The sequence below is a fragment of the Streptomyces sp. NPDC051563 genome, assembly GCF_044454225.1.
In the GTDB taxonomy this organism is placed as follows: Bacteria; Actinomycetota; Actinomycetes; order Streptomycetales; family Streptomycetaceae; genus Streptomyces.
On the sequence record NZ_JBITDL010000001.1, the window covers coordinates 113073 to 168821 of the forward strand.

Below are 55749 nucleotides of genomic sequence, written 5' to 3' on the forward strand. Positions count from 1 at the left end.
GCGGGGCCGCGCCCTGGCCGATGTGAGCCGGGGCCGCGTACTGACCGGCCACGGCGCCCGGATCGAGGAACTCCGGTCCCGAGCACAGCAGTTGTGGGTCGAGGTCATCATGGTCCTGGGGCGCCACGGCGAGGTCGTACCGGAACTGCTGCGGCTGGTCGCGGTGGATCCGCTGAACGAATGGCTGCACGCCCGCCTCATAGACGCCCTGTACCGCAGCGGCCGCCGGGGCGACGCCCTGCGCGCCTTCCACCACGTACGCAACGTACTGGCCGAGGAGTTGGGCCTGGAGCCCTCCGACGACCTGCGCCGCCTCCAGCACCACATCCTGGCCGGCGGAGCGGCCGCGTGAGCATCCGGATCTGGACCGTCCCCACCGCCGACGCGGCGGCCTGGGCGCCGTACGAGGAGGCGTACGCGGTGATGGACGCCCGCGAGCGGCACCGGCTGGCCCGCTTCGGCCGGGCCACCGACCGGCTGCGCTACCTGGCCATCCACCACGTCTACCGCAGCCTGCTCGGCCGGGAACTCGGCATCCACCCGGCCGAGGTGGCCTTCCGCCGGTCCTGCGCCCGCTGCGAGAGCCGGGAACACGGCCGGCCCGTGCCCTACGCACCGGACGGGACCACCCTGTCGGTGAGCCTGTCCCATTCGGCGGCGTACGCGGTCGTCGCGATCGGCGACAACCCGGACGTCCCGGTCGGAGTGGACATCGAGCGGGTCCGGCCGCACATGGACTGGAGCCGCATCCCCTGCGTCCAGGGCGTGCGCACGACCCACGGCTTCGAGCAGTGGACACGGGCCGAGGCGCTCGTGAAGGCCGCGGGCACCGGCCTGGAGGGCGACCCGCCCCGCTACACCGGGCAGGCCTTCGGGCCCTGGCGGGCCGCCCTCGTCCCGGGCTCGGCCCGGGACTGGTACGTGCGCAGCATCCGCTCCCCCGAGGGATACGCGGCTTCGGTGGCGTCCGCGAGCGCGGACGCACGGGTCACCGTCGCCCCGTGGCGGCCCTGACGGGCGGCGGCGCCGGAGAACAAAAGGAAGAGGACAGCAGGAAGGAGGGCGGCCCCCGGGAAGTTCCGGGGGCCGCCCTCCTTCCTGCCGGTCGACCCCTCAGCGCAGCAGGACGCAGCTGGGGCTGGGTACCGGGAGCGGGGGCGCGGCCGGGGTGAGCCGGCCGGTGGCCGGGTCCAGGCGGAAGGCGCTGACCGACTGCCCGGCCTGGTTGGCCGTGTACACGTACCGGTCGGAGGCGTCGAGGGCCACGTCCCGCGGCCAGCGGGTGCCCGGCGCCTTGGCGGTGACGGGCTGGGACTCCACGAGCGCGAGGCTGCGGCCCGCGTTGCCCACCCGGAAGGACTCGACGGTGTCGAGCCCCCGGTCGGCGGTGATCAGGAGCCCGCCGTCGCGCGTGAGGTGCACGGCGGAGGGGGCGTTGCGCGGGTTGATCCCGGGCGGTGCGACGGATGCGTGGGAGACCGGGCGGAGCTCTCCGGTGCCGGCCGCGTAGGACAGCACGGTGACGGTGTGCCCGAGCTCGTTGGTCACGTAGGCGAGGTCTCCGCGCGGGTGGAAGACCAGGTGCCGCGGGCCGATGCCGCTGCCGAGCCGGACCCGGCCGGCCGGGCGCAGGGCGCCGGTGGCGGAGTCGAAATCGTAGACGTGGACGTGGTCGTCGCCCTTGTCGGGGACCAGCACCCGACGGCCCGCCGGATCGAAGGCGATCATGTGCGGATGCGGGCCGCGCTGCTCCTCGGGGTGCGGGCCGCGGCCGTCGTGGCGTACGACGGTCACGGCCTCGGCCAGCGATCCGTCGGCCGCGACGGGCAGGACGGCGATGTGCCCCGAGTCGTAGTTGGCGGTGAGCAGGAAGCGGCCCTCGGGATGGACCGCGAGGTGCACCGGCGCCGCGCCCGCGCTGGAGCGGGGGATCCCGAGCGGATGGAGCCGGTCCCCGTCGATCCGGTACGCGTGGACGGCTCCGGTGGCTCCGTCCGGGAGCTGGCTGACGGCGTAGAGGCGGGACCCGTCGGGCGCGAGCGTGAGGAAGGAGGGGTTCTCGATCCCCCGCTGCCACCTCCTGACGTCGAGCCGGCCGTCGGCGCCGACGGCGGCGATGCCGATGCCGGGAAGCCCCGGCAGTCCGTACTCGCCGATCGTGAAGCCGCCGATGTAGGCGTGGCGGGCATCCGGACGGGGTGCTTCGCCCGCGGCGGTGGACATGCCGGTCCAGCCGATCCCCGCGAGGGCGCCCGCCCCGGCGAGCGCGAGGAATCCGCGCCGGTCGTAGGAGGAGGCGGAAGACGAAGAAGGAGAGGAAGAAGGAAGGGAAGAGCGGCGGTTCACAGGGCGGCTCCGAAGATCAGCCCGGGTGCGAGCAGGACGGCGAGCCCTCCGCCGCCCAGGGCCAGCAGGACCTGCCACCCGGTGCGCAGGTTCCTGATCCGGGCCCGGCGGCGGGCCAGGGCGAGCACCGCGACCGACGCCGCCCAGGCGGGCAGTGCGATGCGCAGGCTGACCTCGCCGGTGAACAGCAGTCCGGCGCGGGCCGTGATGCACCCTGCGGCCGAGCACCCGCCGGGCGGCTCGGCGGAGGACCACAGGACCCCGAACCCGAGGAGCAGCAGCGGGGCGACGGCGGCGAGTCCGGTGGTCCACACGTAGGGCGACAGTCCGGTGCTCCGGCGGGCCCGCCGCCGGGTGACGGCGAAGGCGGCCAGGGCGGGCACCCACCCCGTCAGCACGCCGAACAGCCCCGCGTGCGCGGCCTCCGAGAGCGCGGCCCAGGCGCCGTCGGCCCCCCAGCCGCCCCGCGGCAGGGCCAGCAGGCCGGTGGCGGCGGCGAGTCCGGCCGCGGTGTGCGCCCATGTCCGGGCGAAGGAGGGGGCGCCGGCCCAGCCGACGAACACACCGGCCAGCGAGACCAGGAGCACGGGCGGGCCCGCGGTCACCCCCCAGGGCAGCGGAAACCCGGGCAGGCCGTCGCCCAGGGGGGCCGACCAGCTCCCCCAGTCGCCGAACAGGGCCGCCAGGACGGCGGTGACACAGGCGGCGACGGCGCCGGCGTGCTGCACCCGGTCGGTCTCGGCCCGGGCCCGCTCGGCCCGTTCGGCCTCCGCCCGGGCCCGCACGGCCCAGTCGGCCCCCGAACGGACAAGCTCCACCCGGCCCGCATCCACCCGGTCGGCCTCGGCCCGGCCCGCATCCGCCCGGTCCGCCTCGGCCCGATCCGCCTCACCTCCGGCCTCCCGGGCTTCCCCGGCCAGGACCAGCGCCACGCCCCTGGACCGGAACGGGGGAGATCCGGGGACGGGGCGCGGCGCTGCCTGCGGGATCGCCGGGCCGGTGGAAGCCGGCCCGGTCGCGGCCCCGTGGGCGGCCTCGGAGGGGGGTCGGGGGGCCGTCCCCTCCGAGGCGGTTCGTGGTGTCGGGCCGGGGGCGCCGGCGGCTATGTCCGCCTCCGGCTCCGCGGCCCCCTTCGCGGTCGCGGGGCGCCCGGCGGCGGACGCTCCGGCGGGCCGGGCCGTGGTCATCGCCCGGCCTCGGCGGCGTGGGCGGCTCCGGCGGTGTCGCCGGCGCGGGCGGCGCCGTCCTGCGGCGCAGGGCCCGTACGCTCCTCGGCCGCGGACTCGCGGAAGCCGTAGCGGGACCACCAGCGGGCCAGCGGGGCCGGTGCCCACCACGCCCACTTGCCCATCAGGGCCATGGTGGCGGGCACGAGCAGGCCCCGGACCACGGTCGCGTCGACGACCACCGCGATCACCAGGCCGACCCCGATCATCTTCATGAACAGGATGGACGAGGTCGTGAAGCCGCCGACCACCACGACGAGCAGCAGCGCGGCACTGGTGATGATCTTCGCGGTGCGCTGGAGCCCGATGGCCATCGACTCCACGGGGTCACCACTGGCCTCCCACTCCTCGCGGACCCGGGAGAGCAGGAAGACCTCGTAGTCCATGGCCAGGCCGAAGGCGATCGCCACGATGAGGACGGGGAAGTTGGCGTCCACGGCCCCGATGGGTTCGAAGCCGAGCAGCCCGGAGAGGTGGCCGTCCTGGAAGATCCACTTGATGGCGCCGAAGGTGGCCAGGAGCGACAGCAGGTTCAGGATCACGGACTTGAGCGGGAGCAGCACCGAGCCGAAGGCCAGGAAGAGCACCAGGAAGGACACGACCGCCACGAACAGGGCCATCCACGGAAGACGTCCGCCGATCATGCCGACGATGTCCACGCGGGAGGCCGGCATCCCGGTCACCAGGGTCTTCGCGCCCTCCGGCGCGGCGGTGTCCCGGACCCCGTGGACCAGGTCCACGGCCGGGCGGGACATCGGGTCCGGCGCGTACCGCACCGTCACCCGGGCGTCGTTGCCCGCGAAGGCCGTGGGCGTCGCGGACGTCACGCCCTCGACCCGCTCCAGCCGGTCCGCGTACGCCTGCACCGCGCCGCGGTCGGCCGGGCCGTCGAAGCGGACCACCGAGGTCATGATCCGGCCGGGGTTGGTGTCGAAGTCGGCGGCCAGGGTCTTGCTGACGACCTTGGCGTCCCCGCTCGACGGCAGCACCCACTCGCCCGGCCGGGCCCAGTTGACGCCGAGCAGCGGCGCACCGAGGCCGACCAGGACGGCGACGATCGCCAGCGAGGACAGCAGCGGTTTGCGCATGACCGCGTGGGCGGTCCGGTACCAGCGCCCCTGCGTCAGCGGCTTCGCCGCCGCGCCCCGGCCGCCCGGCAGCGGGACCCGCCACTTGTCGATGCGGTGTCCCGTGTAGCGCAGCAGCGCGGGGAGCAGCGTCAGCGAGCCGATGACCGCGAAGGAGACCACGGCCACGGCGGCGTAGCCCATCGAGGACAGGAACCGCGAGGGGAAGAGGGCCAGGCCCGCGAAGGAGATCGCCACGGCGAGCCCGGAGAAGGCGACCGTGCGTCCGGCCGTGGCCGTGGCGCGGTGTACCGCGGTGTCCACGTCGGCGCCGGCGTGCAGTTCCTCGCGGAAGCGGTTGACCAGGAAGAGCGCGTAGTCGATGGCCAGTCCGAGGCCCAGGATCGTGATGACGTTGATGACGGTGCTGGAGATCTCGGTGAACATCGTCAGCACGCGCAGCACCACGAAGGAGCCGAGCGCCACGAAGGTGCCGACCGCCAGGGGCAGCAGCGCGGCGACGGCACTGCGGAAGATCAGCACGAGCAGGACGAGCAGGATCGGGATCGAGAGCATCTCGGCCCGGGCGATGTCCGAGCCGGTCAGGGCGTTGACCTGCTCGGTCATCGCGGCCACGCCGCCGAAGCGGGCGGTGACCCCGTCGGCCTCGAACCGCTCCTTGATCTTCGTCAGCGCCTCGACCTGGTGCTGGTCGTTGTCGTCGGCGAACTGCACGGTCGCGTACATGCGGGTGTGGTCCCGCGACAGGTAGGCGTCGGCGCCCTGGGTGCCCGGGTCCCAGAAGGAGTTCAGGCGGGCGATGCCCCCGCGCGGGACCCCGTCGAGCGCCGAGCGGACGGCGCCGCCGAACTCCTCGGCGGTCCGGCCGGCGGTCTTCGACTCGTAGAGGACGATCACGTCGTTGGACTCGCGTCCCAGCGGGCCGTCGAGAACCTTGTCGGCCTCGACCGACTCACTGGCCGGGTCGTCGAATCCGGCACCGCCGGTGAACGAGCCGAAGACGCCGGTACCCCACACGCCGGCGAACAGCGTGAAGACGACCGCCGCGATCACGACCCATTTGCGACGCCGCGCGGTGAATGCTCCGATGGCGGCAAACAATTTTCTCTCCCTGGCTGGTATCGCTTGTGCTGAGGCTTGCTGAATAGGTCCGACCCCGCGCAGGTTCGGTTCACGACTCTTTCAGAGCCGGTCATCCCGCGGAATGCACATTCGGGTTGTTCGCTATACCTCTTTCGACACATTCCCGGCCGCGCCGCGCACGGAAAGGGTGAGCCGGGTGGTGAGCCGGGTGGTGCGCCGCTGCGCGAGCGAAGCGGCCACTCCCACCACGAGCGACAGTCCGAGACCGATGGCCACCGAGTGGACCGGGTCGTCGCTGATCGCGCCGCCGAAATAGCCCACCCCCACGGAGTACGCGGTCCATATCAGCTCCGCGAGGGCGGCCCCGGAGGCGAACCTGCCGAGGGGGTACCCGGCGGCGCCCGCCGAGAGCCCGCCCAGGAGCCGTCCGCTCGGCAGGAAGCGCACGCCGACCACGAAGGGGAACCCGCGCCGGCGCACCTGCCCGGACATCCACTCGAAGAGCTCGCCGCGCCGTCCGCGCGTCACGGCGCCCAGCCGCGCCCGCCTCCCGAGGATCCGGCCGAGGCGGTGTATCAGCAGGTCACCGAGGAGCGCGCTGCCGGCCACGGACAGCACGACCAGGACGATCGACATCTCCCCCTGCGCCGCGAGCACCCCGCTGGTGACCAGCAGGACGCTGTTCGGCAGCAGCGGCGGCAGGGTCGTGATCGCCAGGATCGCGTAGGCCCAGCAGGCCCAGGCCGACAGGTTCCCCGCCATGCCGGAGGTGACGTCGACCCAGGCCACGATCGCGTTGATGTCCACGGCCTTCCTCCATCCCTTCGACCCCGGCCACGAGGGGTCCGGGGGCTGCCGGCGCTACCACTTTCGAGGCATGCGCCGGGTCATTGGTGAGTGATGACCCCAGGTCGGCAGGTCATTAGCGTCGGAACGGCAGCGGACGAACGCGCCTCCACATGAACTGTAACCTAAGGTATCGATAGATTCACTATCACCTTTGACCAGCCCAGGGCAGGCGCACATGACCGACGTGATGCTGTTCCTCAAGGAGTTCGCCCGGACCCGGCGGGACACGGGAGCCATCGCTCCCAGCAGTCCCTTACTGGCCCGGGCCCTCACCCGCTACGTGATCCCCAGCCCGGGCAGGCCGCGCGCCGTGCTCGAAGTCGGCCCCGGCACCGGCGCCGTCACCCGGCACATCCAGCCGGCGCTGGGACCCCTCGACACCCTCGAACTGATCGAGCCCAACCCGCGGTTCGCCGACCTGCTGCGGCACTCCTACCGGGACGACCCGCGCATAGGCCTGCTGCCGGGCCTGGTCCAGGACCACGAACTCGGCGCGTACGACACGATCGTGTGCGGCCTGCCCTTCGCGAACTTCGAGGCCCCGATCGTGGAGGACATCCTCAAACAGCTGCTGGACGCCCTGAACCCGGGCGGCACGCTGTCCTTCTTCGCGTACGCCGGAATCCCGCCCCTGCGCCGGGCCCTCACCTCGGGCGAGACGCGCGAACGCACCCTGGGCACCCAGGCGGTACTGGAACGGACCCTGCGGCGCCACCGGTTCCGCACCGAGACGGTGCTGCTGAACGTCCCGCCCGCCCACGTGCACCACCTGGCCCTGGCGGCACCCGCATCCGCACCGGCGCTCGCCTACAGCGCCTGATCCTCCGCCCGGGCGGACACCCGCCCCGACGCGTCCTCCTGAGCGATGCGGCGCAGGGCCGACATGGCCGCGTCGCCGAGGAGGGTGCCGAGGACGACGCCCTCCACCTTCCCGTCCACACCGGGCACCCGGGCGAGGGCGGCCAGCTCGGCGCCGGCCAGGCGTCCGGCCACGGCCGCGTACTCGTCGAGCAGGGCCAGCAGATCGCCCCGGCCCAGGTCGCGGTAGGTCACGACGATCTGGACCAGCGCCTTCCAGCCCGGGTTCTCGGGCTTGACCGCCCAGCCCTGGCGCCGCACCAGCTCCTCGACGGCGCGTTCGGCACCCGCCCAGTCGCCGTCCGGATTCGGGTCGGCCACGGCGCGGGTGACCGCGGACTGGGCGACGCCGAGCATGCCGTGGACCGTGCGGTGGGGCGAGTCGACCTCGGCGAGCACCTCGCGGACGGCGGCGATCGACAGACCGCCGACCTCCAGCATCGCCCGGATCAGCCTCAGCCGGTGCGCGTGCGCCTCGGAGTAGCTCACCTGGTTGGGGCTCGTCCGCTCTCCGGACGGCAACAGCCCTTCACGGGCGTAGTACTTGACCGTCGCTACCGAAACTCCGGTACTCCGCGCCAGCTCTCCGATACGCATTCCACCAGGATACTGCGTTTCCCCTCCGCGTTTACCCCCCGGCCACCACAACCCGGACACGGTCCACGGCATCCGCGAATTGCCCAGCTTTTATCGGTCTTGAATTTGCGCACGATCACGCTTCCATGCCGGACTGCAAGGCTCGGTCCGTACCCAAACTCCCCTCTCGGAAGCCGAAGAAACCGGCCGAAGAACCCAGCCGAAGGAATCAGGTATGACCACAGAAGTGGTTCCGGAGCTTCCCTCGGAGCCCGGCGATCTCACCTACGGACGCACCGTGGACCGCTCCCTGGTCCACCGGGCCGCCGTCTCCGAGGTCTTCGTCACCGACATCCGGCCCCTGACCGCCCTGCGCGTGCGCACCGCGGTCCAACTGCCCCTGACGCACGGCTACTACAGCGACCACGTGCAGCAGCCGGCCCTCTACGACGCCCTGCTGCTCTTGGAGTCGGGCCGCCAGGCCGCGATCGCCGGATCGCACGCCCACATGGGCCTGTCCCAGGGCACCACGATGATCGTCGACAGCTTCCGCATGAACCTGTACGGCCTCGCGGCGCTGAAGACCGGCCCGAAGCCGGGACGGCTGCGCATCGACACCGAGTACTCCGGCAAGGCGAACCGGCGCGGCCGGGTCCGCAAGGGCATGGTCGCCCAGCGGTACTTCATGGACGGCGTCGAGGTCGGCGAGCACGAGATGGACGTGCTCTTCCTCAACCCGCACGAGAACGAAGTGCTGCGGCACGCCCAGCGCGGCACCCCGGCGCCCCTGACCTCGGACTACGGCCGCCACGGACCGGGCGACGACGGCAGCGGACAGCTGCGGCCCGAACAGGTCGGCCGGGGCAACCCCCTCAACGTCGTGCTGTCCCGCGCCGAGCGGGCGCCGGAGCCGGTCACGGCCCGGTTCACGGCCCGGGTCACGCCCCGCTTCGACAACCGCGCGCTCTTCGACCACGTCTACGACCACCTCCCCGCCATGACCCTCGTCGAGGCCGCCCGCCAGCTCGCCCTGGTCGCCACCGGCGAACCCCTGGCCACGTACGCCGTCGGCTTCGAGGCCCGGTTCGACCGGTTCGCCGAACTGGACGACACCGTCCTGGCCGCGGCGGACCTCCCCTCCGGGGACGAGTTCACCGAGGGCGCGCCCGGCACCGTTCCGGTGCGCTTCGTCCAGGCCGGCGAGCAGATCGCCCACGTCACCGTCACCACCGCATCCGGGAGCCAACTGTGAGTACGCGGCGCATTGCCGTCTGGACCGACTTCGGCGGTGTCCTGACACCCCCGATCTCCCACACGATGGCCGCCTTCTGCGCGGCGCAGGACCTCGACCAGCAGATCCTCGGGCAGGCCCTCGGCAAGGTCACCGCCCGCTACGGCACGACCGACCCGATGGAACCCATCGACACCCCCCTCATCACCGAGGAGGCGTGGCTCGACGAGATCTCCGCCGTGCTCGCGGCCGATCACGGGATCACCGGCCGCAAGCTGACGACCCTCGCCGACACCTGGTTCGACGGCCGCGAGACCAACCACGCGTGGGTGGCCGAGCTGCGCAAGGCGCGCGAGTCCGGAGCCTTCGTCGGGATGGTCTCGAACATGGTCCCCACCTGGGACGCCCACTGGCGCCGCATGGTCGACGTGGACGAGCTCTTCGAGGACGTCCTGCTCTCCTTCGAGGTCGGCCACCGCAAGCCCTCGCCCGCCATGTTCGCGCTCGCCGCGGAGCGGGCCGGGGTCCCCGCCGCCGACTGCGTCCTGATCGACGATCTCGCGCACAACGTCGCCGGAGCCGAGGCCGCCGGCTGGACGGCGATCCACTTCACCGACACGGGCGCGGCGGCGGACCGGCTGAACGCCCTGCTGGCCGCGGCCCGCACGTAGCCCAGGCCGCAGCCCGTACGTAGCCCGCCCCGCAGCCGGCCCAGTCGCCGCGTCGTCGTCCGACCCCCCGATAAGGAGCCCCACACCGTGAGCCGTTCCGTGCTCGTCACCGGCGGGAACAGAGGCATAGGCCTCGCCACCGCCCGCGCCTTCGCCGCCCAGGGCGACAAGGTCACCGTCACCTACCGCACCGGCGAGCCGCCCGAAGGGCTCTTCGGCGTCCGCTGCGACGTGACGGACCCCGAGTCCGTGCACCGCGCCGTGGAAGAGGCCCGCATCCAGCACGGGCCGATCCAGGTCCTGGTCTCCAACGCCGGCATCACCCGCGACGAGCTGCTGCTCGGCATGACGGCCGAGGACTTCCGCGCCGTCATCGAGACGAACCTGCTCGCGGCGGTGGGGGTCACCAAGGAGTGCCTGACGGACATGGTCAAGGCCCGCTGGGGCCGGATCATCCTCGTGGCCTCGGTGAGCGCCCTGGCCGGCGCCCCCGGCCAGACCAACTACGCCGCCTCCAAGGCCGGCCTGATCGGCTTCGGGCGCTCCCTCGCCCTGGAGGTCGGACGCCGCAAGGTCACCGTCAACGTGGTCACGCCGGGGCTCATCGAGACCGACATGGTCAAGGACGTCACCGGCCCGCGCCGCGACCACCTGCTCAGCCAGACCTCCCTGTTCCGCGCGGGCCGGCCCGAGGAAGTGGCCGGCGTCGTGAAGTTCCTGGCGAGCGACGACGCCTCGTACGTCACCTCGGCCGTCATCCCCGTCACCGGCGGCCTCGGCGTCGGCCACTGACCGCCCCCGCCCACCGGCGCACACCGTCCCCGCGCGCGCCGTCCCCCCACGCGTCATCCCCCCACACGCCACATCCCACCCGTCACCCCACCCCGTAGGAAAGGAAACCCATGGCGAACGACAAGGTCCTCGACATCGCCCACCAGATGGGCCGGATCTTCAACGACCTGGACGCGGAGGCCGCCCACCGGCTGGTCGCCCCCGACTTCGTCGACTACGAGGCCCCGCCCGGCACCCCCGGCGGCCCCGACGGCTACCTCGGCACCGCCCGCTGGATGAACTCCGTGTTCTCCGAGGCCGGCTGGGACCACCTCGACTCCTTCGCCGACGGCGACAGGGCCGTGATCCGGGTGCGGTTCACCGGAATCCACACCGGCAACTTCCTCGGCTTCGAGGGCACCGGCAACAAGGTCGACGTGGAGCACATCCACATCTACCGCGTCGGTGACGACGGCCTCGTCCACGAGCACTGGGCCTGCCGCCAGGACCTGTTCCTGCTGGCCCAGATCGGCGCCGTCGAACTGAAGCTGCCGCCCACGGGCACCCAGGCGTAACCCCTTCACCGCCCCACCACTCAGGTCGCCGAACACCCCACGGGTTCGGCGGCCTGCGTGCATTTCCAGCGCACGACAGTCGGCACCCGACAGACCGGCTGCCGGCCGACTGCTGGCCCGACTACTAGACCGACTAGAGAGGAACGAAGCCGTGATGAGAGCCGACCGGCCGGCGTGGGCCCTGGTGGCGACCTCGCTGCCCATGTTCATGGTCGCCGTGGACAACCTGGTGGTCACCAACGCCCTCGCCGTGATCGCGAAAGACCTGAACACCAGCCAGACCGGCCTGCAATGGGTGGTCAACGGCTACATCCTGCCCTTCGCCGGACTCCTGCTCGCCGGCGCCGCCCTGGGCGACCGGATCGGCCGGCGCCGCGTCTTCGTCTGGGGCATCGGCGTCTTCACCGCGGCCTCGGCCGCCTGCGCCCTCGCGACCTCGGTGGGGGCCCTGATGGCCGCCCGCGTCCTGCAGGGCGCCGGGGCCGCCGCGATCCTGCCCGTCTCCCTGACCCTCGCGGTCGCCGCGGTCGGCCCCGCCAAACGGGCCCTGGCGGTCGGCGTGTGGGGCGGGGTCAACGGCCTGGGCATCGCCATCGGGCCGATGGCCGGCGGGATGGTGACCCAGGGCCTGGACTGGCACTGGATCTTCTGGCTCAACGTTCCGGTGGGGCTGCTGGCCCTGCCGCTCGCCCTCTGGGCCGTACGCGAATCGACGGGAGCGGCCCGTCCCCTGGACGTGTGGGGGACCCTGCTCTCGTGCGGCACCGTCGTGGCCGCGGTCTGGTCCATCATCCAGTCCGCCGGAACCGACGCATCGCTCCTGCGCACGCTCCTCGGCGTCGCGCTGACCGCCGCGCTCGGGGCCGCGTTCGCCTACCGCCAGCGCACCGCCGCGCACCCGCTCATCCCGCTCCACCTCTACCGGGTGCGGCCGTTCATGCTGAGCAACATGCTGGCGATGGCCATGTACTTCGGCGTGTTCGGCTCCATCTTCTTCCTGGCCCAGTTCCTCCAGGGCCCGATGGGCTACTCCCCGCTCGAAGCGGGCCTGCGCACGCTGCCCTGGACCGTGGCCCCGATGGTGGCCGTACCCGTGGCCAGCGCCCTGCTGGACCGGGTGGGCGGCTGGCGGCTCCAGGCCGCCGGCTGCCTGGCCCAGGCCCTCGCCCTGGCCTGGCTGGGGCTGATCGCCCGGCCCGGGGTGTCCTACGGGCCGATGGTCGTCGCCATGGTGCTCGCCGGCGTCGGCATGGGCCTGGTCTTCGCGGCCAACCCCGCCACGGTCATCGGCTCCGTGGAGGAGCACGAGCACAATCTGGCCTCCGGGGTGAACAACACCATCCGCGAGTTCGGCGGCGCCCTCGGCATCGCCGTGCTCACCCTCGTGTACGTACAAGGCGGCCTCCGCAGCGCTGTGCTGACGGGGGCCGCCGTGGTGTGCGCGGGCGCCTTCGCGGGACTGGCTATCGGCCGTACGACAGCACGGCCCGGGTCCGCGCCAGCACCTTCTGCGACCCCGAGCGCACGGTCAGATCGACCCGAACCGAGCCGTCTTCCCTGACCTCGGCCACCGCGCCGTCGACGGTGATCTCCACACCGTCGGCGGTGTCGGGGACCACGACGGGGCGGGTGAAGCGGGTCCCGTACTCCGCGAAGACGGCCTCCTCGCCGGCCCACCCGCGCAGGGCGGTCGCGGCCAGTCCCATGCTGAGCATCCCGTGGGCGATGACCCCCGGCAGCCCCACCCGGGCGGCCGTGGAGTCGGACCAGTGGATGGGGTTGTGGTCACCGGAAGCCGCCGCGTACCGGACGAGATCGGCCCGGGTCACGCGGAAGGTACGGGTGGGGAACGTGTCTCCGGCGGCGGTCATCGGCCGTCCTCCCCGTGCCGCGAGACGAGCGTGGACGTCGTCGTGCACACCAGCGCGTCCCCGTCCGCCTCCCGGACCAGTCCGCGCAGGGTCAGCACGTCGGTGCCGTCGACGGTGGCGGCCCCGAGCACCTCGATCACGACGACGAGGCGGTCACCCGAGCGGACCGGCCGCACCGCCTCGAACCGCTGGTCGCGGTGGAGGACCCGGGAGAAGTCGAAGCCGAGCCCGGGATCGTCGATCACCTGCCGCTCGGCGTGCATGGACAGCACGATGGGGAACGTGGGCGGCGCGGTCAGGCCGTCGCCGGCCTCGCCGCCCACCGCCCGCGAGAACTCCCGGACGGTCTCGCGGCCCACCTCGTAGGGCTCGCTCGGCGGGTACGTGCGCCCCGCGAAGGACGTGTCGAAAGCGGATGGCATGGAACCTCTCCTCGATGAATGGGCGACAAGGGCCGGAGCGGGAGTACAGAGACCGGGAACACCGACGGCCGGACAGCACAGCGGCGCCCGCGTGAGGGTTCGCGGGCGCCGCTGTGAGCCGGCCGGACATCAGCGGGGTGAACGCACCACCAGGGCGGCCGCGTTGCCGTCCCACCCGACGGAGGTGATGAGCGCGGTCACCCGCCTGCGCGGCGGCTGCGCCCGCCACACCGCGAGGAGACCGGCGAGCTGCATCGCCCCGCTCGCGCTGTACGTCTCGCCGAGCGCGTCGGCGATCCGCAGGGTCGCCGACGGCGCACCGCCCAGCGCGGCCCGCACGCCGCGCCGTTCGACCGCTTCCAGACCGCGCTGGTGCACGGCCCCGAGGGAGACGACGTCGATCCCGCCGGCCTCGACCCCGCTGCGCTCCAGCGCGCGCGAGACGGCGTCCGCCAGCCCGTCGGCGTAGTCGCGCGGATCGGGGGTGAACCGTGACTCGCACGCGAGGAGCTCGGCGAGCTCCCCGCCGGCGGGCCGGTCGGGCTGCACCGTGAACACCGCCGCGCCCTCGCCGAGCGCGGCGCCCTCCCGCAGCACCCCGGTACGGTGCCAGGCCCAGGCGGCCGGAGCGCTCAGCTCCTCCACGCCGCCGACCAGCAGCCGGTCCGCGCGCCCGAGCGTGAGCGCCAGCCGGGCGTGCCGGAAGGCGACCAGGGAGGCCGTCTGGCCCCCGGCCACCGTGGCGTTGAGCCCGCGCAGGCCGTTGCGGATGGCGATCTGGCCGGTGGTGCTGTTCATCACGGTGTTCGGGAACCGGCCCGGATTGACCAGGTAGGGCTTCTCCAGGGTCAGCGTGTCGTGGAGCAGGGTGCTGTGCGTGGACACCGATCCGGTGTTCGTGGCGAGCACCACGCCCGTGCGCGCCCCGTCGACCTCGATCCCCTGGAGCACCTCCTTGCAGGAGACCAGCCCGAAGGAGGTCAGCCGGTCCAGGTACTTCGCGCCCTTGCGTCCGAGCTGCTCCTTGACGTCCAGGCCCCGTACGGCGCGGACCGGACGCGGCGGGTACGCCGCCGCGTCCTCGCCGACCGGCTCGTCACGGGACGCGTCGGGGGACGCGCCGGGGGACGCGTCGCCGCCGAGCAGGTGCCCGGCCAGCGCGTCCAGCCCCAGACCGGCCGCGGAGACGACCCCCGCCGAAGCCACGTAGAGCGGTTCGACCACGGTGGCGGTCACGAAACCCTCCCCAGGATGGTGATGACGTTGTTCCCGCCGAAGGCGAAACCGTGGTTCTGCACGATGTTCAGGCGGGCGTCGCGGCCGGTGCCCGGCACGCAGTCGACGCCCTCGCCGAGCTCCGGGTCCGGCTCGGTGACGTGCGCGGTGGGCGGCAGGAAGTCCTGCTCCAGCGCCTTGCAGCAGGCGATCGCACCGAAACCGGAGGCCGCGCCCATGGTGTGGCCCAGCATCGACTTGATCGAGCTGATCGGCGGTATGCGGTCCCCGAACACCGCCCGCGCCGCAGCCACTTCGGTGGCGTCGTTGGTCGGGGTGCCCGTTCCGTGGGCGCAGATGTAGTCGATCTGCTCCGGCCGCACCCCCGCCGCCTCGTGCGCGGCCCGGATGCCCGACGCGATGCTCGTCGCGTCCGGGTGCACCATGTGGGAGGCGTCGCAGTTCGCCGCGTACCCGAGGACCTCGGCGTACATGCGGGCACCGCGCCGCCGGGCGTGCTCGTACGACTCCAGCACCAGCACCGCGCCGCCCTCGCCGGTGACGATGCCGGAGCGGTCCGCGGCGAAGGGCCGCGGAACGTCCTCGGCCATCGCGCCGAGGGCGTAGAACCCGGCGTGCGTCAGCCGGTTGACGGCGTCGGCGCCGCCCGCCAGCATCACGTCGGCCTCACCGCTGCGGACCAGGTCGAAGGCGTACCCGAGCGCGTAGTTGGAGGCGGAACACGCCGTCGGGATGGTCTGGGTGTCACCGGTCAGCAGCAGCTCGGAGCTGACCGCGTTGGCGATGCGCGAGGCCGGCGTCTGTCCGGCCAGTCCGCCGTCGATCGACTCCAGTCCGCCCTGGATCCACTGTTCGGCCAGCTGCTGGACGACGGCGGACTCCCCGCTGGTCGTCCCCATGATCGCGCCGGCCCCGGCGGCTTCCAGCTGGCCCTCGTCGATCCCGGCGTCGGCGATGGCCAGCCGCGCGGCCGCGGCGGCCAGCAGGCCGCTGCGGCCCCAGCGCGAGGGGTCGAGGCGCTTGAGGTGGTCGGCGGGATCGAAATCGAGGACCTCGCCCGCATTGCGCCGCGGGAAAGCGCTCGCGTCGAAACTCTCGATCGGCCCGGTACCGCTCTCGCCCGCCCGGATGGCGGCCGCGAAAACATCGGCACCGATACCGACCGGAGACACCGCGCCGAGCCCGGTGATGACGACCCGGCGGTACGTTCCCGCCGCCTTTCCGGCCGTACGCGCGGGTCCGGTCTCAGCCATTCGGGGTCTCCTTGGCGTACTGCTCGACACCGTCCACCAGGAGACGCAGGTTCACGAGTTCACCGAGGTCGGTCTTCGGAATGACCACACCCAATTCCTTCTCGATCCTGGAAACGACGGTGATGAGGGAGAGCGAGTCGCTGTCGTAGTCGTCGATGAAGTGGCCACCGTCGGTGAGCTCGCCCTCCTCCAGTTCGAGCTCTTCGTTCACGATCGCACTGACAGCCGCGTAGTAGTCGCTCACGGATGCCACGGTCTGCTGAGTCATGCGCTTGCCTCTCGTCGCCTTCGAACCGTTCGAACAGGACCGTATGCGGGTATGAATTGACCGGGCAAGGCCCCCACAACCAAAGAGGCAGCACATTCCCCTAAAGTGGCAACGCCGCGCTCCGACTCCCCTCGTACGGTATTTGCCCGGGGTTTTATCGCGGGTCCATCCGGGGCTTATGGAGGTTTTATCGATGTTTTATTGATATTCCAAACCTCCCTGCCACAATCACCGGGATGGTGATATCGGGACGGCAGAAGAGGTCGAGATGAGCGGTCCACGGTTGGCTTTGATATTTCCCGGCGAGGAGGCGCGGCGCCCCGGAATGGGACGGCCCTGGGCCGACTCCCCCAGCTGGTTCCTGGCCGAGCGTGCGAGCGAGGTCACCGGGCGCGACGTGCCCGGCCTGCTGCTGGACCCCTTCGGCGCGGACCACCCGCCGCGGACGGACGGCGCCCAGCTCGCCACCTTCGTCCTGGAGATGGTGATCCTCGCCGATCTGCGCCGGGCCCTGCCCGCGGCCGCCCGGCCCCTGGTCTGCGCCGGCCACGGCCTCGGCGAGTACTCCGCCCTCGTGGCCGCCGGGATCATCGGCTTCGACGAGGGCCTGCGCTTGGTCGCCGCCCGCGGCCGGGCCGTGCAGGAGGCCGCCGCCGCCGTCCCCGGCACCATGGCTGCCGTGCACGGGCTCTCCCCCGACACCGTGGAGCGCGCCGCCCGGTCGGTGCGCGAGGCCGGCGGCCGGGTCTGGGCCGCGCACCTCGACGCGGACGGGCAGACGGTCCTGGCGGGCGACCCGGCCTCCGTGGCCCGCTGCCGCACGCTGGCGCGGGAGCTGGGGGCCACCGGGATCGTGCCGCTCCCCCTCGGCGGCGCCTTCCACACCCCGCTGATGGCCGACGCGGCGGCGGCCTTCTCCACCGCCCTGGCCGCCGCGGAGTTCCACCGCGGATCCGCCCCCGTCGTGGCCAACGCCGACGCGCAGCCGCATCACGGCCCGGACGGCTGGCCGGGCCTGCTGGAGCGCCAGCTGACCGGCCCGGTGCGCTGGGCGGACTCGGTGCGCACGATGGCCGACGGCCTGTACTGCGACATGTTCGTGGAGGTCGGCCCCGGCCGCGGCCTCACCGCACTGGCCCGCCGGACCGCGCCCCGCGTGTCCCGCCTGACCGTCTCCGAGCCCGGTCAACTCCCCGCCGTCCCCAGGACCCTCGTACGGAGCGCCGCATGAACACCACCACGCACACGGACACGGCGGCCCGCTGGGACGCGATCGTCATCGGCTCGGGCATCGGCGGCCTGGTCTGCGCGGCCTACCTCGCGGTCGGCGGCAAGCGGGTCCTGGTCGCCGAGCAGGGACCGGTCGCCGGAGGCAACAGCCACGTCTTCCGCAGACGCCGCGCCTACGAGTTCGACGTCGGCGTGCACTACCTCGGCGACTGCGGTCCCGACGGCATCCTGCCGGCCGTCCTGGACGGCCTGGGGCTCGGCGGCAGGATCCCGTACGAGGAGATGGACCCCGACGGCTTCGACCGCATCGTGGCCGGGGGCACCACCCTGGACATGCCGGCGGACTGGAAGCGGTACCGCGAGCGGCTCCAGGAGGCCTGCCCCGCGGACGCCGCCGGGATCGACACCTTCCTGGACGTCGTCGCGGGGCTCGGCACCGAACGCCGCGACGCGATCATCTCCGCCGCGGACGTGCCCATGGCGGAGCTGGAGCGCCTCGCCCCGCACTCGGTGGCCTGGGGGCGGCGGACCCTGACCGAGCTCTTCGACCACTGCGCGCTCTCCACCCGCGCCCGCACCCTGCTCGCCGCCCAGTCGCCCAACTACGGCATGTCCCCGGACGAGGCCACCGTCGCCACGCACGCCACCCTCGTCGACCACTACGTCCGCGGCGCCTACTACCCGCAGGGCGGCGGGCAGATGCTCGCCGCGGGCCTGCTCGAAGTGATCCGCGCGCACGGCGGAACCCTGCGCACCCGCGCCAGGGTGACGCGGATCGCCGTCGGGGAAGGCCGCACCCGCGGCGTGGAGTTCGCGGACGGCAGCGCCGCCGCGGCCCCGGTCGTCGTGTCGAACGCCGACTACCGCCGCACCATGCTCGACCTGGTGGGCGAGGAGCGGCTGCCCCGGCGCCTGGCCGCCAAGACCCGGGACGCCCGGATGGCACTGCCCTGGGCCACCGTCTACGTGGCCCTGGACAAGGACATCGAGCGCCACGCCAACGTGTGGTGGTACCGCGGCGAGGACATCGGCCGCTACTACGAGGACCTCCGCTCCGCCGCCCCGTCCGCCACGACCGACTTCCTCTTCATGTCCTTCGCCTCCGGCAAGGACCACGTCGGCCGCCGCATCTGCCCGCCCGGCCACTCCAACTTCCAGCTGATGACGCTCTGCCCGCCCGGCCTCGAACGGTGGGGCGTCACCGAGGGCCCGGCCGACGGCGGGCGGTACCGCGAGAACCCGGCGTACCGCAAGGAGAAGGCCCGCCTGACGGAGTCCGTCCTGGACGCCGCCGAGGAGTTCCTCGGCCCGTTCCGCGACCACATCACCCACGTGGAGACGGCGACCCCGCTCACCCAGGAGCGGTACACGCTCTCCACCGGCGGCACCCCCTTCGGCATGGCCCAGTGGGGCGCCACCGGAGCCCGCCCGGACACCGCCACCCTCATCGAGGGCCTGCACATCGCCGGGGCGAACACCCGCTACGGCAACGGCATCACGGGCTCGGCGGTCAGCGGCATCGCCTGCGCCGGCCAGATCCTGGGCCGCCGCCTCATGCACGAGGTCCACTCCGGCGCGGTTCTCGGGGACCCGGGACTCCTCCCGGAGCGCGGCCCGGACTGGGACCCCCTGACGGTGTCCCGCGGACCCTCGCCCCGCCGGCTGCCGTGAGGCCGAGCGCGGACGAACGCCGCGAGACGGTGCTCCGGGCGGCGATCGCCGAATTCGCCACCGGCGGCTTCCACGGCACCTCGACGGAGACGATCGCCCGCCGGGCCGGGCTCTCCCAGCCGTACCTGTTCCGGCTGTTCCCGACCAAGCGCGCCCTGTTCCAGGCCGCGGCGGTCCGTTCCTTCGAGCGGACCGCCGCGGTGTACGAACTGGCCGCCGGCCGGCTGCGGGGCGCCGAGGCCCTGGACGCCATGGCCCGGGCCGGCGAAGGCCTCCTCGCCGAGGAACACCTCCCGCTGATGCGGCTCCAGGCCGTCGCCGCGGCGGCCTCCCTCGACGACCTGCCCTTCGCCGCCGTCGTCCGCCGCTCCTGGTGCGAGCTCTGGGACCTGGTCCACGCCCGCTCCGGCGCCGCCCCCACCGACGTCACCGCCTTCTTCGCCCACGAAGCCCTGGCCACCACCAGAGCCGCCATCACCCCACCCCCGCCGCCGCCCTAGCCGCCCCGCCCGCCAGTCCGTCCGTCCGTCCGAGACCCTCGTCACCCCCGGCCCCGCCGCCCGCGCCCCCATCCCGTCCACATCCCGGGCACGACGAAAGAGCCCCTGCTCCGGATTTCTCCGGAGCAGGGGCTCTTCGATCTGTGCGCGAGGGGGGATTTGAACCCCCACGTCCCGAAGGACACTGGCACCTGAAGCCAGCGCGTCTGCCGTTCCGCCACTCGCGCAAAGTGACTACCAGCGGTTCTTCCCTTGCGGGCCGTTCCCCTGGCGACATCGGAACATTAGCACGTCGCAGGGGCTGGATTCACATCGCTTTTCGTGCTCTCCCGACGCCCGCCGACGACCGCCCCTCCCGTACTCGGCCGCCGGTGCGGGACACTGTCCTCGGGGCGCCCCTACGATCGCTTGTGAGGACCAACACTCATGCGCACGTGACCGATGGGGAACCACCCGAATCCGCCACGCGTGGATACGATCAGTAAGCAGTACAGGGCGACAACGACGGAGGAGGTGCCCCATGGGAGTTCTGAAGCGGTTCGAGCAGCGACTCGAAGGTCTGGTGAACGGCACCTTCGCCAAGGTGTTCAAGTCCGAGGTCCAGCCGGTGGAGATCGCCGGCGCCCTCCAGCGGGAGTGCGACAACAACGCCACCATCTGGAACCGCGAGCGGACCGTCGTCCCCAACGACTTCATCGTGGAGCTGAGCACCGGCGACTACGAGCGCCTGAGCCCCTACTCGGGCCAGCTCGGCGACGAGCTCGCGGGCCTCGTCCGCGACTACGCCAAGCAGCAGCGCTACAGCTTCATGGGCCCCATCAAGGTCCAGCTGGAGAAGGCCGACGACCTGGACACCGGGCTCTACCGGGTCCGCAGCCGCACGCTCGCCGCCAGCACGTCCCAGTCCCCCGGCCAGCCAGGCCAGGGCCAGGGACAGGGCCACCAGGCCCCCCCGGCCCAGCCCGGCGGCTACGGGTACCCCCCGGCCTCCGCGCCGCCGATGCCCGCAGGACCGCCCCCGGGCGGACCCGGCACACGCCGGCCGAGCCCCGGAACACCGGGCGGACCGGCCCCCGTACCTTCCGGCGGCGCCGTCCGGCGCCACTGGATCGAGATCAACGGCACCCGCCACCAGATCTCGCGCCCTACGCTCGTACTCGGCCGAAGCACCGAGGCCGACGTGCGGATCGACGATCCCGGCGTATCGCGCCGGCACTGTGAGATCCGGACCGGAACGCCCTCGACGATCCAGGATCTTGGGTCCACCAACGGCATCGTGGTGGACGGGCAGCACACCACCCGCGCTACGCTCCGCGACGGTTCACGGATCGTCGTGGGCAGCACCACCATCATTTACCGGCAAGCCGAAGGGTGAAGCGGGGGCAATGTCAGAGCTGACCCTGACGGTCATGCGGTTGGGTTTCCTGGCCGTTCTGTGGCTGTTCGTCATCGTGGCCGTTCAGGTCATCCGCAGCGATCTCTTCGGTACGAGAGTCACGCAGCGCGGTTCCCGACGCGGCGGGGGCGCTTCCGGCGCCCCCGCGCAGCAGCAGGGCCGCCAGGCCGCTGCTCCACCGCAGCAGCGCCAGCGCCGCGGTGCGCCGGCCAAACTCGTCGTCTCCGAGGGCACCCTCACGGGCACCACGGTGGCCCTCGCGGGTCAGACGATCACCTTGGGCCGGGCCCACGACTCCACGATCGTGCTGGACGACGACTACGCCTCCAGCAGGCATGCCAGGATCTACCCCGACCGTGACGGTCAGTGGATCGTCGAGGATCTCGGGTCCACCAACGGCACGTATCTCGACCGGACCCGGCTGACCACCCCGACGCCCATTCCGCCGGGCGCCCCGATCCGCATCGGCAAGACCGTCATCGAGCTGCGGAAGTAGTACGAGAATGAGCGAGCGGAGCGAGCGAGCCGCAGCGGTCCGTCCCACCGGGGACACGGACCCGAGCGCGCTCCAGGCCGGAGGGTGGGCAGTGTGGCTCGAGACCGGTTGTCTTCCGGGGCACCAACTTCGTCGACAGGGCAGGTGCGCATGAGTCTGTCCCTGCGGTTCGCCGCCGGATCGCACAAGGGCATGATCCGGGAGGGCAACGAGGACTCCGGCTACGCCGGTCCCCGCCTCCTCGCGATCGCCGACGGCATGGGCGGCCAGGCCGCCGGCGAGGTCGCCAGCTCCGAGGTGATCTCCGCCCTCGTACAGCTCGACGACGACGTCCCGGGCTCCGACATGCTCACCGCGCTCAGCACCGCGGTGCAGCGCGCCAACGACCAGTTGCGCGTCATGGTCGAGGAGGACCCCCAGCTGGAGGGCATGGGCACCACGCTCACCGCCCTGCTGTGGACGGGCCAGCGCCTCGGCCTGGTCCACGTCGGCGACTCCCGCGCCTACCTGCTCCGCGACGGCGTCCTCACGCAGATCACCCAGGACCACACCTGGGTGCAGCGCCTCGTCGACGAGGGCCGGATCACCGAAGAGGAAGCCACCACCCACCCGCAGCGCTCCCTGCTGATGCGGGCCCTGGGCAGCGGCGACATCGTCGAGCCCGACCTCTCCATCCGCGAGGTCCGGGTCGGCGACCGCTACCTGATCTGCTCCGACGGGCTCTCCGGCGTGGTCTCCCACCAGACCCTGGAAGAGACCCTCGCCGACTACCACGGCCCCCGCGAGACCGTGGCCTCCCTCATCCAGCTCGCGCTGCGCGGCGGCGGCCCCGACAACATCACCTGCATCGTGGCCGACGTCCTCGACACCGACAGCGGCGACACCCTGGCCGCGCAGGTCAACGACACCCCGGTCGTCGTCGGCGCGGTCGCCGAGAACCAGCACCACCAGCTCTTCGACGGCGGCAACGCCATGCAGACGCCGGCCGGCCGCGCCTCCGGGCTCGGCCGCCAGAGCCCCCCGCCCGCCGGTGCCTTCGGCCCTCCCGGCAGCGGCGAGGCCCCCGGCTACGGCGGTTACGGCGCCCAGGGACAGGGCGGCGGAGCCGACGCGTACGGCAGCTTCGGCGAGGCCGACCCGTACGACGGCGACTCCGGGTACGAGGACACGTACGACCACCCCCGCAGGCGCCGCGCCAAGGGCCGCAAGTGGACCACGCGCACGCTGACGCTGCTCGTGGTCCTCGGCGTCATCGGCGGCGGCCTGTACGCGGGCTACCGCTGGACCCAGACGCAGTTCTACGTCGGGGTCAAGGACGAGCACGTCGCGCTCTTCCGCGGGATCAGCCAGAAGCTGGGGCCGCTGGAGCTCTCCAAGGTGGAGACCGACCGCCCCGACATCGAACTGAAGTACCTGCCGCCCTTCAAGCGCAAGCAGGTCGTGGACACGATCAGCGAAGGCAGCCTCGACTCCGCCCGTACGAAGATCGACGAGCTCGGCACCCAGACCTCCGCGTGCAAGAAGGACGAGGAACGGCGTGCCGCCGAGGCCGCGGGCAACCAAACACCCGGCCCCGAGCTGACTGCCGCCGAGCAGCAGGTCGTCGGCCTGTGCGAGAAGCAGTAGACATACGCGGGCACAGGGGGCCCGCCACACCATGAGCGTTGTCACCAACACGACCACCATCGGCGCCATCGAGGCGCCGAGCCGGCGGAACACCGAGCTCCTGCTGCTCGCCTTCGCCGTGGTCATCCCGATCTTCGCCTACGCCAACGCCGGCATGTCGCTCCACGGGAAGCTGCCCCCGGGCATGCTCACCTACGGGCTCGGCCTCGGCGTCCTGGCGGGCATCGCGCACTTCGTCGTCCGGCGCTACGCCAAGTACGCCGACCCGCTGCTGCTGCCGATCGCCACGCTCCTCAACGGGCTCGGCCTCGTCCTGATCTGGCGCCTGGACCAGTCGGAGCGCCTGCAGAACCTGGCGAAGCGCTCCTTCGGAAACTTCTCCGAGTCCGCGCCCCGGCAGATGATGTACACGGCGCTCGCCATCGCCCTGTTCGCCGGCGTCCTGGTAGTCCTCAAGGACCACCGCGTGCTCCAGCGGTTCACGTACATCTCCATGGCCGCCTCGCTCGTGCTGCTGATCCTGCCCGTGATCCCGGGTCTGGGAGCCGACGTCTTCGGCGCCAAGATCTGGATCAGCGTCGGCGGGTTCTCGATCCAGCCCGGCGAGTTCGCGAAGATCGTCATCGCCGTCTTCTTCGCCGGCTACCTCATGGTCAAGCGCGACGCCCTCGCACTCGCCAGCCGCCGCTTCATGGGCCTCTACCTGCCGCGCGGCCGCGACCTCGGCCCGATCCTGATGATCTGGGCGATGAGCCTGCTCGTCCTGGTCTTCGAGAACGACCTCGGCACCTCGCTGCTCTTCTTCGGCATGTTCGTGATCATGCTGTACGTGGCCACCGAGCGGACGAGCTGGATCGTCATCGGCCTGCTCATGAGCGTGGGCGGAGCCACCGTGGTCGGCGCCACCGCCAGCCACGTCAAGGCCCGCGTCACCGCCTGGCTCGACCCCTTCGCCTGCTACAGCAAGTCCGGCGCCTGCGAGCAGGTCGGCCAGTCGATCATGAGCTTCGGCTCCGGCGGAGTGCTCGGCACCGGCTGGGGACAGGGCAACTCCGACCTCATCGGCTTCGCCGCCAACTCCGACTTCATCTTCGCCACCGTCGGCGAAGAGCTCGGGCTCGCCGGGGTCATGGCCTTCCTGCTGCTCTACGGACTGATCATCGAGCGCGGCGTGCGCACCGCCCTCGCCGCCCGCGACCCCTTCGGCAAGCTCTTCGCGATCGGCCTCTCCGGCGCCTTCGCGCTCCAGATCTTCGTGGTCGCCGGCGGAGTCATGGGCCTCATCCCCCTGACCGGCATGACCATGCCCTTCCTCGCGTCCGGCGGCTCGTCCGTCCTCGCGAACTGGATCCTCATCGCCATCCTCATCCGGATCAGCGACACCGCACGCCGCCCTGCCCCGGCCCCGGCACCGTCCCCCGACTCCGAGATGACCCAGGTGGTCCGCCCGTCATGAACAAGCCCCTGCGCCGCATCTCGATCTTCTGCGGTCTGCTCGTCCTGGCACTGCTCGTGCGGACCAACTGGCTCCAGTACGTCAAGGCCGAAGAGCTGAGCACCCGCAAGGAGAACCGCCGGGTCCAGATCGCCCAGTACGCCACCGAACGCGGCAACATCATCGTCGAGGGCAAGCCGGTCACCGGCTCCGCCGTCACCGACGGCAGCGACTACAAGTTCAAGCGGACCTACGACAACGGCCCGCTCTGGGCCCCCGTCACCGGCTACGCCTCGCAGGCCTTCGGCTCCACCCAGCTCGAGTCCCTCGAGGACGGCATCCTCACCGGCAACGACGACCGGCTCTTCTTCGACCGCACCATCGGCATGTTCACCGGCGAGAAGAAGGCCGGCGGCAACGTCGTCACCACGCTGAACACCGCCGCCCAGAAGGCCGCGTTCGACAAGCTCGGCTCCAAGAAGGGCGCCGTCGCCGCGATCGACCCGCGCACCGGCGCCATCCTCGCCCTGGTCAGCACCCCCTCGTACGACCCCACCTCCTTCGCCGGCAACTCCAAGACCGACGAGAAGGCCTGGGTCGAGCTCAAGGACAGCGAGGACAAGAAGCTGGTCAACCGCGCCCTGCGCGAGACCTACCCGCCCGGCTCCACCTTCAAGGTGGTCACCGCGGCCGCGGCCCTGGAGAACGGCGTCGTCACCGACATCAACGCGCCGACCGACACCGAGGACCCGTACATCCTGCCGGGCACCAAGACCGAGATGGTCAACCACGCCCCGAACTGCGGCAAGGCCACCCTCAACTACGCCCTCCAGGTCTCCTGCAACTCCGTCTTCGCCAACATGGGCGACAAGGTGGGGCGGGACAACATGGTGAAGACCGCCGAGAAGTTCGGCTTCAACAACGACAAGATCGACACCCCGGTCCGCGCCTTCGCCAGCGTCTACGACAAGACCATGGGCAAGGACGGCAACGCCCTCAGCTCCATCGGTCAGTTCAACACCGCGGCCACCCCGCTCCAGATGGCCATGGTCACCGCCGCCATCGCCAACAACGGCAAGCTGATGAAGCCGTACATGGTCGACCAGCTGCAGTCGCCCAACGTCGACGTCATCGAGAAGCACGAACCGCAGGAAATGAGCCGGCCCCTCTCCCCCCAGAACGCGGAGAAGATCCGGGCCATGATGGTCAACGTCGTCGAGAACGGCACCGGCACCACCGCCAAGATCGACGGGACCGTCGTCGGCGGCAAGACCGGCACCGCCCAGCACGGCGAGGGCAACAAGAAGCGCCCGTACGCCTGGTTCATCTCCTACGCCCAGAACGCCGACGGCAGCTCGCCGGTCGCCGTGGCCGTCGTCATCGAGGACAGCAGCGCGGACCGCGAGGACATCTCCGGCGCCGGCCTCGCGGCCCCCGTGGCCAAGGCCGTCATGCAGGCCGTGCTCAAGAGCAACAAGGGGTGACGGGCGGGGCCGATCGCCACGCGAGAGCCGCAAGGGGCACACAGATGTGATCCGGGTCACCATTCCCGCCCGGATGCGAGCGTACGGTACCGGTCCGGTATCAGCCTGTGGTCACGAACCGATCACCGACGATCGGCCGGTAGCCTTTGCGCGAACAGCACACCGCCGGACCACACACGGGTGCGGTCGGGACTGACGGAGAGGGCTGCACGTTATGGAAGAGCCGCGTCGCCTCGGCGGCCGGTACGAGCTGAGCCACGTGCTCGGCCGTGGTGGCATGGCCGAGGTCTACCTCGCCCACGACACCCGGCTCGGCCGTACCGTCGCCGTCAAGACCCTGCGCGCCGATCTCGCCCGCGACCCGTCCTTCCAGGCCAGGTTCCGCCGCGAGGCCCAGTCGGCCGCGTCGCTCAACCACCCGGCGATCGTCGCCGTGTACGACACCGGCGAAGACTACGTCGACAACATCTCCATCCCGTACATCGTGATGGAGTACGTCGACGGCTCGACCCTGCGCGAGCTCCTGCACTCCGGCCGCAAGCTGCTGCCCGAGCGCACCCTGGAGATGTGCATCGGCATCCTCCAGGCGCTGGAGTACTCGCACCGCGCCGGCATCGTGCACCGCGACATCAAGCCCGCCAACGTGATGCTGACCCGCTCCGGCCAGGTCAAGGTCATGGACTTCGGCATCGCCCGCGCCATGGGCGACTCCGGCATGACCATGACGCAGACCGCCGCCGTCATCGGCACCGCCCAGTACCTCTCCCCGGAGCAGGCCAGGGGCGAACAGGTCGACGCGCGCTCCGACCTCTACTCGGCCGGCTGCCTGCTGTACGAGCTCCTCGCCGTCCGGCCGCCGTTCATCGGTGACTCCCCGGTCGCCGTCGCCTACCAGCACGTACGGGAAGAGCCCCAGCCCCCGTCCAACTTCGACTCCGAGATCACGCCCGAGATGGACGCGATCGTGTTGAAGGCGCTGGTCAAGGACGCCGACTACCGCTACCAGTCCGCCGACGAGATGCGCGCCGACATCGAGGCCTGCCTCGACGGCCAGCCCGTCGCCGCCACCGCCTCCATGGGCGTCGCCGGCTACGGCTACCCCGACCAGGGCAACGGCTACGGACACCAGGGCTACGACCAGCCCACCACGGCCCTGCGCACCGCCGACCCGAACCAGACCTCCATGCTCCCGCCGATGGCACCGGGCAACGGCGGCTACGGGAACAACGGGTACCAGGACCCGAACGGCTACGACCAGGGCGGCCGCGGCCGGCGTCCGCAGAAGAAGAGCAAGGCCTCCACGATCCTGCTGGTCACCGCCGGCATCCTCGTGCTGGTCGGCGCGATCCTGATCGGGCGCTCCCTCTTCAGCAACACCGCCGACAACCGCCCCGCGGTCCCCAAGCTCATCGGCGAAACCCTCGAAGCGGCCAAGTCGAACGCCATCAACGTCGGCCTCGTCGTCGAGCAGGAGGGGGAAATGGCCTGCGACGCCGCCCCCAAGGGCAGCGTCTGCGAGCAGAACCCGGCCGAGGGCGTGAAGGTCGCCAAGAACTCCGTGGTCAAGGTGAAGGTCTCCACGGGCGCCCCCAAGGTCCTCGTCCCGAACGTCATCAACCTGGCGATCGCCGACGCGGAGAAGGCCCTCCAGGAAAAGGGCTTCCAGATCGAGAAGAAGGTCGTCGAGTCCGAGCGGCCCGCGGGCACCGTCATCGACCAGGCCCCGAAGAACGGCGAGGCCGAGAAGGGCTCGACGATCACGGTGACGGTGGCCAAGGAAGTCTCCAAGGTGACCGTCCCCGACCTGACCGGCAAGAACCAGGCCGACGCCCAGAAGGCCCTGCAGGCCGTCAAGCTGAAGCTCGGCAGCGTCACCGAGGTGGACGCGGCCCCGGGCACGGCCCCCAAGACGGTCGTCAGCCAGGACCCCGGCCTCAACAGCCAGGTCGACGTCGGCTCGACGGTCAACATCTCGGTCGCCAAGCCGGTCCAGCAGCTCACGGTCCCGAACGTGGTCGGCAAGACCCTCAACCAGGCCCGGGCCGAGTTCGCCTCGAAGGGCCTGATCCTCGGATCGGTCCTGTCGGGCTCCTCGGACGGCCGCGCGAAGATCCTGAGCACGGACCCGGGAGTCGGCACCCCGACGACCGCCGGCTCGGTCATCAACGTGAACACGGTCCCCGACAACCAGCAGAACGGCGGCAACGACGGCGGCGGCGGCTTCTTCGGAGGCCTCGGCGGCAACTAGCCCGCACCACCGGCCCCGGTCCCTCTCCCCGAGAGGGACCGGGGCCGTTTCGTACGTGTCTTCATATGTACGAAATTCGTTAGCCCGGACGGGGCGGGCAGCAGAGCCCGCCCGGAGAGGGACGGGTCATGATCAACGAATCGGTGCTGCTGGAGTCCCGCACTCTGCGCACGAGCGTCCTGGGACGGACAGAGGTGCTGGACAAGGTGAAGGCCCTGTCCCTCCTGCCGGACGGGCTGCATGTCACGACGGCGATGGTGGCGGCGTACTACGAGGTCACCCAAGTCGCCATTCGCGCCCTACTGTTCGACCACCGCGAGGAAATGGAGTCCAACGGCTACCGGGTTCTGACCGGTCCAGAACTGAGTTACTTCAAGCAACTCAGTGACGTTCGGTCACAGACTCGGTCACTCGCCGTATTCCCCCGCCGGGCCGTCCTGAACGTCGGCATGCTCCTCAGGGACAGCGAAGTCGCACGTCAGGTGCGTACGTACCTCCTCGACGCGGAGACCGAGGTCCGCACACGCCCTGTGGACAACCTTGTCCACAGGGACAGTTGGGCCGAGGTCGACGAGCGGATCGACACCCGCATCACCGACGTGCTCGGCAAGACCGTCGTGCCGATGCTGAACGTCCTGATCGAGACGGCCGGCGAACAGCGGCGGGAGTTGATCTCCCTCCGGGAGGACGTCCAGCAGATCCAGATGAAGCTCGTCGAGCACGACCTCCAGCTCAGCCGCCTCCAGCGCGGCCAGGACGTGCGGGCCCTCACCGGGGTCATCGGCACGATCGACGCCATGACCTGGAAGGAGTTCGAACTGCACGTCGCGGAGCTGCTCCGGCGCGACGGGTGCACCGACGTGGAGGTGTACGGCGGGCACGGAGGCGACCGCGGGGTCGACATCACCGCCCGGACCGCCGACGGGCGGACCGTCGCCGTGCAGTGCAAGAACTTCGCGCCGTTCCGGCACGTGCTCAGCGGCGAGATGCAGAAGTTCCTCGGCTCCTCGAAGGTCCTGCACCGGGCCGACGTGGCCCTCTACGTGGCCACCTGCGCCTTCACCCGGGAGTCCCTGGCCATCGCCGCTCAGGGGGGCGTCACGGCCGTCCACAGGGGGCTTCTGGAGGCCTGGAGCGCCGGAGTCCGGCTCCAGGTCCTGCGCTGACTTCGAAGACGGTGCGCCGCCTCAGCGCAGCTCCGTAGGGAGGGTGCGCTTCGAGTCGACCTTTTCCGTGCGGACCAGTTCGCCCCACACGATGTAGCGGTACTTCGAGGTGTAGACGGGTGTGCAGGTCGTCAGGGTGATGTAGCGGCCCGGGGCCGTCTTCCCCGACTCCTTGGGGACCGGGCTGATCGCGTCCACGTTGTACTTCGAGGTCTGGCTCAGCTCGGCGAAGACCTTGTACACGTACCAGGTGTCGCGGGTCTCGAAGACGACCGCGTCGCCGTTCCTCAGCTTGTCGATGTTGTGGAACTTGGCCCCGTGCCCGTCGCGGTGGGCCGCCAGCGCGAAGTTGCCGCCGGCCGGGTCCCACGGCAGCGCCGACTTCACCGGCTCCGTGTAGTACCCGGCGACCCCGTCGTTGAGGACCTCCGAGCCGGTGCCCTTCTTGACCAGCACCTCGCCGTTCTTCATCGCCGGCACGTGCAGGAAGCCGATTCCGCCCTGGACGTCCAGCGCCCCCGGCGCCGCGGCCGCCGTCTGCGAGGGCGCCGCCTTGTCCCACTGCTCGCGCACCGCGTCCCCGCGCGCGGAGGCGTCCCGGTCCGCCAGGACGTTCGTCCACCACAGCGAGTACGCCACGAACAGGCCGAGCACCAGGCCCACCGTGATCAGGAGCTCGCCCAGCAGGCTCAGGAACCCCGCGAGGGCGCTGCGGCGCGGGGGCGGTGCGACACGTGACACTGCGGATCCTCTACGGGCTGGTCAGCTCGGGCGGAGCACCCTGGCTGCGGGGGCGTTCACCGGTCATCCTGCCCCATACGATCATCCGGTAGGTGCTGGTGAACTCCGGGGTGCAGGTGGTCAGCGTGATGTACCGGCCCGGGGAAGTGAAGCCCGATCCGACCGGCACCGGCTTGATGACCGAGACGTTCGACGGCGGGGTCTGCGCCAGCTGCGAGGTCATCTCGTACGTGTAGTACGCGTCCCGCGTCTCCACCACGATCTTGTCCCCGGGCACCAGCCGGTTGATGTAGCGGAACGGTTCTCCGTGCGTGTTCCGGTGGCCCGCCAGCGCGAAGTTGCCCTGGGGATCGGCCGGCATCCCGGTCGTGAGCGGCCCGTCGGAATAGTGACCGACCATGCCCTTGTCGAGCACCTTCGCCTTGCTCGTCCCCTCGGCGACGGGCACCTTCACGTCCAGCTTCGGGATGTACAGGATCGCGAAGCCCTGGCCCGGCTCGAACGCCGCCACGGGCGGCGCGGCCGCCCCGCCCGGATCGCGGTCCCAGTTCTGGAGCAGGGAGCCGGCGGCGTGATCGGCCGTCCGGCCCGCCAGGAAGTTCGTGTACCAGAGCTGGTAGCCGACGAAGAGGAGCATCACCAGGCCCAGCGTGATGAACAGCTCCCCGGCCAGCCTGCTGAGGACCACGACCGGCCCGCCCGAGGCCGGCCGCCTGCGCCGCCGGCCCCTGCCCTGACTCCGGCCCCTGCCCCGGCCCCGCGCACGCGTGCGCTTCTCGGCCTCCTGTGCCGCCCTGCGTCGCGCGGCCCGGCCCTCGGTGGGCGCGGACGGCGCGAGCGCCGTCACGCGACGGCCTTGCCCACCACCGGGGCGAGCCCCACCGAGCGCTGCACCGCACCCGCGTCACCGCAGCGCACCAGCCAGTTCGCGAGCATCCGGTGGCCCCACTCGGTCAGCACGGACTCGGGGTGGAACTGCACGCCCTCGACGTCGTGCTCGCGGTGGCGCAGGCCCATGATGATCCCGTCCTCGGTCCGCGCCGTGACCTCGAGGGTGTCCGGGAGGGTCGGCGGCTCGGCCGCGAGGGAGTGGTAGCGGGTGGCGATGAAGGGCGAGGGCAGTCCCTCGAAGACGCCGAGGCCCTCGTGGACCACCGGCGAGGTCTTGCCGTGCAGCAGTTCCGGGGCCCGGCCGACCACGCCGCCGTAGGCGACGGCCATCGACTGCATGCCGAGGCAGACGCCGAAGACCGGTACGCCCGTGTCCGCGCAGTGGCGGACCATGTCCACGCAGACGCCGGCCTCTTCGGGGGTCCCCGGGCCCGGGGACAGCAGGACGCCGTCGAAGCCGTCCTGGGCGTGGGCGAGCTCGACCTCGTCGTTGCGCAGCACCTCGCACTCGGCGCCGAGCTGGTAGAGGTACTGGACCAGGTTGAAGACAAAGCTGTCGTAGTTGTCGACAACCAGAATGCGCGCGCTCACGGAGTCGCTCCCGATCCCTCGTCCACCGTCACATCGTTGAACGGAAGCAGCGGCTCGGCCCACGGGAAGACGTACTGGAACAGCACGAACACCACCGCGAGCACCAGCACGAGGGAGATCATCACGCGTACCCACGCGTTACCCGGCAGATGCCGCCAGATCCAGCCGTACATGCCGCCTGTGTCCTTTTCGTCCACGATCGTTCAACGCACCGCAGGGGCGGTACGTCCACAGCCTAAAGCCAGCCGCCCGGCGCGGAGGGTCACCTTGGCAAACCCTCGGGCGGACCCTGCGCGAGGATCCGCACACCGGTCAGTTCCGCCCAGACCACGAGCCGGTGGCTGTGCCCCCATTCCGGGTCGCAGGTGGTCAGCGTCAGGTACCGGCCCGGCCCGCCGAAGGGCGAGCGGCTCGGCACCGGATCGACCACGCCGACCTCGGTGGGGAGCGTGCGCAGCGCCTCGGCCCGGACGGTGTACGTGTACCAGCCGGTGGCGTCCTTGAGGATCACGGGGTCGCCGGGCCGCAGCTTGGGGATGTCCTTGAAGGGGTCCCCGTACGTGCGCCGGTGGCCGGCCACCGCGAAGTTCCCGGTGCCGCCGAGCCGGGCCGTGCCGGCGTAGTGGCCCAGGCCCTTCTTCAGCAGTTCGGTGCCCGTGCCCTCCAGGACCGGCTTGTTCCAGTCGGGGCCGAAGCGCGGGACGTACATCTCGGCGAAGGCCCGGCCCGGCGGGTACGTGCCGGGCTCGGGGGCGGCCGACGGCGCCGCCGAGGGGGCGGCCGAGGGGGCGGCCGAGGGGGCGGCCGAGGGGGCGGGCTGCGGGGCGGCCGCGGGCGCCGCGGACCAGCGGTCGCGCATGCGGGCCATCTCCCCGTCCATGGCCTGGTCGGCCTTGACCCCGGTCCACAGCAGGACGTAGGCCACGAAGAGCACGATGAGCGAGCCCGCGGTCAGGCACACCTCGCTGAACGTGCGCACCAGCAGGCGCGGCACGTCGACGGTGCGCTCACGGGGTGGCGGACTCCAGCGGCTTCGCATAGTGGAGGTCCACTGTGCCGGAGTAGCCCGGCAGTGTCAGCGCCTTGTGCTCGTCCACTTTCCAGCCGAGCCCGTACGCGTTCACGTACAGCTGGTAGTTCTGCAGCGCCGGGGAGGCCGCGAGGGCCTTCTTCAGCGCGCCCGGGTCGCCGACGGCCGTCACCTTGTACGGGGGCGAGTACACCCGGCCCTGGAGGATCAGGGTGTTGCCCACGCAGCGCACGGCGCTGGTCGAGATCAGCCGCTGGTCCATCACCTGGATGCCTTCGGCGCCGCCCTGCCAGAGGGCGTTGACCACGGCCTGGAGGTCCTGCTGGTGGATCACCAGGTCGTTGGGCTGCGGCTCGGGCACGTTGGGGATGCGGGCCGTGGCGTTCGGGGGCGCGTCGTTCAGGGTGACCGTCACGGCCTTGCCGCTGAGCTCGTCGGTGCCGGAGGCGGCGCGCAGGGCGGCCAGTCTGGCGTCCTCGGCCTTGGTGCTCCCGTTGTCGCGGTCGGCGAGCGCGTCGACCTCGTCGCGCGCGGTGGCGGTGGTCTTCTCCAGCTCCAGATTGTTCTGGCTGCGCTCGTGGATCAGGTCGGACAGCTTGAGGAGCGAGGCGTCCGTCCGGATGTTCGTACCCTTGGAGGTGTTGAAGCTGGTGACGAAGATCAAGCCGGCGAGAGCGAAAACGGCGGCCGTGAGCAGCCGGACCGGTCTGGCACGGCGACGGGGACCCGCGGAGGAGTCGTCGGAATTGCTCAACGTACCCTTCTCCTTCAACGCCACAGGTCCACTACGCTAACGGACGCCCGGGGCAGGCCAGGTCCCCAGCCCATCGACAGGAGAGCCCCTCGTGCCGAAGTCACGTATCCGCAAGAAGGACGACTACACGCCGCCCCCCACGCGGACGCCGCAGTCGATCAAGCTGACGAACCGCAACTGGGTCGCCCCGGTCATGCTGGCGTTCTTCTTGATCGGTCTGGCATGGATCGTCGTTTTCTATCTGTCCGAGACCCAGCTTCCGGTCGAAGCCCTCGGAAATTGGAACATTGTGGTCGGATTCGGCTTCATTGCGGCAGGATTCGGCGTCTCCACGCAGTGGAAGTAGCCCGGCTCCGCAAGCTCTCCCCATGAGTTATCCACAGCGTCATCCACACCTGAGGAAAAGACAGAAGATCTGTGGATAACTCTGTGGAGAGTTGACGCCGGTGTGATCAGGTGAGTGCGGAAAGCTCGGCGGTCCGGACCACGATCAGGGCTGTGGCCAGCAAGAACACCGCCACACAGGTGCCCCACTGGACCAATGTGCGATTCCGCGCGCCCATGTCCTTTGTGGGCCACAGGAAGCCCGCCGCGACCAGACCACCTGTGATCAGACCACCGATATGGGCCTGCCAGGACACGTTCAGCCCCGGCATGAAGGTCAGCACCAGCATGAGCACCGCCATGGTGATCAGCGGGCGCATTTCGTACCGCATCCGGCGGAACAGCACCACGGTGGCGCCGAGCAGGCCGAAGACGGCTCCGGAGGCACCGAGGGTCGGGACGGTCGGCTCGGTCAGCAGATAGACCGCGACGCTGCCTCCCAGGGCGGACAGCAGATACACCGTGAGATAGCGGGCCCGGCCGAGCTCCTGCTCCAGCGGTCCGCCGATGAACCACAGGCCGAGCATGTTGCTGAAGATGTGCCACCACTCGACGTGCAGGAACGGCGAGGTCAGCAGCCGGTAGTACTCGCCGGTGGAGACGCCGAACTGGTCTCCGTACCGGCCCAGCATCACCAGATCGCTATCGAGGCTGGGTACGGCCGTCACCAAGAGGAACACCGCCACGTTGATCCCGATCAGGATCTTGGTGACCAGGTGCGGATCGGCGGCCACCACCCCGCCCGCGATCGTGCGCGGAGCGTTGGCCGCGGCCCCGTGGCCCGTTCCCGAGCCGCTGCGGACGCACTCGGGGCACTGGAAGCCGACCGAGGCGCTGATCATGCACTCGGGGCAGATGGGCCGCTCACAGCGGGTACAGCTGATCCCGGTCTCGCGGTCCGGGTGCCGGTAGCAGCCCGGAATACGGTCGGTGTCCATCGGTCCCCTCGGTCGGCGGAGAGCGCAGCGGTGAGGACGGCGGAACGCCCGTGCCCGTCCGGTACGTATCGAGGACGGACGGGCGGGGCCGAAAGGTTCCCCGGCGGTCAGCGCTTCTCGATGACGACCGACTGGATGATCACGTCGTCGAGGGGGCGCTCGGTGCGCGGGTTGGTGGGACCTGCGGCGATGGCGTCGACGATCTTCTGGCTGGCCTTGTCGCCGATCTCGCCGAAGATGGTGTGCTTGCGCGTCAGCCAGGCCGTGGGGGCGACGGTGATGAAGAACTGCGAGCCGTTGGTGCCCGGGCCGGCGTTGGCCATCGCGAGCAGGTAGGGCTTGGTGAAGGCCAGGTCGGGGTGGAACTCGTCGGCGAACTGGTAGCCGGGGCCGCCGGTGCCGTTGCCCAGGGGGTCACCGCCCTGGATCATGAACCCGCTGATGACGCGGTGGAAGACGGTGCCGTCGTAGAGCGGGTCCGTGGTCTTCTGGCCGTCCGTGGGCCGCGTCCACTCGCGCTCACCGGTGGCGAGTTCGACGAAGTTGCGTACGGTCTTCGGGGCGAAGTTCGGCAGGAGCTCGATCTCGATGTCCCCGTGGTTGGTCTTCAGGGTGGCGTAGAGCTTCTCGGCCACGGATCTGCCTTCCATAGTCATCACTGTCGGTTTCAGATCCTCCCACGGAGGGCTGCACCGGACGGAAATCGTCCACCCGTATGCCCTGTCGCGCATGCCGGTCGGCACTATGGCAGGCATGATCCGACAAAGGGTGGAAAGGTGAACTGTGTCCGCCACCGAGGAGGAGGATCCCGTGACCCGCAAGGAAAGCGTGCGTCTGGCAGCATCAAGTGCCAGGGATACGGCGCGGCACGCAGCGGAAGTGGTGGCGCCGTACGCGGAATCCGCCAAGCACGCTGCGGTGCATTACGCCAACGAAGCAAATGACCGGATCGCGCCGAAGGTGTCGTACGCGGCCGGCGAGGCTGCCAAACAAGCCCGCCAGACGTACGACTGCCACGTACATCCCCGGATCAAGTCGGCGCGCGCCCATGTGCCGCCGAACGTCGACCGGGCGGCGTCCAATGCCGTGAAGCAGACCCGACTGGCAGCCCGGAGCGCGGTGGACTACACGCAGCCGCGGCTGGAGAGCGCCTTCGCGGCGGCCCAGCCGGTGGCCGAGGAGGCCGCATCCCGGTCGACGGCGGCGCTGGCGGCGCTGCGCGGCCAGGTATCGGCCAAGGAGGTCCAGAAGCTCGTACGGCGCCACGAGCGGCGTGCGCGCTGCGGTCGCCTCTTCAAGGGCGTGGCGATCGCCGGCGTACTGGCCGGCGGCGCCTTCGCCGCGTGGAAGTGGTGGGACCAGCAGTCGAACCCGGACTGGCTCGTCGAGCCGCCGGCCGCGACCGAGCTGTCGGCCAGGGAGGAGGAGGCTCCGGCCCCCTTCGACGAGGAGCTGGCGGCGAAGGAGGCCGACGCGAAGGAGCAGGCGTCCAGCCTGGAGGCGCAGGCGGAGGCCGCTCAGGAGCGGATCGACGCCGAGGACGCCAAGCGCAAGCACCGCTGAGGAACAGCGCACGGGAGTGGGGCCCGGATCCTTTCCAGGATCCGGGCCCCACTCCTTTGTCGGCGGTCCCCGCTAGTTGGGGAGGGTGAGCTTCATTCCCGGGTGGATCATGTCGGGGTTCGAGCCGATGACGCCCTTGTTCATGGCGTAGAGCTCGCGCCAGCGGCCCTCGTTGCCGAGCTCGCGGCGGGCGATCGCGGAGAGCGAGTCGCCCGAGCGGACGGTGTACGTGCGCTGCGGCTTGGGCGCGGGCTTCGGCATCGGAGCGGCGGGCACCGCCTTGTGCGCGGCGGAGGCCGGCGTGGGCGTGTGCGCGGCGGGCTTCGCGGCGGCCGGCGGCGCGGGTGCCGCCTTGGGCGGCATCGGTGCGGCCTTGGGCGGCGCCGCGGCCGCCATGCGTTCGGCGGCGGCCTTGGTCGCCGCTGCCGAGTCGGTGTACTTGGTGCCCGTGTCGGCGGGCATCGCGGACGGCGGCGCCGGGGCGGCCGCGGTCTGCTGTTGCACCTGCTCAGCCGCCTTTTCGGCGGCCTTCTCGGCTTGTTCCTTCTTCTTGTCGGACCTCATGAAGTCGAACAGTCCCATGTGCGTACGCCTCCGGCATGGTGGTTCCCCCCTGGGCTGAGTGCCTTGTCCCACTGTCTGCCAGAAGGCGCCGGACGGCCCTGTGACAGGGCCATCCGGGGGATGCCCCGCTGTTACTGGCGGGCCCTGCGGGCCGGCCTCGGGCTCTCCGACGGGGTCTCCAGATCGCCCTTGACCAGCAGGTTCAGTACGCGCAGCACGGCCTCGCGGTCCGCGTCCGCGAGGGAGGAGAGGGCCTCGGCGTGGACCTGGTCCACGATGCGGCTGCTCTCCTTCGCCAGGGCCGCGCCCTTCTCGGTGACCACGATGACGCGGGCCCGGCGGTCCGTACCGGACTGCTTGCGCTCGGCCAGTCCGGCCTTCTCCAGGGCGTCGACGGTGACGACCATCGTCGTCTTGTCCATGCCCCCGATCTCGGCGAGCTGGATCTGCGTCCGCTCCTCGCCGATCGCGTGCACGAGGACGCAGTGCATCCGTGCGGTGAGCCCGATCCGGTCGAGGGCCGCTGCCATCCGCGTGCGCAGGACGTGGCTGCTGTGGTCGAGGAGGTAGGAGAGGTCCGGCTCGTTCTGTGCGGGTGCCATGGCTGTCATGTCCGCCAGTCTAGCAATTGAGTCCTCAATAGATCGTCTGCAACAGAACTATCTGATACGGTCTTACCAAGTCAGCCCGCCGCTCACCGACTGGGGACACAGATGCCTGCCACCTCCGCTCCCTCCGCTCCTCCCGTTCCGGCTCCGGATCCCGCTTCCTCCGCCCCGGATGCCCCGGATGCCCCGGATGCCCCGGACGCCCCGGCTGCACCGCGCGGGCTGCGCTCCCGCTGGACGGCCCTCGGGGTGCTGTCCACCGGGGTCCTGATGACCGTCCTCGACGGCAGCATCGTCACCGTCGCGATGCCGGCCATCCAGAAGGACCTGGGCTTCAGCCCCGCCGGCCTCAGCTGGGTCGTCAACGCCTACCTGATCGCCTTCGGCAGCCTGCTGCTGCTCGCCGGCCGGCTCGGCGACCTCATCGGCCGCAAGCGGATGTTCCTGGCCGGGACCGGCATCTTCACCGGAGCCTCCCTGCTCGCCGGCTTCGCCGGCTCGCCCGAGGTGCTGATCGCCGCCCGGTTCCTGCAGGGCCTCGGCAGTGCCGTCGCCGCCGCCGTCAGCCTGGGCATCCTGGTCACTCTGTTCACCGAACCGCGCGAGCGGGCCAAGGCCATCGCCGTCTTCTCCTTCACCGGAGCGGCCGGAGCCTCCCTGGGCCAGGTGCTCGGCGGGGTCCTGACCGACGCCCTCGACTGGCACTGGATCTTCTTCATCAACCTGCCCATAGGACTGGCCGCCCTCGCCCTGGCCCTGCCCGCCCTCCCCGCGGACAGCGCCCATGCCCGGCCGGGCCTGCGCGCCGGGGCCGACGTCATCGGCGCCCTCCTGGTCACCGCGGGCCTGATGCTCGGCATCTTCACCGTCGTCGAGGTGGAGCGCTACGGCTGGGTCTCCGTGCACACCCTCGGCCTGGGCACGCTCTCGATCGCCCTGCTCGCCGCCTTCACCGCCCGCCAGGCCCGCACCCGCACCCCGCTCGTACCGCTGCGCATCTTCCGCTCGCGGACCGTGGTCGGGGCGAACCTGGTCCAGATGCTGATGGTGGCCGCCCTGTTCTCCTTCCAGGTCCTGGTCGCTCTGTACCTGCAGAACGTGCTCGGCTACGGAGCCGCCGAGACCGGCCTGGCGATGCTCCCGGCGGCCGTGGTCATCGGCGGGGTCTCCCTCTTCGCCTCGGCCCCGCTCAACGCCCGCTTCGGCGAGCGGGCCGTCCTGCTCGCCGGACTCGGACTGCTCGTCGCCGCCCTGGGCCTGCTGACCCGGCTCCCGGTCCGCGCCGACTACGTCACCGACCTGCTCCCCGTGATGCTGCTCGCCGCCGGCTTCGGCCTGGCCCTGCCCGCCCTCACCGCGCTCGGGATGTCCGGCGCCGACGAGCAGGACGCGGGCCTCGCCTCGGGCCTGTTCAACACCACCCAGCAGATCGGCATGGCCCTCGGCGTCGCCGTCCTGTCCACCCTGGCGGCCGCCCGCACCGACTCCCTGCTCGGCACGGGCCTCGACCGGGCGGCGGCCCTGACCTCCGGCTACCACCTGGCCTTCGGGATCGGCGCCGGGCTGATGCTCACGGCGCTCGTGGTGGCGGCGACCGTGCTGCGGACCGGCCGGCGCCGGTGAAACCCTGCCGATGTTTCACGTGAAACATCGGCAGGGACGACCGTGGGCCGCTCCGCACAGGAGCGGCCCGGCCGCGGTGTTTCCGGCCTGTTCGCTGTTACTCACCCAGGACAGGAATCCCACGTTCCGGCCGATCAAGATCCGTAGATTTCTCATCAGCAGCCCCGCAGACCTGACCGGACGAAACCCCGACAGAGACACCGCGGCATGCGACTCTCCGCCCCCTTTCCCGACCTTGTTCCAAGGAGTCGTTATGCGTACCGCCCTCCGCACCTCGATCGTCACCGCCGCCCTCGCCGGAGCCCTCCTGGCCCCCGCGGCGACGGCGATCGCCGCGCCCGCCCAGGCCGCGAGCTCGGTGTCGGCGGTGTCGGCGGTCGCCGCGGCGTCGGCGGACCCCTCCGGCAACGACCGCTACGACGGCGAGATCGTCGACCTGGGCAAGGGCAAGATCGCGGTGCTGCGCAACAAGTCCGAGGGCCCCGAGGTCTGGATCCGCGCCGGCCTCCCCGGCCACGGCTGGGCCGGCCGCGTGCTGGCGATGCTCGACCTCACCCACCCCCTCGCGGTGCTCGACGGCGTCCAGTACAAGCTCACGAACAACGGCGAAGGCTTCGACATCCGCGTGCTCGGCGAGGGTGCCTCGACCTTCCAGCTGATGCCGAAGGCCGAGCGGGCCGCCAAGCCCTCCACCAAGCCGAGCACCAAGCCGGCCGCCAAGCCCGTCGCCAAGCCTTCGGCCAAGCCCGCCGCGGCCACCGCCGCCAAGCCGGCCGCAACCCCCGCCACCGACGCCAAGCCGCAGACCGTCGTCGTCCCCCAGGGCTCCGTCGCCGCCGGCGCCGAGCTCACCACCCGGGACGACAACACCACCGCGGCCGTCGCCGCCGGACTCGTCGCGCTCCTCGCCGGCCTCGGCACCGCCCTGATGCTCCGCGCCCGCAAGACCCGCGCCCGCGCCTGATCCCGCACCGGGACCGCCGTGGAACGACCGGCCCGCACACCCCCGGGCCCGCACACCCCCGGCCCTCAGACCCCTGACCCGAGCTCTGAGACCCCGAGAGCCCCCTCGACACCGCGTTCGCGCGGGCCCGAGGGGGCTCTTCCCATGGCGCCGGAACCCGGCCCGGGACACGTCCGGGACCGGTCATGGCCGGGCGCGGAAGGCCGGAATCCATTGTCCGGAAGTCCGCCGCAGGGAAATCTCCTCTCTTGTGAACCGCGCCAAGGTTGGAGAGACCATGCAGTCCCCGTCCCCGCTCATACGTTCCTTCTCGCAGCTCGACACCCTGGACCCGGACCGTCCCGTCGTCACCCTGTTCAGCGGCGGCCTCGACAGCTCGTACCTGCTGCTGCGGCTGCGCCGCATGGGCGTCCGCGACGTGCACGCCGTCAGCGTCGACATCGGCGAGGACGAGTCGAGCCAGTACAAGCGACAGGTGGCGCAGGCGCTCGGCGCGACCATCCACATCCTCGACCGGCGCGAGGAGTTCGCCGGCCAGTACGTCGCCCCCGCGATCGCCGCCCAGGCCGTCTACCTCGGCATCCACCCGGTCAGCTCCACCCTGAGCCGCCCGCTCATCGCCCGCAGCGCGGTCGACCTGGCACGCGCCCTCGGCGCCCAGACCGTCCTGCACACCGCGAACCGCTCGCAGAACACCCTGCGCCGGCTCAACGGCGCGCTGACCCTGCTCGGCTGGGAGGGCAGCTTCGGCAGCCCGTACGACCTCGACCCGGTCACCCGGGAGGAGAAGCTCGTCGAGCTGCGGTCCGCGGGGATCGACCTGCTCGCCGGCCGGATCGTCAGCGGTGACTCCAACCTGTGGTGCCGCGAGTTCGAGTCCGGGATCCTCGACGACCCGGAACGCCACGCGGTCCCGGAGGACATGTACACCTGGAGCCGGCCCACCGCGCTGCCCGGCGACTGCGAGACCCTGACCGTCACCATCGAGCGCGGACTCCCGGTCGCCGTCGACGGGGTGCCGATGCCGCTCACCGACCTGATCGACCAGCTCAACCACCGGGTGGGCGCCTACGGTCTCGGCCGCTACTCCGGCCTGGAGCACCTCGACCACGGCGAAAAGGTGCTGGAGATCCGCGAGATGCCCGGCGCCTACCTGCTGCTGAGCAGCTACCGCCATGTCGAGAGCGCCTGCCTGGACGCCGAACTCATCCGGGAGAAGCGCCACCTGGAGCAGGTCTGGGTGCGCGAGGCGCTGGAGGGCCGCTGGTTCGGCGACCTGCGGCTCACCGTCCAGGCCTTCATGGACACCTGCGCCGCCCGCACCACCGGCTCGGTGACCTGGCGGCTGCGGACCGGCGGGGCCGACACCAGGGCCATCAACGCCGTCAAGCCGCTGTACCTGCGGGACCGCGAGGCCTGGGAGGAGCGGGCGATCGAAGCCGAGTCCGCGCCGTTCGCCCGCGCCGGCTCCCTGCTCACGGCCGTCTGAGCCCCATCTCCCGTACGGGGCTTTCCCGTACCGCCTGTTCTTCCCGTTCTCCCTCTTCTTCCTCGTTCCCACGGAGCACTTCCATGACCACCGCCGCTTCCACCACGCATCCCGTCGCCCTCGACGCCACCGCCGCCCTCGCCGGATCCGGCGGGCACCTGATGCCCTCGCGGGCCCTCTCCGACCTCGTCGACGCGGACGGCTCCGACTGGGCCCGGTTCGCCGCCCACTGGGACGAGCTGACGCTCGACACGCACATGGCCGACGGCGGTACGTACCGCTTCCGCCGCTACGGCCAGTTCGAACTCGACGCGGACTCAGGCGAGCTGAGCCTGCTCCCCCACGAGCCCTACCGCCAGGAAACGGACGTCAACCCCCTCAACGGCGGTGTGGAGCGCGCCTTCGACCCGCTGACCGGCGCGTTCGTGGGCGACCAGCTCCTGCGCTCGGTCCTGGTCGAACTGGGACAGATCTTCACGGCGGTCGACGGCACGAAGACCTGGAACATCAAGCTCCACCCGTACCGGATCATCGCCTCCACCGACCAGGAGGGGCAGCCGGCCCCCGAGGGCCGCCACCGTGACGGGGTCACCTTCATCACCTCGCTGATGATCGGCCGGACCAACGTCACCGGCGGCGAGAGCGGGGTCTACACCGATGCCGGCGAGCACCTGCTCACCACCACGCTGACCGAGCCCGGGGACCTCCTGCTCGGCGACGACCGCCGGACCCTGCACTCGGTGACCGGGCTGCGGCCCGTCGACCCGCAGGCCGCGGCCCACCGCGACGTCCTGGTGATCGCCTACACCGCCCGCTGAGCCCGAGCACCGCGGCCCGTCCGGCCGGTCCGGCCAGCCCGCGATCCGCCCCTCCCCCACACCCGTAGGAGTCGTACCGATGACCGCCACCCCCACCCGCGCGGCCCGCCGCGCCTGGCTGACCGATCTGCCCGTCCTGCTGGTCGCCGTGGTGTGGGGATCGAGCTACCTGGCCGCCAAGGGCGTCACCACCACCCAGACCGTGCTGGCGGTGCTGGTGCTGCGGTTCGCGGTGGCCCTGCCCGTGCTCGTCGTCGCCGGGTGGCGCAGGCTCCGCGCCCTGCGCCCGGCGCAGGTGCGCGGCGCGGGCGTCCTCGGGGTGATCCTCGCCGGGATCTTCCTGCTGGAGACCTACGGGGTGGTGCACACCTCGGCGACCAACGCCGGACTCATCATCAGCCTGACGATGATCTTCACCCCGATCGCGGAGAGCCGGATCCGCGGGACCGCGCTGCCGCGCCCGTTCATGGCCGCGGCCGGGCTCTCGGTGACGGGCGTGCTGCTGCTCACCCAGGGGGCCGGCTTCACCGCGCCCTCCCTCGGCGACCTGCTGATGCTGGGAGCCGCCCTGGCCCGTACCGTCCACGTCCTCGCGATGTCGCGGATGAAGTCGGTGCGGGGCGCGGACTCGATGTCGCTGACCACGCTCCAACTCGGCGGCGCGGTCGCGGTTTTCGCCCTGCTGTCCTGCGCGCCGGGCACCGGCGCCGCCCCGTGGGCGGCCGCCGCCGCCTTCGACGTCTCCGACTGGCTCTGGCTGGTCTACCTGTCCGTGTTCTGCACGCTGTTCGCCTTCTTCACCCAGATGTGGGCCGTCCGCCGGACCTCGCCCTCGCGGGTGAGCCTCCTGCTGGGCACCGAGCCCGTGTGGGCCGCCGTGTTCGGCATCGTCCTGGCCGGGGACCGGCCCGGGCTGCCCGGCCTGGCGGGCGCACTGCTGGTCCTCGCGGGCACCGCCTGGGGCCGTACGGCGGCTGCCGGCCCGGCCGCCCCGGACCCGGACCCGGGCACGGTAACGGGCACCGCGGCCGGGCAGGCCGCCGCCTCAGTCGTCGAGCCAGCCGAGCCGGACCGCGCAGACACCGGCCTGGAACCGGCTGGCCGCGCCTAGCCGTTCGGTCAGCTCGGAGACGAGACGGCGGACCGTGCGCTCGGAGACCCCGAGCTTGCGGGCCATCGTCTCGTCCGTCAGTCCGCCCTCCAGCATCCGCAGCAGCTCGCGGTGGCGGCCGGTGGGCTGCCAGCCGCCCGTGCCCTCCGGGAGCGCCGCGTCCGCCGCCGTGCTCGCCTCGCTCAGCACGGCGGCGGCCTCCCAGCAGTGCTCGAAGATCCCGCGGAGGACACCGACCAGCGTCGCTCCGCGCAGGACGACGGCGGCGATGTCCCCGTCCACCGGTTCGGGGGCGGGGACGATGGCCAGGGAACGGTCCACCACGATCAGCCGCAGCGGCAGGGTGTGCGAGGTGCGCACCTGGGCCCCGGCGGCGTTCAGCCTGCGCAGGTAGGTGCTCATGTGCGGCACGGCCGCCGCCGAACCGAGGTGGATGGTGCGGATCTGCACCCCGCGGCCGAGCGCCAGCCGGTCCCGCTCCAGGCCCGCTTCGATCATCTCCGCGGGCAGTGCCCGCCCCGGGTGCAGGGAGAGCACCTCGCGCTCGACCCGCTGCGAGGCGTCCTCCAGGGCCGCCGAGACGTTGGCGGCGCCGGTGACCACTTCCATCTGTACGGAGGACAGTTCCCGGGCGTGCACCGGCTGGAAGTCCGTGACGACCTGGGCGAGCGCGGCCCGGGTCTGCTGCACCGCCGAGAGCAGGGCCCCGGTGTGCCGCTCCTCTTCCAGCAGCAGGTTGCGCAGCGCCGTGTCCGGGGCCAGCGCCGTCCAGCCGTTGAGCGTCTCGGGCGAGGGGACGAACAGTCCGAGCCGGTTGAGCAGGCGCAGCGAATCCGCGAACTCCGGGTCCGTCCAGCCCCGTTCGACGGTGACGAGCTCCGGCCGCCAGGACGCGTCGTCCAGTGCGATCCGGTACAGCTCCTGAGCCTTGGCCCGTACGTCGTCCACACCGCCCCCTCGGCTTGCGAACCGTCCCCCGCGCTTCGCACCCGCGATCCTAGGAAGGGGTCCGCACTACGGCCAGCGAGGTCCGCCATACGGACATTCATGGAGGTCGGAGCGGCTGCCGGTGCGCCCGCCGTGTCCGCCCCTGGCCATGGCCGGTCCCGGAACTTCGCATCCGTAGCCACCGTCGAAGGCCCCGCAGCATGCTGGTTCCACACCACATCACACGTCTTCCGGGGGTTCTCCATGTCTCGTGTCCGCACCGCTCTGCTCGCCGTGATCGCCGCCGCCTTCGTCCTCGGCGGAGCCCCCGCGGCCCTCGCCGCGCAGCAGCCGGCGGCCGCCTCGACCGACTCCTTCATCTGGGGCTGACCATGACGAGGCGACCGGAAGTCGCGGTCGTCGCCCCGCTGACCGGCCCCCGGGCCGCCTGGGGGGCGGCGCTGCTCGGAGGGATCGAACGGGCGAAGGCCGAGCACCCCGCGGCGGCCGACTGGCGCGTGCACGACGAGACCGCGGGGGTCGTGGACGAGGTCGTGGCAGGGGACTACGCGGCGGTGGTCGGCCACAGCGACCCGGCCCGCGGCACGGCCGCGGCAGCGGCTTACGGGGCGGCTGGGCTGACCTGCCTGCTGCCCTTCCTGCCGCCCGGGGCCACCGCGCTCAGCTGGGCCCCCGACGAAGGCTCGCTGCCGCGCCTGATCGTCGAGGGAGCGGCCGCACTGGGGGCGGCCTCTCTCTCGACCCTGCACGACGGCAGCGCGCAGTGGGCGGACCTGGCCCGCCGGATCCGCGCGGAAGCCGCCGCGGCCGGCCTGGCCGCAGCCCCGGCCGCGGGCGCCGCCGCGCAGGACGTCCTCGCCGTACTGGCCCCCCAGGAGCTCTGCCTGCGCCTCGCCCGCGCGGTGGCGCCCAGGGGTCCGGTGCTGATCCCCGCCGACTGCGGGCTCGGCACCTTCGGCTCGCTCGGCCCGTACGCGGCGGGGCTCGAAGTCTGGGCCGTGCACGCGCACTCGTGCGCGGCGGGCCGGGCCGACAGCGCGGTCTCGGCGCTCGCCCGGACCCTTGCCGCCTCCCCCGAACTGCGCGGCCCGGCACTGACCGAAGCGGTACGGGCGAATTCGGGCGTCCTGCTGACCCCGCGGGGCGCACCCCTCGGCGAGGGCTGGCGCATCTCGCGGCTCCACGAACTGTGCCGCCGTCCCGGCCCCCGCTGACCCCGGCCGGCCCCGCCCACCCTCGTAAAAACTGCACAAAAAAACCCTGCCTGATCAGCGTTTCCGCTGGTCAGGCAGGGTTTTGTGGCTGTGGAGCCTAGGAGATTCGAACTCCTGACATCTGCCTTGCAAAGGCAGCGCTCTACCAACTGAGCTAAGGCCCCGAATGCGGGCACGGCCGTCCTCCGGGCGGGAGTGACCGTTCCGTAGGACAGAGTACCGGGTGTACCCCCTCATCCCGCAAAATGATAGGGACTCCCGCCCCGCGACCACGCTCCGTAAGATGCTCGCGAGGTTCGCACCAGCGAAGGGGAGTAGTAAGAGTGGACGCAGTACAGCAAGAGGCGACCGCCAGAGCCAGGGAACTCCAGCGGAGTTGGTACGGGGAGCCGCTCGGCGCGCTCTTCCGCCGGCTCATAGATGACCTCGGTTTGAACCAGGCCCGCCTCGCTGCCGTCCTCGGGCTGTCGGCTCCGATGCTGTCCCAGCTGATGAGCGGTCAGCGGGCCAAGATCGGAAACCCCGCCGTGGTCCAGCGGGTTCAGGCTCTCCAGGACCTCGCCGGCCAGGTGGCCGACGGGAGCGTCAGCGCGGGAGAGGCCACCGACCGCATGGACGAGATCAAGAAGACCCAGGGAGGTTCCGTCCTCAGCAACAGCACCAGCCAGGCCGCCACCGGTTCCGGCGCACCCACCGTCAAGCGCGTCGTGCGCGAGATCCAGTCGCTGCTGCGGTCGGTCTCCGCGGCGGGCGACATCATCGACGCGGCGGACACCCTCGCCCCCACCCACCCGGAACTGGCAGAGTTCCTCCGGGTGTACGGAGCGGGCCGCACCTCCGACGCCGTCGCCCACTACGAGGCGCACCAGAACTGACACGCGACGCACGCGGCTGACGACGGGGGACGGGCGCAGCAATGGGTGAGATCTTCGCCGGCCGGTACGAACTGATCGACCCGATCGGGCGTGGCGGCGCCGGCGCCGTATGGCGTGCCTGGGACCACCGGCGCCGCCGGTACGTCGCAGCGAAGGTCCTCCTGCAGAGCGATGCCCACACCCTGCTGCGGTTCGTCCGCGAGCAGGCGCTGCGGATCGATCACCCGCACGTACTGGCCCCGGCCAGCTGGGCGGCGGACGACGACAAGGTCCTCTTCACCATGGACCTCGTCGCCGGCGGTTCCCTCGCCCATGTGATCGGGGACTACGGGGCCCTGCCGCCCCGGTTCGTGTGCACGCTGCTCGACCAGCTCCTGTCGGGGCTGGCGGCGGTGCATGCGGAGGGCGTCGTGCACCGCGACATCAAACCGGCCAACATCCTGATGGAGGCCACTGGAACCGGGCGGCCGCACCTGCGGCTGTCCGACTTCGGCATCGCCATGCGCAAGGGCGAGCCCCGGCTGACCGAGACCGCCTTCGTGGTCGGTACGCCGGGCTATCTGGCGCCCGAACAACTCCTCGGCTCCGAGCCGGACTTCACCGCCGACCTGTTCGCCGTCGGACTGGTCGGCCTCTACCTCCTCCAGGGCGCCAAGCCCGACTCCCAGGCCCTCGTGGAGCAGTTCTTCACCCACGGCACCCCCGATGCCCCCGAGGGCGTTCCCGCGCCGCTGTGGGACGTCCTGGCGGCGCTGCTCCAGCCGGACCCCCGGAGCAGGTTCCAGACGGCCACCGGGGCGCGCAGGGCCCTCGCCGAGGCCGTGGAACTGCTGCCGCCGCCCGGCCCGGACGCGGATCCGGTCGAGGTGTTCGACCAACTGGGCCCGGTGCCGCCCGGTTTCACGCCCAGGACCCTCCAGGAACCCGCGTACGAGACCCCGCCGACGGCCTCGCCGGCCGTACCCGCGCAGCCCGCACCCGTCACCGCTCCCGTCGCTGCTCCCCTCACCGCACCCGTCGCCGCTCCCCTCGGCGTGTTCGGCCCCTCCGAGACGGGCAGCTTCCACCTCCCGCCGCCCCTGCTCGCCGCCGCCCCGGCGCCGCAGACCGCGCGGACGGTGCCGACGGCCCCGCATCCGCATCCCCACCCGTACGGGCAGCAGCAGCCGCAGCCGGTCCCCCCGGCCGCTGCCCGTACGACCGTTCTCGCGCCCCCGCCCGCGAAGGTCACCGCCGGGATCCTGCTCGCCGCGGCGCTGTGCTTCGCCGTCGGGATCTGGGCGCTGACCCAGCTCTAGATGACGCAGCTCTAGAAGACGCAGCTCCAGAAGACCCGGCCCCGGACGCAGCGCGCTACGCGGTGCGCCGCCGGGCCAGCAGAATCCAGCCGCCCAGCACGAGCAGCAGCAGCGTGCCCGTACCGAAGCCGGCGCCCGCGACGACCCGCATCACCGACCGGTTCGCGGCGGCGGCGCCGGCCTCCACGACCGTGGTGCCCTCCCTGGCCGCCGTACGGTCCTCGGAGCCGACCCCGAAGCCGCCGGCCGCGAGGTCCTCCGCGTAGGCCGGTGCCTTGCCCGGCGTCCCGATGATCTGCGTGCGCAGGGTCAGCGGGACGGGCACCGCCTCCTTGGTGAACTCCCCGACCTTCCCGGCCATGGTGACCGCGACGTAGTACCAGCCGGCCACCCGGACCGCCCCGGCCTTCCGGTCGGAGGCGAAGCGGTTCTCGTAGGCCACCGGCGGCGTCCGCGGCAGGGTGAGCCCCGTCTGCTTCCCGTCGTAGGAGGCGTCCTCGGTCTCGATCAGGGACCTGTACGGGCTGTAGAGGGCGACGGAGAGCCCGGGCGAGGCGTACCCGGAGTCCTTCGTCATCGTGCCGGCGGACAGCTCGGCCGCGAGCCCGAGCTGCTGCCCCCAGTCGAGGGGCACCCGGTAGAACCGGGTCTGCCCGGGCCGCAGCTCGTCGCTCCAGACGCCGGTGCCCAGGGCCCGTGCGTCGTTGAAGCCGGTCCCGCCGGCCCGGGCGGCCGCGTCGGTTCCGGGCAGGGTCGGGGAGGCCGAGGGCCAGACGCTGGGGGCGGTGGTGGGCGCGTTGCTGCCGCCGAGCTTCGGCTCGCGCTGGACCCGCAGCTCCAGGGGCCAGGCCGCCGGGTCCCCGCCCTTGGCCGTCTCGCGCGTGACCTTGACGTAGTAGGTGCCGCCCTGCTGGCAGCCGGCGTCCTCCTGCATGATCCGGCCGCCCACGGCGCTGATGGGGACGGGGTCGTAGCCGAAGGACACCCGCCCCGGACCGCTCTGGCAGGAGCGGTTCTCGATGCTGAGGACGTCCACCTCCAGGCCGTCGCTGTAACTCACCTTGGCGCCGCCCGGGGGCTGGAGCACCGCGGAGACGTACACGCTCGAACGGTCGTCGAGGTTGAGCCGGTAGTACCGCTCCCCCGGGGCGATCGAGTCCTTGTAGACCGATCCGTCCTTCAACTGCGGTGCACCGGCCGTGGAGGGCTTCCCCGCCACCGCCACCGCACCGTCCGCGCCCCGGTAGGACGGCACCGGCTGGGGGGTCCCCGCCGCTCCCGCCGCGCCCGCCGCTCCCGGCAGGGCCGCGACCAGCCCGAGGGCGGCCAGCGCCGCCGCGGCCGTCCGTACCCGACGTACCCCACCCATCACGCGCACCCACCCCGAGTTTGCCAACGCAAGCACGTTCTTTGCATAGTGCAACAATTCGTCACAGAGCAGCACAAAGCCCCGACCGCAGCGGCAGTCGGGGCTCTGGGATCAACCTCGGGTCTCACACACCGGAACCAGAAGGCACGGAGTCGGTTGCCTCCGTCCACAGGTCCTGCTCTGCGCGGTCCGCCTGGATCTGGCGGTACACGAGGAGCCCGCCGATGGCGGCCAGTGCGACCAGGAGCAGCTTCTTCACCGCGCGACCTCGTCTTTCGTTGACGTAGGGGACTTCTGGCGCCCAACAATACACACCGACCGATACCGATCGGTGACCTACCGGCCCATCGACCGGACCACCAACTGGCCCAACGACAAAGACCCCCAGGCCATGGGCCTGAGGGTCTTCGACACTGTGGGGCTAACAGGATTTGAACCTGTGGCCTCATCCTTATCAGGGATGCGCTCTAACCAACTGAGCTATAGCCCCATCCGCGCTGCGCGCTGACTTCTGAAGGTTAGCGCACAGACCCGGTGACTCCAAAATCGGTTCCCGTGACCCGTCTGCGCAGGTCACCAGCCCCGTTTCCGGAAGCTCTACTCGTCCTCGGCGAGCGTCAGCTCCACACCGCCGACGAACCCCGCCGACAGGTTGTAGATGAACGCGCCGAGGGTCGCCAGCGCCGTCATGAGCACCACGTCGATGACCGAGATCACCGTCGTGAAGATCAGAACGCGCGGCAGCGACAGGAAGGTCTGGAGGTCGAAGCCGTTGCTCTCGTTCGAGCCGGTCGCCTCACTGATCGTGCCGCCGACGCTGGAGAAGATGCCCATGGCGTCCATGACCATCCACAGCACCACCGACGCGACGATCGTGCACACGCCCAGCGCGATCGACAGCAGGAAGCTGACCTTCATCACCGACCACGGGTCGGCCTTCGCCACCCTGAGCCGCGCCTTGCGCGTCCTGGGTGCCGTACGGGCTCCCGTGCGCGGCTTGCGCTGCGCTCCGGTGTCGCCCGCCCCGCGCGGCGCCCCGGGGCCCTGGGGCACCGAGTACGCCTGCGGCGGGTGGTAGGGCTGCTGAGGGCCGGCCCCCGCCTGAGTCTGATGCGCCTGAGGCGACTGAGGCGGCTGCGGTCCTCGGGTGTCCGTCACGGTTCCCCCCTGGGAGTCCGCGGCGGGGCCACGGGCACCGTTCGCTCCAGTGTTGGCCGGTCCGGCGCCCGTGGCTCCGCTCACGCTTACTCCTCGTGCTCCCCAGCCGAGGGCTCCGTGCCCTCGGCGGCCTCCGCTGCCTGTCCTTCGACGGCCGCGTCGGTCCCGATCTCGATCTCGATGTCGTCGGCCTCGTCAGTTTCCTGACCGGCCTCCGCGTTGCGGGCGATGCCGACGACGGCATCGCGCTTGCCCAGGTTGATCAGCTGGACGCCCATGGTGTCACGGCCGGTCTCCCGTACTTCGTTGACGCGCGTACGAATCACACCACCGCTGAGCGTGATGGCGAGGATTTCGTCCGTTTCGTCCACCACGAGCGCCCCGACGAGCGACCCGCGGTCCTCGACGATCTTCGCCGCCTTGATGCCCAGTCCACCACGGCCCTGGACGCGGTACTCGTCCACCGGCGTCCGCTTGGCGTAGCCGCCGTCGGTCGCGGTGAAGACGAACGTACCGGGCCGGACCACGCTCATGGACAGCAGTTCGTCCCCTCCGCGGAAACTCATGCCCTTCACGCCCGAGGTGGCGCGGCCCATCGGGCGCAGCGCGTCGTCGGTCGCCGTGAAGCGGATCGACTGCGCCTTCCTGCTGATGAGCAGCAGGTCGTCCTCGGCGGACACCAGCTCGGCGCCGATCAGCTCGTCGTCGCTGCCGTCCTCGGTCTCCCGCAGGTTGATGGCGATGACGCCACCCGAACGGGGCGAGTCGTAGTCCTTGAGCGCCGTCTTCTTCACCAGGCCGCCCTTGGTGGCCAGGATCAGGTACGGGGCGATCTCGTAGTCGCGGATCGCGAGGATCTGCGCGATCTTCTCGTCCGGCTGGAAGGCCAGCAGGTTCGCCACGTGCTGCCCGCGGGCGTCACGGCCGGCGTCCGGGAGCTCGTACGCCTTGGAACGGTAGACCCGGCCCTTGTTCGTGAAGAACAGCAGCCAGTGGTGCGTGGTGGACACGAAGAAGTGGTCGACGAGGTCGTCCTGCTTCAGCTTCGTGCCGCGCACGCCCTTGCCGCCGCGCTTCTGCGAGCGGTAGTCCTCGGTCTTGGTGCGCTTGACGTACCCGCCGTGGGTGATCGTGACGACGATGTCCTCTTCGGCGATCAGGTCCTCCATGGACATGTCGCCGTCGAAGGGCACCAGCTTGGAGCGCCGGTCGTCGCCGAACTTCTCGACGATCGCGGCCAGTTCCTCGCTGACGATCTGACGCTGGCGCTCCTCGGAGGCCAGGATCGCGTTGTACTCGTTGATCTTGGCCTGGAGTTCGTCGTGCTCGGCGACGATCTTCTGCCGCTCCAGGGCCGCCAGGCGGCGGAGCTGCATCTCCAGGATCGCGTTCGCCTGGATCTCGTCGATCGACAGCAGGCCCATCAGGCCCTCGCGGGCGATCTCGACCGTGTTGCTGCGCCGGATCAGCGCGATGACCTCGTCGATCGCGTCCAGCGCCTTGAGCAGACCGCGCAGGATGTGGGCGCGCTCCTCCGCCTTGCGCAGGCGGAACTTCGTGCGCCGGACGATGACCTCGATCTGGTGCGTCACCCAGTGGCGGATGAAGGCGTCGATCGACAGCGTGCGCGGCACGCCGTCCACCAGCGCCAGCATGTTGGCGCCGAAGTTCGTCTGCAGGTCGGTGTGCTTGTACAGGTTGTTCAGCACGACCTTGGCGACGGCGTCGCGCTTGAGGACGATCACCAGGCGCTGGCCGGTCCGGGACGAGGTCTCGTCGCGGACGTCGGCGATGCCGCCGACCTTTCCGTCCTTCACCAGGTCGGCGATCTTCTGCGCCAGGTTGTCGGGGTTGGTCTGGTACGGGAGCTCCGTGACCACCAGGCACTGGCGGTTCTGGATCTCCTCGACCTCGACCACCGCGCGCATCGTGATGGAGCCGCGACCGGTCCGGTACGCCTCCTCGATGCCCTTGCGGCCCACGACCAGGGCGCCCGACGGGAAGTCCGGTCCCTTGATCCGCTCGATGAGCGCGTCCTGGAGCTCCTCGTGCGAGGCCTCCGGGTGCTCCAGCGCCCACTGGGCACCGGCCGCGACCTCGCGCAGGTTGTGCGGCGGGATGTTGGTGGCCATGCCGACCGCGATGCCGGCGGAGCCGTTGATCAGCAGGTTCGGGAAGCGCGCCGGCAGGACCGTCGGCTCCTGGTTGCGGCCGTCGTAGTTGTCCGTGAAGTCGACGGTCTCCTCGTCGATGTCCCGGAGCATCTCCATGGCCAGCGGCATGAGCTTGCACTCGGTGTACCGCATCGCGGCCGCCGGGTCGTTGCCCGGGGAGCCGAAGTTGCCGTTGGAGTCCACCAGCGGCATGCGCAGCGACCACGGCTGGGCCAGGCGGACCAGGGCGTCGTAGATCGAGGAGTCACCGTGCGGGTGGTACGTGCCCATGACGTCGCCGACGACGCGGGCGCACTTGTAGAAGCCCTTCTCGGGCCGGTAGCCGCCGTCGTACATCGCGTACAGCACACGGCGGTGGACCGGCTTGAGGCCGTCCCGTACGTCGGGCAGGGCGCGGGAGACGATGACGGACATCGCGTAGTCGAGGTAGGAGCGCTGCATCTCCGTCTCGAGCCCGACGGGCTCGATGCGCATCACGGGCTGCTCCTCCGCGGATTCCGCGGCGGTGGGCGTGGTTTCGTCGGCCATTGCTGGTCAAAGGTCCTTTCAGGCGGTCAGCTGAGCCGACTCAGATGTCGAGGAAGCGAACGTCCTTGGCGTTGCGCTGGATGAAGGAGCGCCGGGCTTCGACGTCCTCACCCATCAGCACCGAGAACAGGTCGTCGGCCTGCGCGGCGTCGTCCAGGGTGACCTGGCCGAGCACGCGGTGGTCCACGTCCATCGTGGTGATGCGCAGTTCCTCGGCGTTCATCTCGCCCAGACCCTTGAAGCGCTGGATCGAGTCTTCCTTGATCCGCTTGCCGTTCTGCTTGCCGAGCTCCACCAGGGCGTCGCGCTCGCGGTCCGAGTACGCGTACTCGAAGTCGTCGCGGCCCCACTTGATCTTGTAGAGCGGCGGACGCGACAGGTACACGTGACCGGCCTCGACCAGCGGCCGCATGAAGCGGAACAGGAAGGTCAGCAGCAGGGTGTTGATGTGCTGGCCGTCGACGTCGGCGTCCGCCATCAGGATGATCTTGTGATAGCGGAGCTTCTCGATGTCGAAGTCCTCGTGCACACCCGTACCGAAGGCGCTGATCAGCGCCTGGACCTCGGTGTTCTGGAGGATCTTGTCGATACGGGCCTTCTCGACGTTCAGGATCTTGCCGCGGATCGGCAGGATGGCCTGGTACATCGGGTTGCGGCCGGACTTCGCGGAGCCGCCGGCCGAGTCGCCCTCGACGATGAAGATCTCGCACTTGGTCGGGTCGTTCGACTGGCAGTCCGACAGCTTGCCCGGCAGCGAGGCCGACTCCAGCAGACCCTTGCGGCGCGTCAGGTCACGGGCCTTGCGGGCCGCGACGCGCGCCGTGGCCGCCTGGATCGACTTGCGGATGATGTCCGCGGCCTCGTTCGGGTTCCGGTCGAACCAGTCGTTGAGGTGCTCGTGCACGACCTTCTGCACGAAGGTCTTCGCCTCCGTGTTGCCCAGCTTGGTCTTCGTCTGGCCCTCGAACTGGGGCTCGCCCAGCTTCACCGAGATGATCGCCGTCAGACCCTCGCGGATGTCCTCGCCGGCGAGGTTGTCGTCCTTCTCGCGGAGGAACTTCTTCTCCCGCGCGTAGCGGTTGACCAGGCCGGTCATCGCCGCGCGGAAGCCCTCCTCGTGGGTACCGCCCTCGTGCGTGTGGATCGTGTTCGCGAAGGAGTAGACCCCCTCGGTGTACTGCGAGTTCCACTGCATCGCGATCTCGACCGAGAGCATGCGCTCCTTGTCCTCGGCCTCGACGTCGATGACCGTCGGGTGGATCAGCTCGCCCTTGCGCGCGTTCAGGTACTTCACGAAGTCGACGATGCCGCCCTCGTAGTGGTACTTGACCGTGCGCGCCTGCTGGTCGTCGGTCTCCTCGGCGGTGTCCGCGCCCATCGTGGCCTTCGCCGACTCGCGCTCGTCCGTCAGCGAGAGGGTCAGGCCCTTGTTGAGGAAGGCCATCTCCTGGAAGCGGCGCGACAGCGTCTCGAAGGAGTACTCGGTGGTCTCGAAGATGTCGCCGTCGGCCCAGAAGGTGACCGAGGTGCCCGTCTCGGACGTCTCCTCGTTCTTCAGCAGGGCCGCGGTCGGGACACCGAGCTTGTAGTCCTGGGTCCAGCGGAAGCCGTCGGTCTTGACCTCGACCGCGACCTTGGTCGACAGGGCGTTCACGACCGAGACGCCGACGCCGTGCAGACCGCCGGAGACGGCGTAACCGCCGCCGCCGAACTTGCCGCCCGCGTGCAGGACCGTCAGGACGACCTCGACGGCCGGCTTCCCCTCGGACGGCACGATGCCGACCGGGATGCCGCGGCCGTTGTCGATCACGCGCACGCCGCCGTCGGCGAGGATCGTCACGTCGATGGTGTCCGCGTGGCCGGCCAGGGCCTCGTCGACCGAGTTGTCGACGACCTCGTACACGAGGTGGTGGAGCCCGCGCTCACCGGTCGAGCCGATGTACATGCCGGGCCGCTTGCGGACCGCGTCCAGACCCTCGAGGACCTGGATGGCACTGGCGTCGTACGAGGACGTGACCTCGCCGTTCTGGCCGACTGTGGACTGGTTGTCGTTGGGGTTGCCGGAATCGGCCACGAAGCGCCCTTTCTGGCACAGCACAGGCCGTACTCCGGGCCGGCATGCATGCAAGCGGGAGCGGCTGCGTCGATCTGCGTTGTCAGCGGTGGTCAGCTTTACTCGACTGGATCCCGCGCATGCGCGGGATTCTCGTTCAGTCTACCGGTATCACCCCCATGAATGGGCGTTTGCCGGTACCTGAGTCCGCATGTGCCGCCCGGAAACTCCTCTCTCCGACTCCCCATATCCGGGGAGGGGCTCAAAGAGGCTCACACGGGCATTGAGCGCTTCGGGCTGTCAACCTCCCGCTACCGTGAGGGACACCACCCGCGGAGCCGTCCGAACGGGTGGCCGCCAGACCCCTGCTCACCCGTACGGGTGTGCGCGCGGGCAGGCGTACGAAGCCGCCCGCGCGCGGTGCACACCACGCCGGGCCGGTCACGCCCGCTCACCCGTAGGTGTCCCCCGGGCCGGTGCTCCCCGG

55 protein-coding genes, 3 tRNA genes and 1 pseudogene (2 of these 59 running past the window's edge) are annotated in these 55749 nt (G+C 71.2%); 29 read left to right on the forward strand and 30 right to left on the reverse strand.

The genetic code is table 11. From position 1 onward, the window contains the following. On the forward strand, positions 1-352 hold the final stretch of the coding sequence (locus ACIA8F_RS00525; RefSeq protein ID WP_399375959.1) for a BTAD domain-containing putative transcriptional regulator. Its footprint begins 488 nt before the window's first position; 352 of the gene's 840 nt are visible here — the last part of the coding sequence; its start codon lies off the left edge, out of view; it ends in the stop codon at positions 350-352. Then, complete coding sequence (locus ACIA8F_RS00530) at positions 349-1014, forward strand: 4'-phosphopantetheinyl transferase family protein (protein WP_399375960.1); 666 nt, start codon at positions 349-351, stop codon at positions 1012-1014. The genes ACIA8F_RS00525 and ACIA8F_RS00530 overlap by 4 nt, the downstream gene beginning before the upstream one ends. A 99-nt stretch (positions 1015-1113) precedes the next feature. Here the strand turns inward: ACIA8F_RS00530 and ACIA8F_RS00535 are convergent, their stop codons facing one another. From ACIA8F_RS00535 to ACIA8F_RS00550, 4 genes are all read right to left on the reverse strand, one after another. Continuing rightward, positions 1114-2346 (reverse strand): lactonase family protein, encoded by a 1233-nt coding sequence (locus ACIA8F_RS00535; protein ID WP_399375961.1) that lies wholly within the window; start codon positions 2344-2346, stop codon positions 1114-1116. Then, positions 2343-3278 (reverse strand): hypothetical protein, encoded by a 936-nt coding sequence (locus ACIA8F_RS00540; RefSeq protein WP_399375962.1) that lies wholly within the window; start codon positions 3276-3278, stop codon positions 2343-2345. Before ACIA8F_RS00540 ends, ACIA8F_RS00535 begins: the two co-directional genes overlap by 4 nt. Before the next feature lie 251 nt (positions 3279-3529). Further along, on the reverse strand, positions 3530-5761 hold the full coding sequence (locus ACIA8F_RS00545; RefSeq protein ID WP_399375963.1) for an MMPL family transporter: 2232 nt from the start codon (positions 5759-5761) through the stop codon (positions 3530-3532). Positions 5762-5884: 123 nt separating this feature from the next. After that, positions 5885-6550, reverse strand: coding sequence for a DedA family protein (locus ACIA8F_RS00550; RefSeq protein WP_399375964.1), 666 nt, complete (start codon positions 6548-6550; stop codon positions 5885-5887). A 217-nt stretch (positions 6551-6767) separates the two neighbouring features. Between ACIA8F_RS00550 and ACIA8F_RS00555 the strand changes: the two genes are divergently transcribed. Beyond that, positions 6768-7412, forward strand: a complete 645-nt coding sequence (locus ACIA8F_RS00555) for a class I SAM-dependent methyltransferase (RefSeq protein WP_399375965.1) — start codon at positions 6768-6770, stop codon at positions 7410-7412. Here ACIA8F_RS00555 and ACIA8F_RS00560 read toward each other — a convergent pair. Further along, positions 7400-8047, reverse strand: a complete 648-nt coding sequence (locus ACIA8F_RS00560; RefSeq protein WP_399375966.1) for a MerR family transcriptional regulator — start codon at positions 8045-8047, stop codon at positions 7400-7402. The genes ACIA8F_RS00555 and ACIA8F_RS00560 overlap by 13 nt on opposite strands. Positions 8048-8261: 214 nt before the next feature. Here ACIA8F_RS00560 and ACIA8F_RS00565 point away from each other — a divergent pair, with 214 nt between their 5' ends. From ACIA8F_RS00565 to ACIA8F_RS00585, 5 genes are all read left to right on the forward strand, one after another. After that, complete coding sequence (locus tag ACIA8F_RS00565) at positions 8262-9278, forward strand: AfsA-related hotdog domain-containing protein (protein WP_399375967.1); 1017 nt, start codon at positions 8262-8264, stop codon at positions 9276-9278. Continuing rightward, a complete protein-coding gene (locus ACIA8F_RS00570; protein ID WP_399375968.1) occupies positions 9275-9928 on the forward strand; it encodes an HAD family hydrolase in 654 nt (217 codons plus the stop codon). The genes ACIA8F_RS00565 and ACIA8F_RS00570 overlap by 4 nt, the downstream gene beginning before the upstream one ends. A gap of 87 nt (positions 9929-10015) precedes the next feature. Further along, entirely contained in the window at positions 10016-10720 is a 705-nt protein-coding gene (fabG, locus tag ACIA8F_RS00575) for a 3-oxoacyl-ACP reductase FabG (RefSeq protein WP_399375969.1), read from the forward strand. A gap of 110 nt (positions 10721-10830) precedes the next feature. Next, the gene (locus ACIA8F_RS00580) at positions 10831-11274 is read left to right on the forward strand and encodes an ester cyclase (RefSeq protein ID WP_399375970.1); all 444 of its coding nucleotides are present in this window, start codon (positions 10831-10833) and stop codon (positions 11272-11274) included. Between the two features lie 154 nt (positions 11275-11428). Continuing rightward, positions 11429-12835, forward strand: coding sequence for an MFS transporter (locus ACIA8F_RS00585; protein ID WP_399376245.1), 1407 nt, complete (start codon positions 11429-11431; stop codon positions 12833-12835). Here ACIA8F_RS00585 and ACIA8F_RS00590 read toward each other — a convergent pair. From ACIA8F_RS00590 to ACIA8F_RS00610, 5 genes are all read right to left on the reverse strand, one after another. Beyond that, a complete protein-coding gene (locus tag ACIA8F_RS00590; RefSeq protein WP_399375971.1) occupies positions 12738-13145 on the reverse strand; it encodes a MaoC/PaaZ C-terminal domain-containing protein in 408 nt (135 codons plus the stop codon). The two genes, ACIA8F_RS00585 and ACIA8F_RS00590, sit on opposite strands and share 98 nt — an antisense overlap. Further along, positions 13142-13567 carry a MaoC family dehydratase N-terminal domain-containing protein gene (locus tag ACIA8F_RS00595; protein ID WP_399375972.1) on the reverse strand — a complete coding sequence of 142 codons (426 nt, stop codon included), beginning with the start codon at positions 13565-13567 and terminating at the stop codon, positions 13142-13144. Before ACIA8F_RS00595 ends, ACIA8F_RS00590 begins: the two co-directional genes overlap by 4 nt. A gap of 129 nt (positions 13568-13696) precedes the next feature. Beyond that, positions 13697-14803, reverse strand: a complete 1107-nt coding sequence (locus tag ACIA8F_RS00600; protein ID WP_399375973.1) for a beta-ketoacyl synthase N-terminal-like domain-containing protein — start codon at positions 14801-14803, stop codon at positions 13697-13699. After that, the gene (locus ACIA8F_RS00605) at positions 14800-16056 is read right to left on the reverse strand and encodes a beta-ketoacyl-[acyl-carrier-protein] synthase family protein (protein WP_399375974.1); all 1257 of its coding nucleotides are present in this window, start codon (positions 16054-16056) and stop codon (positions 14800-14802) included. The genes ACIA8F_RS00600 and ACIA8F_RS00605 overlap by 4 nt, the downstream gene beginning before the upstream one ends. Then, positions 16049-16324 (reverse strand): acyl carrier protein, encoded by a 276-nt coding sequence (locus ACIA8F_RS00610; RefSeq protein WP_399375975.1) that lies wholly within the window; start codon positions 16322-16324, stop codon positions 16049-16051. The genes ACIA8F_RS00605 and ACIA8F_RS00610 overlap by 8 nt, the downstream gene beginning before the upstream one ends. A gap of 283 nt (positions 16325-16607) precedes the next feature. Between ACIA8F_RS00610 and ACIA8F_RS00615 the strand changes: the two genes are divergently transcribed. Genes ACIA8F_RS00615 through ACIA8F_RS00625 form a run of 3 tightly spaced genes read left to right on the forward strand, consistent with a single transcriptional unit; the run spans position 16608 to position 19725 of the window. Continuing rightward, on the forward strand, positions 16608-17555 hold the full coding sequence (locus tag ACIA8F_RS00615) for an ACP S-malonyltransferase (RefSeq protein WP_399375977.1): 948 nt from the start codon (positions 16608-16610) through the stop codon (positions 17553-17555). After that, positions 17552-19225, forward strand: coding sequence for a phytoene desaturase family protein (locus ACIA8F_RS00620; protein WP_399375978.1), 1674 nt, complete (start codon positions 17552-17554; stop codon positions 19223-19225). The genes ACIA8F_RS00615 and ACIA8F_RS00620 overlap by 4 nt, the downstream gene beginning before the upstream one ends. Beyond that, positions 19222-19725 carry a TetR/AcrR family transcriptional regulator gene (locus ACIA8F_RS00625; protein WP_399375979.1) on the forward strand — a complete coding sequence of 168 codons (504 nt, stop codon included), beginning with the start codon at positions 19222-19224 and terminating at the stop codon, positions 19723-19725. Before ACIA8F_RS00620 ends, ACIA8F_RS00625 begins: the two co-directional genes overlap by 4 nt. 144 nt (positions 19726-19869) lie before the next feature. On the opposite strand, the gene ACIA8F_RS00630 is transcribed toward ACIA8F_RS00625, so the two are convergent. Next, positions 19870-19952 (reverse strand) — tRNA-Leu (locus ACIA8F_RS00630). 293 nt (positions 19953-20245) lie between these two features. Between ACIA8F_RS00630 and ACIA8F_RS00635 the strand changes: the two genes are divergently transcribed. The 7 genes from ACIA8F_RS00635 (at position 20246) to ACIA8F_RS00665 (ending at position 29576) form a co-directional block, all read left to right on the forward strand. Then, complete coding sequence (locus tag ACIA8F_RS00635) at positions 20246-21100, forward strand: FhaA domain-containing protein (RefSeq protein WP_399375980.1); 855 nt, start codon at positions 20246-20248, stop codon at positions 21098-21100. Positions 21101-21110: 10 nt separating this feature from the next. After that, complete coding sequence (locus ACIA8F_RS00640; RefSeq protein WP_399375981.1) at positions 21111-21617, forward strand: FHA domain-containing protein; 507 nt, start codon at positions 21111-21113, stop codon at positions 21615-21617. 150 nt (positions 21618-21767) lie between these two features. Continuing rightward, positions 21768-23243 carry a PP2C family protein-serine/threonine phosphatase gene (locus ACIA8F_RS00645; protein WP_399375982.1) on the forward strand — a complete coding sequence of 492 codons (1476 nt, stop codon included), beginning with the start codon at positions 21768-21770 and terminating at the stop codon, positions 23241-23243. Between the two features lie 31 nt (positions 23244-23274). Then, positions 23275-24699, forward strand: coding sequence for an FtsW/RodA/SpoVE family cell cycle protein (locus tag ACIA8F_RS00650; RefSeq protein WP_399375983.1), 1425 nt, complete (start codon positions 23275-23277; stop codon positions 24697-24699). Then, the gene (locus tag ACIA8F_RS00655) at positions 24696-26162 is read left to right on the forward strand and encodes a peptidoglycan D,D-transpeptidase FtsI family protein (protein ID WP_399375984.1); all 1467 of its coding nucleotides are present in this window, start codon (positions 24696-24698) and stop codon (positions 26160-26162) included. Before ACIA8F_RS00650 ends, ACIA8F_RS00655 begins: the two co-directional genes overlap by 4 nt. 214 nt (positions 26163-26376) lie before the next feature. After that, positions 26377-28410 (forward strand): Stk1 family PASTA domain-containing Ser/Thr kinase, encoded by a 2034-nt coding sequence (gene pknB, locus ACIA8F_RS00660; RefSeq protein ID WP_399375985.1) that lies wholly within the window; start codon positions 26377-26379, stop codon positions 28408-28410. A gap of 128 nt (positions 28411-28538) precedes the next feature. Next, on the forward strand, positions 28539-29576 hold the full coding sequence (locus ACIA8F_RS00665; RefSeq protein WP_399375986.1) for a restriction endonuclease: 1038 nt from the start codon (positions 28539-28541) through the stop codon (positions 29574-29576). A gap of 21 nt (positions 29577-29597) precedes the next feature. Here ACIA8F_RS00665 and ACIA8F_RS00670 read toward each other — a convergent pair whose 3' ends face one another. The 6 genes and pseudogenes from ACIA8F_RS00670 to ACIA8F_RS00695 form a co-directional block, all read right to left on the reverse strand. Next, positions 29598-30317, reverse strand: coding sequence for a class E sortase (locus ACIA8F_RS00670; RefSeq protein WP_399375987.1), 720 nt, complete (start codon positions 30315-30317; stop codon positions 29598-29600). A 10-nt stretch (positions 30318-30327) separates the two neighbouring features. Further along, a pseudogene (locus tag ACIA8F_RS00675) lies at positions 30328-31005 on the reverse strand (class E sortase); the annotation flags it as partial. Between the two features lie 155 nt (positions 31006-31160). Continuing rightward, a complete protein-coding gene (locus ACIA8F_RS00680) occupies positions 31161-31799 on the reverse strand; it encodes an aminodeoxychorismate/anthranilate synthase component II (RefSeq protein WP_399375989.1) in 639 nt (212 codons plus the stop codon). Continuing rightward, entirely contained in the window at positions 31796-31996 is a 201-nt protein-coding gene (locus ACIA8F_RS00685) for a hypothetical protein (protein WP_254382427.1), read from the reverse strand. Before ACIA8F_RS00685 ends, ACIA8F_RS00680 begins: the two co-directional genes overlap by 4 nt. 65 nt (positions 31997-32061) lie before the next feature. Beyond that, a complete protein-coding gene (locus tag ACIA8F_RS00690; RefSeq protein WP_399375990.1) occupies positions 32062-32838 on the reverse strand; it encodes a class E sortase in 777 nt (258 codons plus the stop codon). Further along, positions 32807-33583, reverse strand: a complete 777-nt coding sequence (locus ACIA8F_RS00695) for a DUF881 domain-containing protein (RefSeq protein ID WP_399375991.1) — start codon at positions 33581-33583, stop codon at positions 32807-32809. Before ACIA8F_RS00695 ends, ACIA8F_RS00690 begins: the two co-directional genes overlap by 32 nt. A gap of 91 nt (positions 33584-33674) precedes the next feature. Between ACIA8F_RS00695 and crgA the strand changes: the two genes are divergently transcribed. Continuing rightward, positions 33675-33929 carry a cell division protein CrgA gene (crgA, locus tag ACIA8F_RS00700; protein WP_399375992.1) on the forward strand — a complete coding sequence of 85 codons (255 nt, stop codon included), beginning with the start codon at positions 33675-33677 and terminating at the stop codon, positions 33927-33929. 106 nt (positions 33930-34035) lie between these two features. Here the strand turns inward: crgA and ACIA8F_RS00705 are convergent, their stop codons facing one another. Continuing rightward, on the reverse strand, positions 34036-34905 hold the full coding sequence (locus ACIA8F_RS00705; protein ID WP_399375993.1) for a rhomboid family intramembrane serine protease: 870 nt from the start codon (positions 34903-34905) through the stop codon (positions 34036-34038). A 107-nt stretch (positions 34906-35012) separates the two neighbouring features. Next, positions 35013-35540 (reverse strand): peptidylprolyl isomerase, encoded by a 528-nt coding sequence (locus ACIA8F_RS00710; RefSeq protein ID WP_327305724.1) that lies wholly within the window; start codon positions 35538-35540, stop codon positions 35013-35015. Positions 35541-35715: 175 nt separating this feature from the next. Between ACIA8F_RS00710 and ACIA8F_RS00715 the strand changes: the two genes are divergently transcribed. Then, positions 35716-36468: a DUF5324 family protein gene (locus ACIA8F_RS00715; protein WP_399375995.1), complete on the forward strand. Its 753-nt coding sequence runs from the start codon at positions 35716-35718 to the stop codon at positions 36466-36468. Positions 36469-36540: 72 nt separating this feature from the next. Here the strand turns inward: ACIA8F_RS00715 and ACIA8F_RS00720 are convergent, their stop codons facing one another. After that, complete coding sequence (locus ACIA8F_RS00720; protein WP_399375996.1) at positions 36541-37050, reverse strand: LysM peptidoglycan-binding domain-containing protein; 510 nt, start codon at positions 37048-37050, stop codon at positions 36541-36543. A 113-nt stretch (positions 37051-37163) separates the two neighbouring features. Further along, positions 37164-37643, reverse strand: coding sequence for a MarR family winged helix-turn-helix transcriptional regulator (locus tag ACIA8F_RS00725; RefSeq protein ID WP_399375997.1), 480 nt, complete (start codon positions 37641-37643; stop codon positions 37164-37166). A gap of 102 nt (positions 37644-37745) precedes the next feature. Between ACIA8F_RS00725 and ACIA8F_RS00730 the strand changes: the two genes are divergently transcribed. From ACIA8F_RS00730 to ACIA8F_RS00750, 5 genes are all read left to right on the forward strand, one after another. Then, positions 37746-39263: an MFS transporter gene (locus ACIA8F_RS00730; protein ID WP_399375999.1), complete on the forward strand. Its 1518-nt coding sequence runs from the start codon at positions 37746-37748 to the stop codon at positions 39261-39263. Positions 39264-39516: 253 nt separating this feature from the next. Then, positions 39517-40227: a hypothetical protein gene (locus ACIA8F_RS00735; RefSeq protein WP_399376000.1), complete on the forward strand. Its 711-nt coding sequence runs from the start codon at positions 39517-39519 to the stop codon at positions 40225-40227. Positions 40228-40504: 277 nt separating this feature from the next. After that, positions 40505-41716 carry an argininosuccinate synthase-related protein gene (locus ACIA8F_RS00740; protein WP_399376001.1) on the forward strand — a complete coding sequence of 404 codons (1212 nt, stop codon included), beginning with the start codon at positions 40505-40507 and terminating at the stop codon, positions 41714-41716. Between the two features lie 83 nt (positions 41717-41799). Beyond that, positions 41800-42534, forward strand: a complete 735-nt coding sequence (locus ACIA8F_RS00745) for a 2OG-Fe dioxygenase family protein (protein WP_399376003.1) — start codon at positions 41800-41802, stop codon at positions 42532-42534. A gap of 79 nt (positions 42535-42613) precedes the next feature. Then, on the forward strand, positions 42614-43645 hold the full coding sequence (locus ACIA8F_RS00750; protein WP_399376004.1) for a DMT family transporter: 1032 nt from the start codon (positions 42614-42616) through the stop codon (positions 43643-43645). On the opposite strand, the gene ACIA8F_RS00755 is transcribed toward ACIA8F_RS00750, so the two are convergent. Next, positions 43580-44593, reverse strand: a complete 1014-nt coding sequence (locus ACIA8F_RS00755) for a LuxR C-terminal-related transcriptional regulator (RefSeq protein ID WP_399376005.1) — start codon at positions 44591-44593, stop codon at positions 43580-43582. The two genes, ACIA8F_RS00750 and ACIA8F_RS00755, sit on opposite strands and share 66 nt — an antisense overlap. A 243-nt stretch (positions 44594-44836) precedes the next feature. Here ACIA8F_RS00755 and ACIA8F_RS00760 point away from each other — a divergent pair, with 243 nt between their 5' ends. Then, positions 44837-44962, forward strand: coding sequence for a hypothetical protein (locus tag ACIA8F_RS00760; RefSeq protein ID WP_399376007.1), 126 nt, complete (start codon positions 44837-44839; stop codon positions 44960-44962). 2 nt (positions 44963-44964) lie between these two features. Further along, positions 44965-45807: a hypothetical protein gene (locus ACIA8F_RS00765; protein ID WP_399376008.1), complete on the forward strand. Its 843-nt coding sequence runs from the start codon at positions 44965-44967 to the stop codon at positions 45805-45807. Positions 45808-45898: 91 nt separating this feature from the next. On the opposite strand, the gene ACIA8F_RS00770 is transcribed toward ACIA8F_RS00765, so the two are convergent. Continuing rightward, a tRNA-Ala gene (locus ACIA8F_RS00770) sits at positions 45899-45971 on the reverse strand. Positions 45972-46130: 159 nt separating this feature from the next. On the opposite strand from ACIA8F_RS00770, the gene ACIA8F_RS00775 reads away from it, so the two are divergent. Both ACIA8F_RS00775 and ACIA8F_RS00780 read left to right on the forward strand, forming a co-directional pair. Beyond that, the gene (locus ACIA8F_RS00775; protein ID WP_243331094.1) at positions 46131-46682 is read left to right on the forward strand and encodes a DNA-binding protein; all 552 of its coding nucleotides are present in this window, start codon (positions 46131-46133) and stop codon (positions 46680-46682) included. Positions 46683-46723: 41 nt separating this feature from the next. Next, positions 46724-47980 (forward strand): protein kinase, encoded by a 1257-nt coding sequence (locus tag ACIA8F_RS00780; RefSeq protein ID WP_399376011.1) that lies wholly within the window; start codon positions 46724-46726, stop codon positions 47978-47980. 55 nt (positions 47981-48035) lie between these two features. Here the strand turns inward: ACIA8F_RS00780 and ACIA8F_RS00785 are convergent, their stop codons facing one another. The 7 genes from ACIA8F_RS00785 to ACIA8F_RS00815 all read right to left on the reverse strand — a co-directional run. Next, complete coding sequence (locus ACIA8F_RS00785) at positions 48036-49349, reverse strand: hypothetical protein (protein WP_399376012.1); 1314 nt, start codon at positions 49347-49349, stop codon at positions 48036-48038. Between the two features lie 124 nt (positions 49350-49473). Beyond that, on the reverse strand, positions 49474-49608 hold the full coding sequence (locus ACIA8F_RS00790; RefSeq protein ID WP_208809277.1) for a DLW-39 family protein: 135 nt from the start codon (positions 49606-49608) through the stop codon (positions 49474-49476). Between the two features lie 157 nt (positions 49609-49765). After that, a tRNA-Ile gene (locus ACIA8F_RS00795) sits at positions 49766-49839 on the reverse strand. A 107-nt stretch (positions 49840-49946) separates the two neighbouring features. Next, entirely contained in the window at positions 49947-50507 is a 561-nt protein-coding gene (locus tag ACIA8F_RS00800; protein ID WP_399376013.1) for a DUF3566 domain-containing protein, read from the reverse strand. A gap of 86 nt (positions 50508-50593) precedes the next feature. Next, the gene (gene gyrA, locus ACIA8F_RS00805) at positions 50594-53209 is read right to left on the reverse strand and encodes a DNA gyrase subunit A (protein WP_399376014.1); all 2616 of its coding nucleotides are present in this window, start codon (positions 53207-53209) and stop codon (positions 50594-50596) included. 40 nt (positions 53210-53249) lie between these two features. Next, on the reverse strand, positions 53250-55307 hold the full coding sequence (gyrB, locus tag ACIA8F_RS00810; RefSeq protein ID WP_399376015.1) for a DNA topoisomerase (ATP-hydrolyzing) subunit B: 2058 nt from the start codon (positions 55305-55307) through the stop codon (positions 53250-53252). A gap of 406 nt (positions 55308-55713) precedes the next feature. Further along, a protein-coding gene (locus ACIA8F_RS00815; protein ID WP_399376016.1) for a DUF721 domain-containing protein crosses the window boundary here: on the reverse strand, positions 55714-55749 show its final stretch. Its footprint extends 516 nt past the window's final position; only the last 36 of its 552 coding nucleotides appear in the window; the start codon falls outside the window, past its right edge — the gene reads right to left on this strand; the stop codon is at positions 55714-55716.

Coding starts and splice junctions, on each gene's coding strand:
- ACIA8F_RS00555 (WP_399375965.1), top strand. CDS start 6,768: ATGACCGACGTGATGCTGTTCCTCAAGGAGTTCGCCCGGACCCGGCGG.
- ACIA8F_RS00560 (WP_399375966.1), bottom strand. CDS start 8,047: ATGCGTATCGGAGAGCTGGCGCGGAGTACCGGAGTTTCGGTAGCGACG.
- ACIA8F_RS00740 (WP_399376001.1), top strand. CDS start 40,505: ATGCAGTCCCCGTCCCCGCTCATACGTTCCTTCTCGCAGCTCGACACC.
- ACIA8F_RS00610 (WP_399375975.1), bottom strand. CDS start 16,324: ATGACTCAGCAGACCGTGGCATCCGTGAGCGACTACTACGCGGCTGTC.
- ACIA8F_RS00585 (WP_399376245.1), top strand. CDS start 11,429: ATGAGAGCCGACCGGCCGGCGTGGGCCCTGGTGGCGACCTCGCTGCCC.
- ACIA8F_RS00785 (WP_399376012.1), bottom strand. CDS start 49,349: ATGGGTGGGGTACGTCGGGTACGGACGGCCGCGGCGGCGCTGGCCGCC.
- ACIA8F_RS00745 (WP_399376003.1), top strand. CDS start 41,800: ATGACCACCGCCGCTTCCACCACGCATCCCGTCGCCCTCGACGCCACC.
- ACIA8F_RS00735 (WP_399376000.1), top strand. CDS start 39,517: ATGCGTACCGCCCTCCGCACCTCGATCGTCACCGCCGCCCTCGCCGGA.
- ACIA8F_RS00565 (WP_399375967.1), top strand. CDS start 8,262: ATGACCACAGAAGTGGTTCCGGAGCTTCCCTCGGAGCCCGGCGATCTC.
- ACIA8F_RS00765 (WP_399376008.1), top strand. CDS start 44,965: ATGACGAGGCGACCGGAAGTCGCGGTCGTCGCCCCGCTGACCGGCCCC.
- ACIA8F_RS00720 (WP_399375996.1), bottom strand. CDS start 37,050: ATGGGACTGTTCGACTTCATGAGGTCCGACAAGAAGAAGGAACAAGCC.
- ACIA8F_RS00705 (WP_399375993.1), bottom strand. CDS start 34,905: ATGGACACCGACCGTATTCCGGGCTGCTACCGGCACCCGGACCGCGAG.
- ACIA8F_RS00590 (WP_399375971.1), bottom strand. CDS start 13,145: ATGACCGCCGCCGGAGACACGTTCCCCACCCGTACCTTCCGCGTGACC.
- ACIA8F_RS00690 (WP_399375990.1), bottom strand. CDS start 32,838: ATGCGAAGCCGCTGGAGTCCGCCACCCCGTGAGCGCACCGTCGACGTG.
- ACIA8F_RS00620 (WP_399375978.1), top strand. CDS start 17,552: ATGAACACCACCACGCACACGGACACGGCGGCCCGCTGGGACGCGATC.
- ACIA8F_RS00665 (WP_399375986.1), top strand. CDS start 28,539: ATGATCAACGAATCGGTGCTGCTGGAGTCCCGCACTCTGCGCACGAGC.
- ACIA8F_RS00645 (WP_399375982.1), top strand. CDS start 21,768: ATGAGTCTGTCCCTGCGGTTCGCCGCCGGATCGCACAAGGGCATGATC.
- ACIA8F_RS00650 (WP_399375983.1), top strand. CDS start 23,275: ATGAGCGTTGTCACCAACACGACCACCATCGGCGCCATCGAGGCGCCG.
- ACIA8F_RS00730 (WP_399375999.1), top strand. CDS start 37,746: ATGCCTGCCACCTCCGCTCCCTCCGCTCCTCCCGTTCCGGCTCCGGAT.
- ACIA8F_RS00655 (WP_399375984.1), top strand. CDS start 24,696: ATGAACAAGCCCCTGCGCCGCATCTCGATCTTCTGCGGTCTGCTCGTC.
- pknB (WP_399375985.1), top strand. CDS start 26,377: ATGGAAGAGCCGCGTCGCCTCGGCGGCCGGTACGAGCTGAGCCACGTG.
- ACIA8F_RS00580 (WP_399375970.1), top strand. CDS start 10,831: ATGGCGAACGACAAGGTCCTCGACATCGCCCACCAGATGGGCCGGATC.
- ACIA8F_RS00635 (WP_399375980.1), top strand. CDS start 20,246: ATGGGAGTTCTGAAGCGGTTCGAGCAGCGACTCGAAGGTCTGGTGAAC.
- ACIA8F_RS00595 (WP_399375972.1), bottom strand. CDS start 13,567: ATGCCATCCGCTTTCGACACGTCCTTCGCGGGGCGCACGTACCCGCCG.
- gyrA (WP_399376014.1), bottom strand. CDS start 53,209: ATGGCCGACGAAACCACGCCCACCGCCGCGGAATCCGCGGAGGAGCAG.
- ACIA8F_RS00640 (WP_399375981.1), top strand. CDS start 21,111: ATGTCAGAGCTGACCCTGACGGTCATGCGGTTGGGTTTCCTGGCCGTT.
- ACIA8F_RS00780 (WP_399376011.1), top strand. CDS start 46,724: ATGGGTGAGATCTTCGCCGGCCGGTACGAACTGATCGACCCGATCGGG.
- ACIA8F_RS00605 (WP_399375974.1), bottom strand. CDS start 16,056: ATGGCTGAGACCGGACCCGCGCGTACGGCCGGAAAGGCGGCGGGAACG.
- ACIA8F_RS00750 (WP_399376004.1), top strand. CDS start 42,614: ATGACCGCCACCCCCACCCGCGCGGCCCGCCGCGCCTGGCTGACCGAT.
- ACIA8F_RS00725 (WP_399375997.1), bottom strand. CDS start 37,643: ATGACAGCCATGGCACCCGCACAGAACGAGCCGGACCTCTCCTACCTC.
- ACIA8F_RS00760 (WP_399376007.1), top strand. CDS start 44,837: ATGTCTCGTGTCCGCACCGCTCTGCTCGCCGTGATCGCCGCCGCCTTC.